A 57,215-nucleotide genomic window follows, 5' to 3' on the forward strand; every position below is an offset into this window, starting at 1 on the left:
GCCGGAACCTTCGCATATCGATGGCCGAATCAAGGCGCGTGTTCAGCTCTTCAAGGGACGCAAGGTTGGTGATCAGGAATGGAAAACCATCGGCAAAGCTGACCCGACGATACTCGGTAACCCGGCTCGCCTCAACGCGGCGGAAGGTTTCCTCGGGCATATACACAAAGCGAAATGTCTGGCCACAGTAGCGGGACAGCGCAGCAGATGCCTTGTCCTCTCCGTACACCGCTTTCGCCCAGTCCCGCCAGACCCTGACACGACACTCCTCAGTGTCCGGCAACAATGGAAACTCGCCCTCCCCCGGTATATCGACAAAGACCTGACCTGAGTCCAACCGGGTTTTGATCATGGCGAGTTCCGGATTGCTTCGCTGGGTAACGAACTCGCGCTCGGAATCAACGATCATCCAGCGACGGTCATCGGCCGGACCGAACTCGTCCAGAAGGAATGAAGAAACCTGGATTCCGGCCAGGGATTTGACCGGATAGACATACAACGAATGTACCTGCATGGGCGCTCCCGAAACACTGACGACAAGGCATCCAATATGACCTGGCAGTATAACCGAGAACAGGGTGTGAAGACTGTGGCTTGCAGGCTAAAAATGAAAAACCCGGCCTTTCCTTTCGAAAAGACCGGGTTTTTGGAATCTGGAGCGGGAAACGAGATTCGAACTCGCGACCCCAACCTTGGCAAGGTTGTGCTCTACCAACTGAGCTATTCCCGCTTGATCAACGGACGCGTATTCTACGGATTCATCCTGGTTCGTCAACTCTTTTTTCAGGACCTTTTTCATCCCCATATTCAGACCGGTACGATCTTCTGTTCGCCTAACGCCAACCCGATCACGCGCGCAACGGTCTCAGACAGTGCGGCGTAATCCACACGCTGATCGTTGAGTAAAGAATCGTATCCCATACCCAGAGTGACATTCACCAGCAGCGTTGCGTCTCTCTCCGGTGATGGCGAATCCAGCCGCTTCAGTATCTGCCGCAGGCCTGCGGTCCAGGCTTCACGATAGCTTCTTGCCAGGCCCGCAAGACGGTCATCCCTTAACGCTTCCATAAGGAACACCTGCTCCGCCAGCATCTGCTGCCTTCGCTTTGTAAACTGCTCATGGAGATAGGCCGTCGATATTACCGACAAACGCGCAGCCAATTCCTTGCGTTGGGGACCATTGCGCCGAAGGGTTTCTGCAGGGGTGGTATCCAGCACCAGATTGATGGTGTCATAAAAGCCATCAAGATTGTCCCGGGCTTTTTCAGCGAAAAGCATGAATGAGTCACTGATCAATTCATGAATATCGCGAAAGTAATAGGTGGTGGCGGCCAGAGGCACTTTCGCTTCCCTCGCAACAGCTCGATGCTTGATGCCTCGCAAACCGTCACGAGCTGCAATTCGAAGGGTCGCCTCCAGGATTTTAAGACGCCGTAGCTCGCTTTTTACACGTAAGGTCTTGCGCCCCCTGTAGCGAATCGACTGCCGAAGTAATCGGTTCTCCGGCAGTTCACTGTTCGCCTGGAGTGCGGGGTTCTGTAACTGCCCCATGGCTGGTTTTCCTTGTTTCGATCGCCGGCCGCCTGCAATGGCCCTGAGACCTGTGCAGCGAAGCCTGATTCTTGTTAGTTTTTGTAAATTCTGCCGCATAAGGCGCCATGAAACCTTGATGGGCTTGGCAGTTCCGGCCTGTTGAACGGATTTGAAGGCATTTATTGGCCGAAGCGCTTACCGTTGGTCAGGTAGGCTTGCTCCTCCGGGCTTGAGGAGCGTTTCAGTGCCTGGTTGCGGTGTGGAAAACGGCCAAATTGGTGGATGATATCCCGATGGTCACGGGCGGATTGTAGAAAACTCTCCATAAAATCTCCGACAATGCCATCGGTGGCGGCGGCCAATTGCGAGTAACACTCCACAGACAGATCCTGATCCTCACGTTTTTCCGAGTGCTGCAGCGGCATATAGAGGAAGCCCCGCTTTACCGGGGGCAATTCCATGTCCTGTCCATCACGCATCGCTGCCTTACAGAGCTTTACAGACAACCGGTCATTGGAAAACGCCAGCGCTCCGCCCCGATGTATATTCCGTGTGAACTGATCCAGCAGGATGATCTCTGCAAGAGCCCCACCGGCCGTCTTGCGCCAGTGCCGCAGACCGTCCTCTGACGCAAAAAGGACCATCGACAGGAAGCGTCGCCGGATTTCCTGGTCGAAGGCACGCGTGGAACGGAACCAGCGATTCCTGTGAAAGCTGTCCGGCAGGCCGTGCTCATCAAGTTCACCAAACCAGAAATCCAGAATCTCTTTCCAATCGAACATATACCCATCCTATCGTCATCGAGCAGCACAGTGGCAGGCCTGCGGCTGCTACACTTTAGATTACTATCCCAGCTTTTATTCATACCAGGAGATACTATGAACGGAGAAGCTCCCCGAATAATCCTACTTGCCCATGGAAGCAGCGATGAGCGCTGGTGCCGGACGTTCGAAGCATTGGCAACCCCGACACTTGAATCTGTACCCGGGTCCCGCATTGCCTATATGGAACTGGCAGAGCCCTCCCTGGATACGGTTATCAGCGAGGGAGCAAGTGAAGGCGTCCGACAGTATACCGTCGTGCCGCTATTCCTGGCGGCGGGCCGTCATCTCAGAAAAGACGTTCCCGCGATGATCGAGGGGCTACAAAGCCAACACGAGGTCAGCATTACGCTTGCACCACCCATCGGTGAGAATCCCGAACTGGGGAAAGCCATTCGTGACGTTGTGATCCACGAACTCGACAGCCACAAACAGCCGGCATAACCCATCACCGACAACTATCAATAGCCGACCATTAACCGACCCAGGAGCGAGCAGCAATGGATAATCGGATTCTGATCACCGGAGGCACCGGATTCATCGGCCAATCATTGTGCCAACAACTGATCAGCAAAGGCTACGCCCCAACCGTCTTCAGCAGACAGTCCACGGCAAACGTTCAGGCTCTTTGTGGACGTGTAGAGGCGTTGGGAGATCTCGAGCTGCTACGAGGCCACCCGGGGTTCGGTGCGGTTATCAACCTGGCTGGCGAAGGCATCGCCGATAAACGATGGTCCGATCGCCGCAAACAGGAACTGCGGGACAGCCGTATCGGCCTTACTAGCCTCCTGGCGAACGTGATAAGGAGCTGGGAATCACTCCCGCGCGTGCTGGTGTCCGGTTCTGCTGTGGGTTTCTACGGCGACCAGGGCCGTGAACGCGTGACTGAGCAAACGTTGCCCCATGACGAATTCACTCATCGCATGTGCCGTGACTGGGAACAGGAAGCTCTGAGCCTGGAGGCTGACGGCGTTCGCGTATGCCTGTCGCGGACGGGGATTGTTGCCGGCCCCGGTGGCGGTTTCCTGCAGCGCATGCTTCTACCCTTCCGCCTGGGTCTTGGGGGGCGACTTGGCGACGGCGAACAGTTCATGCCATGGGTTCACCGGGACGACGTGGTCGCAGCGCTTGTCTGGATGCTCGAATCCGACAAGGCCAACGGCCCCTACAACGTCGTGAGCCCCAACCCGGTCACCAACCGGCAGTTTACAAAGTGTCTTGCCGGCGTTTTGGGCCGGCCGGCCATTTTCCCGGCACCAAGTCCGGTCCTTAAGTTGGCGCTGGGCGAAATGTCCCGGTTGTTACTGACCGGCCAAATGGCCATACCCGAAAGACTCGAAGCCGAAGGGTTCCATTTCCAGTATCCTGAATTGGGTCCAGCCCTGGCGGATTCGGTAAGGTACTGAGGCGGTCCTCGGAAAGGCTCAGGGCAGCTTCCTCGACCAACCTGCTGTGCTCGCGAAAGCTATTATTTTTTTAAAAACCGTTTGACAGCTCGTATCGCCTTACTTAATATACGCGCCACCTCGACGAGGCAAGCTTTTGAAGCGATGCGTCCCCTTCGTCTAGTGGCCTAGGACTCCGCCCTTTCACGGCGGCAACAGGGGTTCGAACCCCCTAGGGGACGCCATTTTTTCAGCTTCTTTTTCGTTGCAGGTCCACTCTGCACTCCCAATCGATCAGCCCTGCATGCGCAGGCGTTCAACACCCCCGATCATCGCCCGCTCCCAAGACATTAACAAATCCTGAACAGTGACACATTTCTCCCGATTTTTCCTGTATTTGCGAGGCATTTGCAAGAAACTGCTGCTATAGTCCTGAGAACACCGTCTGACCATGCTCATTGAAACCTGCCAGGGTGGCCGAAGTATAGGACATGCAAAAACTGTTGACTCGCCTGCAACGATTTCGAACCGGGTCTCCCCTGTCCTTCAGGCTGCTCGCATACATCCTGTTGTTCAGCTCGTTGTTCACGCTCATCTCTTCAGCTATCCAGATATACTCGGATTACCGGAAGGACCTGTCGCAGATCGACAGGCGCATGATGGTTGTCGAAACCGGCTATACCTCCAGTCTGGCCCGCAGCCTATGGGCGCTGGATCAGAAACTCCTACAGACCCAGCTCGAAGGCATACTCAGCCTGCCAGACATCGTTCACCTACGCCTCAAAATTGAACCGGATTCCGAACTGGTCATGGGCGAAATCCCTCGCAACGCCCAGACAATCAGCCATACGTTCAAGCTCACCCACCAGGGTGATGAAATGTTCAGTTTGGGTCAGTTGACCATCACCGCCGATCTGAAGCGGGTGTTCTCGGACATGCGCCAAAAAGTCGTAGTGGTGCTGACCACCCAGTTCCTGAAGACCTTTTTCGTTTCGATCCTGATCATCTGGATTTTCCAGCACTTCATTGCGCGGCACCTGACCACCATGGCCAACTACGCCCGCAATTTCTCACTCAACAACCTGTCAGACCCGCTTGAACTGGACCGACCGGACACCCAACTGAATCGAAATGACGAACTGGCCCAGGTCACCGTTGCCATCAACCAGATGCGGGAACGTCTCAACGATGACCTCGAGCGACAGGAGCGCGATGCCCAGGAAATCCGAAAATTCTCCAAGGCGATTGAGCAAAGCCCGTCATCGGTGCTGATTTGTGATCGCCAGTGGCGTATCGAATACGCCAACCAGAAATTCAGCCAGCTCACCGGCTACGACGCTGCCACCATCGCCGGAAAACACCCGGGCGTGCTATCCGAGGATGCACAGGCCCATCGAGAAAACCGCCAACTGTGGCAATCCATCCGACTTCAGGTCCAACGCGTGGGGGTCTGGCAGGGGGAAATCAACAGCGTTCGCAAGAACGGTGAGCGCTTCTGGGAACAACTGATCGTAACCCCCATCAAGAATTCCAAGGGCGAAGCCACCGGCTACCTGATTCTTGGCGAAGATATCAGCATTCGCAAGCGCTACGAGCAACAACTGCTCAGACAGGCTAACTACGACATCCTGACCGGGCTTCCCAACCGGATGCTCGCCCTGGATCGCCTGAAACTGGCCCTGGCCCAGGCAAGACGCGAAAGCTCCCTGGTTGGCGTGATGTTTCTCGACCTGGACAACTTCAAGCACATTAACGATACCCTTGGGCACGACGCCGGTGACAACCTCCTGATAGAGGCCGCACGACGGATTTCCAGCTGCCTTCGGGGTACCAGCACCGTCGCCAGGCTTGGTGGTGATGAGTTTCTGGTGATATTGCCCGGCCTGACGGGCCCCGAGGCGACGTCACAGGTGGCAGAGCGTATCCTCAAGACCTTTGCCCCTCCTTATTTGCTGAATGGCCAGGAAGTGTTCGTAACCACCAGTATCGGTATCTCCGTTTTCCCGAACGACTCCGATAACAGCGGCACCCTGCTTCAACACGCCGATGCCGCCATGTACCAGGCCAAACACAAGGGTAAAAGTGCCTATGCTCTCTTTGCTCCGGAAATGACGGAAGTCTCCCATGAACGGCTGCAGATGGAATCGCTGATGCGCCGGGCCCTGGAGCAAAAAGAGTTTGAGCTCTACTACCAGCCCATTGTTCGCACTGAGTCCGGACAACTGTGCTCTGCCGAAGCCCTGCTGCGCTGGAATAACCCCGGTATGGGTATGGTCATGCCCGACCGGTTTATACCCCTGGCGGAAGAAACCGGCCTGATAACGCCGATTGGTGAATGGGTGTTACGGGAAGCCTGCCTGGCGGCCATACGCTGGAAAGAGTCCACTGGTACGGACATCGGCATTTCAGTCAACGTATCTCCCAGGCAATTCAGGGATCCGGGCTTTGTCGACACGGTCATGAATGCTCTCAAAGCCAGCGGCTTGCCCCCCCAGCAACTGGAACTGGAAATCACTGAGCGACTGATCCTTGATAACACCATAGAAACCGCCGATATCCTGCGGCAACTCGATCAATCCGGCATTCGCCTGTCAGTTGATGACTTCGGTACCGGCTATTCGGCGCTCAGCTACCTCAAGAGCTACCCTTTCGATACCCTGAAAATCGACAAATCCTTTGTCCAGGACGTGATGAAGGAGCGGGAGGACGCCTCGCTGGTGAAGGCCATTATCAACATGGCCCACAGTCTTGGCTTGAGTGTAATTGCAGAAGGCGTGGAAGAAGAAGCCCAGACACACTTCCTGCAACAGGAAGGCTGTGACTATTCACAAGGCTATTTCTACAGCAGGCCGATGCCCGAAAACGAGTTTCAGGAGTGGCTAAAGACCAACCATCGCGCCCTTTGATGCAGCACCGACTGCCTGGCGCTGCCCCGACGGTCGGATCGTTTCAGCGTTTCTTGCTCTTCATTCGCGCTTTCTTCCGCACCGGCCGCCCTTTCTTCAGGTCATTGTCCTGTTTGACCTTCTGACGCGGCGTCAGCCGGCTAACCTTATTAGCGAACGGGTTTTCACTGGAACGGAACTCGAAGCGAATGGGAGAACCATTGACCTTCAGCACTTTACGGAAGGTATTCTCCAGATAGCGTTTGTAAGCCCCTGGCAACGCGTCAGTCTGATTGCCATGCACCACAATCACTGGAGGGTTGGACCCACCCTGGTGGGCGTACCGCAGCTTTATTCGACGCCCCTGCACAAGCGGCGGCTGGTGTTGGGCGGTAGCATCCTGGAGGATGGCCGTCAGGCGATTGGTCGGCCACTTGGCCATCGCTGACTCATAGCAGGCGTGAACCGAATCGTACATGACGCCCACACCGGAGCCGTGAAGGGCAGATATGTAGTGCTTGTCAGCATAATCAAGAAAGTCCAGGCGGCGCTGAACCTGCTCTTTTACCTTGGCCCGGTCGTCCGGGTCCATGCCGTCCCATTTGTTGACCGCAATCACCAGGGAACGGCCGGCATCCAGAACAAAGCCAATCAGATGAAGATCCTGGTCCACCAGACCTTCCCGGGCGTCGATAACCAGGATGACCACATGGGCGTCATCGATAGCCTGGAGGGTCTTGATGATGGAAAACTTCTCCACCACCTCACTGACATTCTTGCGCCGGCGAACACCGGCCGTATCGATTAGTGTGTACTGGTTATCCATGCGTTCAAACGGGATGTAAACGCTATCCCGGGTGGTGCCGGGCATGTCATAGACGATCACCCGGTCCTCTCCGAGCATGCGGTTGACCAATGTTGACTTGCCCACGTTCGGTCGCCCGACAATACCAATGCGTATGCCCGGATAACGATCGGCACGGTCCTGCCCTTCGCGCTCTTCCTCGGACGGCAGCAACTCTTCCAGCATGGAGCGAATGCCCCGGTTGTGAGAGGCAGCAATCAGATAGGTAGATTCAAAGCCCAGGCCGTAGAAATCGGACGCGGCGATGTCGGGGTCCTGGCCATCCGTCTTGTTGACCACCAGATGCGCCCGCTTGCCGGTTTTCCGAAGATGGGCAGCAATCAGTTCGTCGCCGCCATTGAGGCCGGCCTTGCCATCTACCAGAAACAGGACAATGTCAGCTTCCTCGACAGCCTGCATGGACTGGCGGGCCATTTCAGCGTCCAGGCCTTCCTCACCCCCGGTCAGGCCACCGGTATCAATCACGATAAAGCGCTGCCCTTCGTAATTGCCCTCACCGTATTTACGATCACGGGTTAAGCCGGGGAAATCCGCTACAAGCGCATCCCGGGACCGCGTCATTTGATTAAACAGTGTCGATTTGCCCACGTTGGGGCGCCCGACAAGAGCAATTACAGGGGTCATAGTCTTTCGCTACACATTAAACAGGGCCCGCGCTTCACAGCGATAGGGCCGGAAAGGAGCACTCAGTCGAGCGTCCGGAGTTTCAATACCGACAGTTTACCGCTATTGCCATACACAAGAAGGTTACCGTTCTGCAGGCGCTGGAAAGGCACCCGCAGGCCCTCGTCGTCAAATTCAAGCTGACCCACCAAGCTGCCGTCTTCCAACGACAACATATGAATATACCCCTCGAAATCACCTATCAACAGGTAATCCTCATAGACAACCGGCTGCGTTGGCTGCCGCCAGGATAACCGGTCCTGAACCCACAGCTCGCGACGGTCGGAACCGCGGTAGGCCGTGATATCGCCGTTGGCACCCGCGACAAAAATATTACCGTTGCCGATCATTGGTGACTGCAGGCTGGAGGCGGGACGACTCCAGATTTCCTGTCCGGTTTGCAGGTCAACCAGCGCAAGCTTGCCCTGATAGCCCACAATCATCGCCGCGCTCTCTAGAATCAGCGGCTCACCGGCCACATCAACAAGCCGTTCAAGCTCGGTACGGCCCTGCGGCTGGCCCACTTCATACTGCCAAACGGGCTGGCCGGTCTCAGTGGAGATCGCCATGAGCTTGCCGTTGGCCAGTGAAGCCAGCACAAGGTCTGCCCCGACAAGCGGCGACGCCGCTGCACGTATTGACAGGACCGGGACATCACTGTCGTATTGCCATGCCTGCTCCCCGGAGGCGGTATCAAACGCCAGCACCTTGCCATCAATGGTCTGTGTCACCACCAGGCGCCCATTGGACTGGGGGGATGCCAACACTTCGTTGGGCAAAGGCTGCCGCCAAAGCGCAGAACCATCTTCGCGCGACAGGGCCATCAGCTCAGCATCACGGGTGACCAGGTACAGGTTTCCCTGATCGCCACCAACGCCGGCACTGATTTCCTCGTCAAGATCCCGGAACCAGAATACCTCGCCGTTTTCGGAGCCGACGGCATAAACCTCGCCATCGGCTGATGCCGCATACAAACGGTCTCCGGTGTTCAGAGGGGCGAGGTACAGGAAGTTGTCATCATGCCCGTCCCCAACACCCATACTCCAGACAGGCTCAAGCCCGACACTGGATGAAATCTCCGGAACCGGTGCAGGTTGCTCAAAGGTGTCGCTGGTACTACATCCTGCAAGGACAGCCAGTGTCAGCATACCCGCAAGCGAAAGGAGTCTGGTATGCCCGTTAACCAACCAGGGCATCAGGCTCCCTCCTCAACACCAAGGTCGGATAGCTTGAGCTCAAGAATGCCGCTACGACCCTGCTGGTTCATTTCACGGGCCGCCAGATACGCTTCTCGAGCCCCCTCACGATTACCCTGGGCTAGCAGGATATCGCCTTTAAGCTCGGTAAAAATAGCGCCGAAACTGCCGGTATTGTCCGTACCCTCAATGGTTGCCAAAGCATCTTCGTACTGTTTCGCCGAGAACTGGGCGCGGGCCAGGCGGTTGCGAATAACCAGCGCCAACGCTCCGCTTTCGCCGGCTTTTTCCTGTGCCCAGGTCAGGGACTCGATCGCCCCTTCCGGATCGCCCTGGTCCATAACCTGCTGGCGAGCAAGCATCAACATGCCATAGATAGCGAAAGCGCTGTCGCTGTATTCTTCTCGCAGGTTCTCGGCCACGTAAGCAACGGTATCTGCGCGATTTTCATCGCTCTCATCGCTGTAGGCATTGATCAGCTCGGCAAACTGGGAAGCCGCTTCCGTACGCTGCTGCATTTGATGGTTCTGCCAGGCCTGCCACCCGAAAACAATAGCCAGCGCCGCACCGACACCGATCAGAAGCGAGCTGCCATTCTTTTTCCACCAGTCCTTGATTGCCTGGACCGTTTCTTCCTCAGTACGCATTTCAGCCATGATGACTCCTGCAATAGATGTTTATTATGCTGTAGCTCGTCGGCGCGCCATCAGCGGCCAAGCAATTCTTTCAGTGCCACTGCCAGGTCGCCCTGGGCAACGTCTTGCTGCGCCTCATCCGAACGTAACGGCTTAAGGCCGGCGGTCCCGCTGGCAACCTCATTCTCACCCAGAATGACTGCGTAACGGGCGCCACTGCGATCAGCCTTCTTCATCTGACTCTTAAAACTACCGCCACCGCAGTGCCCCATCACCGTCACACCCGGCAAGGCATCGCGAAGGGATTCACACAACGCCAATGCTGGGGCCACGGTGGATTCACCCATAGCCGCAACATACACGTCTGCATTGCCATTGGCACTGTCTGGCACAAGATTGAGCGTTTCCAGCAGCAAAATCAGTCGTTCGAGCCCCATGGCGAAACCGACCGCCACCGTTGGCTTGCCTCCCAACTGCTCCACCAGCCCATCGTAGCGACCACCGGCGCAGATCGTCCCCTGGGAGCCCAGGCTGTCGGTAATCCACTCGAATACGGTTTTGCCATAATAATCGAGCCCGCGAACCAGCTTTGGATTCACCGTATACTCAATGCCAGCCGCGTCCAGCAACGAACGCAATTGGCGGAAATGATCCCGTGATTCATCATCGAGGTAGTCATCCAGGCGAGGCGCGTCCACCAGAAGCTTCTGTGTGACCGGGTTCTTGCTGTCCAGAATGCGTAGCGGGTTCGAGCCAAGACGCCTTTGGCTGTCTTCGTCCAATTGATCCCGGTAGTCCGAGAGGTACGCGACCAGCGCCTCGCGGTATTCCCGACGGGCAGCAGACGTACCTATGGAATTGATTTCCAGGCGGGTGTGTTCACTCAGTCCTAGCGCGCGCCAGAGCCTGGCCGTCAACACGAGGAGCTCAGCATCAATATCCGGGCCGGTCATGCCAAAACATTCCACGCCGATCTGGTGGAACTGACGGTAACGGCCTTTTTGGGGGCGCTCATGACGAAACATGGGGCCGGTGTACCAAAGCCGGCGGGTCTGATTAAAAAGCAGACCGTGTTCTTCGGCGGCGCGCACGCAGCCGGCCGTACCTTCGGGGCGCAGGGTCAGGCTGTCACCGTTGCGATCCTCAAAGGTGTACATCTCTTTCTCAACGATATCCGTCACTTCGCCAATAGAGCGCTTGAACAGGTCCGTCTGCTCAACCACCGGCATGCGAATTTCCTGATAACCGTACTGGGAAAGCACTTTCCTGACCGTGTCTTCCACAAACTGCCACACCGGCGTCTGCTCTGGCAGGATATCGTTCATCCCGCGGATTGCCTGGATCTTAGCCAAGTTACTACCTTATCTGTGTCGGTGATTTGACGATCTGCTCTCAGTCGGCCGAGCGGGTAATGATCGCTTCTTCCTTTTCCTTGCGACGCGCCACTTCCTCACGGATCAGCCGTTCCAGGTCGTCGGTCAGGTTGGCATTGTCGAGCTTCTGATTAGGCTTGCCCGACGCGTAGAACAGGTTCTTGGGGCTGCCGCCGGTCAAGCCCAGGTCAGCAACCTTTGCCTCGCCCGGCCCGTTTACAATACAGCCAATGATGGCAACATCCAGGGACTCGTTGACATCTTCCAGACGAGCCTCAAGGTCATTCATGGTCTGGATGACATCGAAATTCTGGCGTGAGCAGCTTGGGCACGCGACGAAGTTGATACCCCGGCTGCGCAGGCGCAAGCTTTTGAGAATATCGTAGCCGACCTTGATTTCCTGCACCGGGTCTGCCGCGAGCGATACTCTGATGGTATCCCCAATGCCGTCCATCAGCAGCATGCCCAGGCCAACAGAGGACTTCACTGTCCCGGAGCGAAAGCCACCAGCCTCGGTAATACCCAGATGCAGGGGTTGTTCTATCTGTGCAGCAATCTGACGATATGCCGCCACCGTCATGAAGACCTCTGAGGCCTTCAGGCTCACCTTGAAGTCCTGAAAATCATGACGGTCGAGAATGTCGATATGGCGCATGGCCGACTCAACCAGAGCCTCGGGTGTCGGTTCCCCGTACTTACGTTGCAGTGCCTTTTCCAGCGAGCCCGCGTTGACGCCAATACGAATCGGGATATTGCCATCCCGCGCGGCGCTGATCACGGCGCTGACACGGTCATCCCGACCGATATTACCCGGGTTGATACGAAGACAATCAACACCCAGTTCCGCCACCCGCAGAGCAATTCGGTGATCGAAATGGATGTCAGCCACCAATGGTACCGACACCATTGAGCGAATCTTGCCGAACGCTTCCGCAGCATCCATTGTAGGCACGGATACCCGCACAATGTCCGCTCCAGCTTCCTGCAGGGCGCGGATCTGGCCAACGGTTGCATCCACGTCACAGGTGTTGGTGTTGGTCATGCTCTGGACAGCAATAGGCGCATCGCCACCCACGGGAACATCGCCTACCATTATCTGGCGTGATTTGCGTCTTTTGATCGGAGATTCGTGATTCATATAGCCTGCTAACCGCAAAAGAGGGTTCGAAACGTTCAGATATCCAGCGAGAATTCTGCTCGGTTGTTGACGACCCGATAACCGGAAAGGTCAATCGGTTGGCCATCAAATCTTATAGATTCGATGGCATCGACTGCGCCGACAACAACGTCGATGGGCAGCCTGCCTGATACATTAATCCTGTCACCATCCCGTTGCAGGGATCCCACCAGGCGATTGCCCGCCGAATCGGTTACCTGAACCCAGCACTCATCGCTGAATGTCATTTCCAGGCGAGCGCTGCCGACGGCAGCCGTTGGCTGGGCGCTCTCCTGAAACGCTGGCTCCGGCTCACTGGTCACCACCGGAACCTGGCTCTCATCAATCTCATCGACAGCAGGTTGCGCAGCGGGAGCGGAATCGTCTTCAACCGTCGGGGCCGGAGAGCCAGAGACCTGCTCATTCACCTGAGGGTCCTCAGGCAGCTCTGCCAACTCGCTATTGTCCTCAACGATCGACGCTTCATCAACCGGCGCGGATAGCCTATCGGCCTCTTCCTCGGTTTCAGGCTCGGCTAACTCGGTATCGACAGTGTCGTCCACCGACACCGTCTCTTCGGACGGTTCAGGCTGCGCGGGAGCAGCCGTTTCCGAGGACACAGCCGGTTCCGTCGTGTCGCCTGTTATACCGTCCAATTCGCCCATAAAGCGCAATGCGAGAAAGGCAATTACTGCTATGGCCAGCAGGAGAAGCAGAAACTTTGCAACGCGTCGCTTGCGACGCCTGCGACGCTCGATATCAATCAGCGGATTCGCTTCTTCTGCCTGCACTTTTTGCTGTCGTAGCGGTTCGAGCTCCTCATCCAGCGTCGCGATCACCGCATCCGGATCAAGGTCAACCTGTCGTGCGTAGGTTCTGACATAGCCTTTAAGGAACAGTTCACTGTCGATCTGTTCATAATGCCCGTCCTCTATCGCCTGTATTATCGCCGGGCGAAGGTGCTGGGCATCGGCCACGGCGGAAACACTGAGCCCCTTCTGCTCACGCGCACGTTTGAGCAACTGGCCCGTAGGCTCACTCAGGCCCGACGGTTGTTGTGCGTCATCACTGTCCATTGGATGTCATCACCCTGTATTGTTGGTATTCGACAGAGTTTGGAAAATTGTTCTTCAGTTGGAGCGCAAGACTCGATTCCCGGTTCCTGTCGCCCTGATGCCGGGCAATGCGGATGCCGGTAAAAAGACTTTCAGGAGAATGGCGGAGATTCTGGTTCCGTTGCATCAACGTCATCAGGCGGCTGTAGTGACGAGAGGCGGCCTGGAGCTCTCCGGATTCGACCAACGTCCGTGACAGCGCAAGCAGTGACTTTGCATCACCACGGGATAATTCAACGGCGCGCCGGTACGCCGTCGTGGCGCCCTCAAGGTTGCCAATTCTCTCTTCCGTCAATCCTAGGTTAAAAAACACGGATGCCCTGTCGTTGTAGGACGTATCCCTCGACGCGGCCAGAAACTGTTCACGGGAGTCCTCGAATCGGCCCGCACCGTACAGGAAGGCACCGTAATAAACCCGCCCGCGGGTATAGCCCTGATCACTATCGAGTGACTCCCGGAACGACCGCTCAGCCAGTTCCGGTTCGCCCTCGGCGTTATAGATCAGCCCCATGGCTGCCAGCGCCCCGGGGTCATCGGGAGACAATTCTAGTGCTCGTTCAAGGTGATGCCGGGCCCTTTCGAGATTATCCTGGCCGATGTAGGCGGTACCCAACTGGACATAATTCCTGACGGCCTTGTCGCGATCTGCCTCGCGGGCAAACCGGCTATCGGTATTGGTCACACACCCTGCGACAAACATCGCCAGCAATACCACGACAAGCGCGGCTCGCATCCTTTTCACTGGAATAAATGTCACAGTCGGCAATTCCTCTTGAATTGGAAGGTGCATATCGGCACCGGGTTTACGGACTGACCTGCTGCACCTGGATATAACGCTGACTACGCTTGGTGCGGTCTTCCACCATCCCTACCAGCTGACCACAGGCTGCATCGATATCATCACCGCGAGTGGTTCTCACCGTGGCGATAAAGCCGGCCTCGTTCAGGACTGCCTGGAAACGGCGGGTCGCGTTGTTACTGGGACGGCGAAAATCGCTCTCGGGAAACGGATTGAACGGGATCAGGTTAATCTTGCACGGCAGGCCGCGAAGAACAACAGCGAGTTCCCTGGCGTGCTCAGGCTGATCATTAACGCCTTCGATGACCGTGTACTCAATGGTTGCCTTCCGCTTGTCAGGCAGACGTGCAAGATAACGACGCGTCGCTGCCAGCAACTCCGCAATAGGGTACTTTTTATTCAACGGCACCAACTGGTTACGCAACTCATCATTGGGCGCATGGAGCGAAATGGCCAGTGAAACATCGGTAACTTCACCCAATTTGTCCAGTGCCGGAACCACCCCAGAGGTGCTGACGGTGACACGTCGCTTGGAAATGCCGTACGCCAGGTCCTCCATCATCAGGTTCATGGCATCGACAACGTTGTCGAAGTTCAGCAACGGTTCACCCATCCCCATCATTACCACATTGGTAATCGGGCGGTCCGGGCCGGGTTCAAATGGCATGAACGCCTTACGCGCAACCCAGACCTGCCCGATGATTTCGGCAGCGGTAAGATTGCGGTTAAATCCACGCTTGCCCGTTGAACAAAACGTGCAATCGAGGCTGCAGCCAATCTGCGACGATACGCACAGCGTGCCGCGCTCGCCGTCAGGTATGAGCACGGTTTCAACACTGTTGCCGTTGTCCATGCGCATGACCCATTTGCGGGTACCGTCTTTGGAGGACTCGTCGTACACCACCTCCGGCCCACGAATTTCCGCAACGGCCTTCAGCTTTTCCCGCAGCACCCGACTCATATTGGTCATTTGATCGAAGTCATCGGCCCCGCGCTGGTGAATCCATTGCAGCACCTGTGTTGCGCGGAAACGTTTCTCCCCCAGGGATTCAAAAAAGGCCTCCATTTTGGCCTTGGGCATTCCCAGAAGGTTGGTTTTCTCAGCAACAGCTGTCATTTCATAACCTCAATCAAATAACCAATACGGGCCGGACGTATGTCCGGCCCGATACAGCCTGATCAGCCGCGCGGGCAGATCTCACTGTCATTAAAGAAATACGCAATTTCGCGCTCAGCTGACGCGGCGGAATCTGAACCATGAACAGCGTTTGCGTCAATTGAAGATGCAAAGTCGGCACGAATGGTGCCTGCTTCCGCTTCCTTGGGGTTGGTTGCTCCCATCAGGTCACGATTCTTCAGGATAGCACCATTGCCTTCCAGAACCTGAACAACCACAGGGCCGGAGGTCATGAACGCAACCAGATCATTGAAAAACGGGCGCTCCTTGTGCTCGGCGTAGAACCCTTCTGCCTGCTCCTGGGTCAGGTGCATCATTTTCGCAGCGACGATGGTCAGGTCCGCTTTTTCGAAGCGTGTGTAGATTTCGCCGATCACATTTTTTGCGACTGCATCGGGCTTGATAATCGAGAGCGTGCGCTCATTTGACATGATCTATCTCCATTCAGGTTCAGAAAAATTTCAGGGTTGGGATTATACGCAGTCCGGAGGCAACTGCCTACCGCACTGAACGGAGACGGGTTACAACGTCAACGATTTGCGCCGCTGCGAAGTCTGCCTCCTCTTCCGTCGAAAAGCGTCCAAAGGAAAACCGGAGAGCTCGATGCGCCTGCTCATCATCCAGCCCAATGCCCTTGAGTACAAACGAAGGCTCAATAGTGGCCGAAGAACAGGCCGAACCAGACGAAACCGCCAATTCACGCAATCCCAGCATCAGGGATTCCGCATCGACACCGGCAAACGAGAGGTTGATGATACCCGGCACCCGATGTTCGGCACTGCCGTTAAGCGTCACGCCCTCAAGACCTTCAAGGCCCGACATGAAACGCTTCCGCAGGGATTCCAGCCGCGCCTTCTCCTGCTCGAGTTTTTCGCCGGCCAGATCAAAGGCTTTGCCCATGCCGACGATTTGGTGCGTAGGTAGTGTGCCGGAACGCATGCCCCGCTCATGACCACCGCCATGAATCTGCGATTCAATTCGCACGTCCGGAGAACGCCGCACATAGAGGGCGCCAATACCCTTGGGCCCGTATACCTTGTGCCCCGACAAGGACAACAGATCCACTGGCATGGCTCCCACATCCACCTCGGTCTTGCCAGCCGCCTGCGCCGCGTCCACATGAAACAGCACACCGCGTTCGCGAAGCATGGTACCGATGGCGGCGATATCCGTTTGGCTACCCAGTTCATTGTTGACCATCATCAGGCTGACCAAAGCGGTATTGTCCCGGAGCGCATCTTCAACCTGTTGACAGGACACCCGCCCGTCCGCGCCCGGTTTCAGCCAGGTCACCTCAACACCCTGCCCTTCAAGCCACTTGCAGGTATCAAGCACCGCCTTGTGTTCAATCATCGATGTCACAATGTGCGGATTGTTCTTGCCTGTAACAGCACCCTTGATGGCGAGGTTGTCGGACTCGGTAGCGCCGGACGTCCACACAATCTCACGTGGGTCTGCATGGATCAGACTGGCCACCTGACGGCGAGCACCTTCAACGGCGGCTTCGGCCTGCCAGCCAAAGCCATGGGAGCGTGAGGCAGGGTTGCCAAACACACCATCAGGCGTCAGGTATTTGACCATTTCTTCGGCAACGGCAGGGTCTACGGGCGTGGTGGCCGCATAATCCAGATAGACGGGCTTTTTCATAGAAGTTTCAGGATAGTCGTTCAGGCCGGCGCCTGATCCGTAAGGCGCTCGGTGTTAATCGTCTGTGAGTCGCCGTCTGAATGGCGCCTGTTCTGCCGATCGGCAACCACCTGAATCTCCCGTTTGCGCATCAGGTCCCCAAGACTGATATCACTGAGGAACTGATGAATCTGATCACTGAGATCAGACCACAGGTGGTGGGTCAGGCATTTCTCGCCATTCTGGCAATCACCCTTGTTGCCGCAACGGGTGGTATCCAGGGATTCGCTGACCGCGTCGACAACTTCCGCAATAAAGACGGAGTCTGCCTCACGGCTCAGGCGATAACCACCGCCAGGGCCCCGGATACTCGTCACCAGTTTGTGACGGCGAAGGCGGGAAAACAACTGCTCGAGATACGAGAGGGAAATCTCCTGCCGGGCAGATATGTCAGCCAGACTCACCGGCCCCTGATCCCCATGAAGGGCGAGATCCAGCATTGCCGTCACCGCATAGCGGCCTTTGGTGGTCAGTCTCATAACGTCAGCCCCGGTCAGGGATTGATTCGGCTTTAACAACGCCGAGTATGAATTGACCAACCAAAACAGTCAAGTATTCACCGTTGCGACGGCTCGTCGTCCCGCACACAGTCGAAATCCTCTTCCTGCAGCGGCGGCAACTCGCCATTCTGGTACTCACTGTTCACTTTGCGAAGCGCTTTGCACATGTTCTCAATGCGATCATCCACAACGTGCATATGATCCAGCAGGCTGCGCATCGCCCGGGCTACCGGGTCCGGCATCTCCTCGGTCACGCCATAGGCATCAAAGCCCATGCGCTCTTCCATTTCCTTACGCCGGGCGTCATCTTCCCCTTTGCGCTTCACCACCACCCGGCCAGGAATACCGACAACCGTCGCACCCGGCGGAACCTCTTTGGTCACCACGGAGTTGGAGCCAATCTTGGCGCCTTCGCCTACCGTAAACGGCCCGAGGATCTTGGCACCGGCACCCACCACAACACCGTCACCCAGCGTCGGATGGCGCTTACCCTTGTTCCAACTGGTACCACCCAGGGTAACGCCCTGATATAAAGTGACATCGTCACCGATCACCGTGGTCTCACCAATCACGACACCCATGCCGTGATCGATAAAGAAACGCCGCCCGATCGTGGCGCCGGGATGAATTTCAATGCCGGTCAGCCAGCGGGCAATCGAGGAAAACGTTCGTGCTACCCACATCAGACCGAGGCCCCAAAGCCAATGCGAGAACCGGTGGCACATCAGTGCGTGCAAACCCGGGTAATTGGTCAGCACTTCGAAAGTATTGCGAGCGGCGGGATCACGATGAAACACACTGTTCACATCTTCCCTAAGACGTTCAAACATAACCCTATTCCTGTTCACCGGCCGTTGAACCAGCCTTTGACGTATTTTTTGCGGTATCCGCAGTACCTGCCGACTTCTGCACGGCGGTCAGTATCCCCCGCAGGATGTTGATTTCCATCTGATCCAGTCCAGCACGCTGGAACAGCCGCCGCAACCGCGTCATCAACTGGCGGGGGTTGTCCCGGCGGTGAAAGTCCACATCCACAAGCACCTGCTCCAGATGACTGAAAAAACCCTCTACATCGCGGACGGGCGCGGGCGGCACATCCCAGCCTTCATCCCCAGGCGCCATCATAGGCCTGAGATATGGGCTGCTGCCTCCACCTTCAAGGCCTCTTAGATAATGCATGCGCAATTCATAGCACATTACCTGAACCGCCATGGCCAGATTCAAGGAGCTGTAATCCGGATTTGAGGGAATATGAATGTGGAAATGACAGCGCTGCAACTCGTCATTGCTCAGCCCATGGTTCTCACGCCCGAAGACCAATGCCACCTGCCCCGCTTCCGACTGTTGGGAGGCCTTGGCCGCCGCGTCTGGTGGAGCGATAACCGGCCACGGGACCTTTCGCCCCCTGGCGCTGGTACCCATGACGCACACACAATCGGCAATGGCGTCATCCAGAGTAGAGACAACCGTGGCTTTGTCGAGTATATCGGAGGCGCCCGCCGCACGGGCGTAGGAGGCCTCATCGGGAAAGGACACAGGGTTCACCAGCCACAAATTTCCCATACCCATGTTTTTCATGGCCCTGGCGACCGCACCGATGTTGCCGGAATGGGAGGTCTCAACCAGGACAATCCTGATCTGGTCGTTGTAGGTGTCAGGACCCTCCAGGGGCTTAGCTGGCTTGTGCATGGCGGTAGAATCTCTGTAAAAACTGGAAAGGTACGCATGATAACAGATCCACCCCCTTCCCCGCCTCTCCGGATATGCTCTGATACAGCGCCATCCGTGACATTGCGGATTGGAAAAACATACAAGGCGGGTCAGTTTTTGATATGCTATGCGGCCTTCACACACCCGGATAATGAACACTCAGATGCAACCAGCAATCAAAATGGCCCTGCGCGTCGCGCGTCAGGGGTCCGACTATCTGAAAGCACACTTCGAACGCCAGGAACCCAACGGCGACAGCGAAGACCGCCGCAAGCAACTGGAGCGGGTCGAACAGTCCATTTACGACAATTTTTCCGAACAGCTCGATAAAGCATACAAGGACCACGCCATCGCTCCTTTGAACGAGGCGGACGCCGACGGCAATGACAAGAGCTGGCATATTTTCCCGGTACTCGGGCGTGAGAATTTTTTGCGCGGCATTCCTGACTTCGCCGTTGCGTTGCTGCAAAAGAAGAACAACCGCACCGAGAACCTGCTGCTGATCAACCCGGTTACCGGTGAAGAATACTCCGCCAGCCGTGGCCATGGGGCCGCGCTCAACAGCCGGCGAGTGCGTACCAGCGACGTCAAGCATGCCGACCGAGCAGCCGTGGTCAGCAACCTTCTCGACCAGACCCGCTCTTCTGACGACCCACTGATGTGGGGCGAGATGGCATCCTTGCTTGCACGTGACAGCAGCCTGTTTCGAACCGCTGGTTGTGTAGCCCTTGATATCGCCCGGGTGGCATCCGGCCATCTGGACGCCGCAGTCATTTTCCGCCCTGAGCCGGCTGACCTGGCCATCGGCGTCACGTTGGCACTGGAGTCCGGCGCCCTGACCGGCGACTTCTCCGGAAATCCTTCGACGGAAAAAGCAAAGCAGTTGATCGTCGCAAACCCCAAGCTGTTCCGGGAAGTGCTCAAAACACTTCACCCGTTCCGGGGCCGACTGCCTCGCTAGGCATAAAGGCCAAAAGCCGGGCACAAAAAAGCCGCAACACCCAATGGGGGTTGCGGCTTTTTTATGGCTGACCGACGGCTTACATCCGATTCAGCCACTCGGGCGGCTGCTCTTCTTCCTCTTCCTGCCCCGCAAGACCTTCCTTCGGCGGAACGATCAGGTCTTCCCGTGCAACACCCAGGGCAACCAGCAGGTTTGCTGACACATAGATGGATGAGTAGGTACCCACCACCACACCGATGATCAGAGCAAGCGCAAAGTTGTTGATCGCTTCACCACCCAGGAAATACAAGGCGAACAGAACCACCAATGTCGTACCTGAAGTGTTGATGGTCCGGCTGATGGTTTGATGAATGGACTCGTTGATGATGTGCTCGGAGCCCCCTTCACGCATCTTGCGAAAGTTCTCGCGAATCCGGTCTGCCACCACGATGGTGTCGTTGAGGGAATAACCGATAACCGCCAGCAACGCCGCCAGGACACTGAGATCAAACGTCCACTGGAACAGCGCAAACACACCCAACACGATGATGACGTCGTGGGCCAGGGGCACAACAGAGGCAATGCCAAATTTGAACTGGAACCGCATGCCAACGTAAATCAGCACAACTGCCAGCGCGATGAGCATACCCAGGCCACTGTCTTCCTTCAGCTCGTCGCCAACCTGGGAGCCGACAAATTCGGAGCTCACCAGCTCAAGCTCGTTACCACCGGCCGACAGCGCGGCCGTGACTTCAGCGGCCAACTGGTCGTTCTCGGACTCTGCCATTCGCACCAGCACCGTGGTATCCGAACCAAAGTTCTGGACCACGAACTGCTCGTATCCCGCGCTCTCCAGGGTTTGGCGAACATTGTCCAAGGCGGGTGCCTGCTGGTATTCCAGCTCAACGGAGGTACCACCGGTAAAATCCAGCCCGAGGTTCAGGCCGCGCACTGCCAGCAACGCAATGGCCGCAACAACCAGCGCAATGGACACAACGGAAGCTATCTTCCGAAAGCCCATAAAATCGATAGGTTTCTTCTCTACTTCAGACATTGGCCAGCTTCCCCCCAATCGACAGCTTTTCAACCTGTCGACCGCCGTATACAAGATTTACGATGCTGCGACTGACCATCAGCCCGGAGAACATCGACGTAAGAATACCGATCGACAGTGTCACCGCGAACCCTTTCACGGGGCCGGACCCCATGGCGAACAGGATCACCGCCACCAACAGGGTGGTGATGTTGGCATCGAAAATCGAAACGAAGGCCCGGGAGTAACCGGAGTTTATCGCCGACTGCGGCGGTATGCCCGATTTCAACTCTTCCTTTATGCGCTCGAAAATAAGCACATTGGCGTCAACCGCCATACCCACTGTCAGCACGATACCGGCAATACCCGGCAACGTCAGGGTTGCGGAGAGAATCGACATACATGCGATCAGCAGCATCAGGTTAAGCGTCAGCGCAATGTTGGCGATAACGCCAAAGCCACGGTAGTACACCACCATGTAGCAGAGGACCAACACAAAGCCGAGCAGGACCGACATCATGCCGGCATCAATGTTCTTCTGCCCAAGGCTGGGACCAATCGTCCGCTCCTGGACAAAGTACATTGGCGCGGCCAACGAACCGGCCCGCAGCAGCAAGGCCAACTCCGCTGCTTCAGGGATGGAATCCAGTCCGGTAATCCGGAAACTGCTTCCCAGCGCAGACTGGATCGTCGCCAGGCTGATGATACCCTTCTCGACAACGCGGTTGTCGACCGTGCGGGTTTCACCATCCACAACCACTTCTTCCGTTTCTGTCCGGTATTCGATAAAGAGGACCGCCATGCGACGCCCAATGGCGTTGCGGGTTGAGCGGTTCATCAAGTCGCCGCCCACCGAGTCCATGGTGATGTTGACCTGTGGCTGGCCGTTCTCGTCGAACGCCTGTTGTGCGTTAGAGACATTGTCACCGGTGACGATCACCTCCCGCTCGAGACGGGCTTCACGGTTGGGGTTGTCACGGAACGGGAACGTCTCGATATCAGCGGATGAGGCATCCTGACGGGCCTCAAGACGGAATTCCAGGTTGGCCGTAGCACCCAGTACACGCTTGGCCGCAGCGGTATCCTGCACACCGGGCAATTCCACAATAATGCGGTCCGCTCCCTGGCGCTGCACCAAAGGCTCCGCCACACCAAGCTCGTTCACCCGGTTGCGGATGGTGGTCAGGTTTTGCTCCAGCGCGTAGTCCTGTATGGACTTCACCTCGGCTTCCGACATCGACAGAACCAGAAGATACTCACCTTCCTCAGTCCGCTCGTCTAACAGGAACTGGTTGTACTGGTCGCGGATCAGGTCAAACGCTTCGCTGCGGGAACTTTCGTCGCGGAAACTCAGAACAATGGAACGGTTGCCTTCCACATCGCCACCACGGTAGCGAACACGCTCTTCACGTAACTCACGCTTGATCTGACCAGACATGGCCTCAAGGCGCTGGTCGACGGCTGTTTCCATATCCACTTCCAGCAGGAAATGAACACCACCCCGAAGGTCAAGGCCAAGCTTCATCGGGCCGGCACCAACGCTTTCCAGCCATTCCGGCGTGGAAGGGGCCATATTCAGCGCCACCAGATAGTCCCTGCCAAGCGCCTCTTGCACAATCGGCCGGGCTCTCAGTTGGGATTCGGCATCGTTCAGGCGGATCAGTGCGTCGCGCTCCTGCAACTCGGATTCCTTAACCTGGATTCCGTCGGCTTCGAGCGCATCAACAGCCCTGTCGAGAATCCGCTGATCGACTTCGGTACTGCTCCGGGCACCAGTGATCTGTACGGCGAAATCGTCGGGAAAGACGTTAGGCAAGGCATAGACGAACCCGATCACCAGCGCGATCACGATAACCAGGTTTTTCCAGAGCGGATACTTGTTCAGCATGAGGTCCCTTTAAGCCGGCCAATGGACCGGCGGTGATGTTTCAGCGTGGCAAATTCAGACCTGAGTCGAAAACCGGTCGATCAGATGTCCTTCAGAGTTCCTTTCGGAAGTGCCGCTGCAACAGCAACTTTCTGAACCTTGACTTCAACGTTGTCGGCGATTTCAACCACGATAAAATCATCGGCAACCTTGGTGATCTTGCCAGCTACGCCGCCAGAGGTAACCACTTCATCGCCTTTGTCCAGGCCGGCCATCAGCGCCTTGTGCTCCTTTGCTCGCTTGGACTGAGGGCGCCAGATCAGGAAATAGAAAATCAGGATAAAGCCGGCAAAGAAGATCACCTGCCCCATCACTCCCATGCCCTGGGCACCCGCGTCCTGTGCCATGGCCAGTGCCGGCATCGCAGCAAAGAGTGCAGCAACAAGTAACTTGATCGATTTCATTGATTATCTCCGTTTTTAAGAAAAGTTCAGGTAGCGGTTCAGAATCGGCTTATCCCGCAGTCACTGCGCCATTGGCGGCACGGTTTCACCCCGGCGGGCATAGAAGTCGCTAATAAAGTCCGACAATGTACCTGCTTCAATTGCGCCACGCAATCCAGCCATCACGTTCTGGTAGTAACGCAGATTGTGGATCGTATTGAGTTGCGAGCCGAGCATTTCTCCACATTTATCGAGATGATGCAGGTAACTTCTCGAAAAATTCTCACAGGTGTAGCAGTCACACTGGTCGTCCAGCGGCGCGGTATCGTGCCGATGCCTGGCATTGCGGATCTTGATGATGCCGGTGGAGGTAAACAGGTAACCGTTGCGGGCGTTTCTCGTGGGCATTACGCAGTCAAACATGTCTACGCCACGGCGCACAGCTTCCACAAGATCCTCGGGCCGGCCTACGCCCATCAGGTAGCGCGGGCGGTCTTCCGGCATTCTTGGTGGCAGGTAGTCGAGGATACGGATCATATCCTCTTTGGGTTCGCCCACCGACAATCCGCCAATGGCGTAGCCGTCAAATCCAATCTCCGTTAACCCTTCCAGTGATCGGTCCCGCAGCGATTCGTACATCCCACCCTGAACGATGCCGAACAGCGCGGCCGGGTTATCAGCATGTGCCTGCTTGCTCCGCGCCGCCCAACGCAGCGACAGCTCCATGGACTCACTCGCCTGCTTCTCGGTGGCCGGGTACGGCGTACACTCATCAAAAATCATCACGATGTCCGACCCGAGATCCCGCTGCACCTGCATGGCAATCTCCGGTGACAGCTCTACCGGAGAGCCGTCTATTGGCGACCGGAACGTCACGCCCGCTTCGGTGATCTTTCGCATCTCACCAAGGCTGAAGACCTGAAAGCCACCGGAGTCGGTGAGGATCGGGCCTTGCCACTGGGTAAAGTCATGCAAATCGCCATGGGCCTTCACTACTTCCGTACCCGGCCGCAGCATCAGGTGGAAGGTGTTGCCAAGAATGATCTCGGCCCCGATATCCTTGATGTCCCTCGGCAGCATACCCTTGACGGTGCCGTAGGTGCCCACCGGCATGAAAGCCGGGGTTTCCACCGTGCCCCGGGGAAACGTCAGGCGTCCGCGTCGCGCACGGCCATCGTCCCCGAGTTTTTCAAAGGACATATAACACTGGTCACTCATCATTGTTCTCCGGATTCCGGCTGCCCTTGCCTGAACAGGATGAAAGGGCGCCCAGGCTTGGCTCCTGCGCGGTGATAAACATCGCATCACCGTAACTGAAAAAGCGATAACGCTCGGCGACAGCCGCTTGATAGGCCGACATCACGTTCTGATAGCCGGCAAAGGCGCTGACCAGCATGATCAACGTCGACTCCGGCAGGTGAAAGTTCGTCACCATGACGTCCACGGCCTGGAAACGGTAGCCGGGGTAAATAAAAATGTCGGTTTCGCCCTGAAAAGGTCGAACCATCCCGCCACGACTGGCCGATTCCAGGGATCGCACCGAGGTGGTACCAACGGCAATGACACGACCGCCCCGGGCACGAGCCGCATTCACCGCATCAACCGTGGCTTGCGGTACATGGGCCACCTCGCTGTGCATGACATGGTCTTCAATACCTTCCACCCGCACCGGCTGAAATGTACCAGCGCCTACGTGCAAGGTCACAAACGCGGTTTCAACGCCCATGGATTCAAGCTCAGTCAGAATCCGGTCATCAAAATGCAGACCTGCGGTCGGAGCCGCCACAGCACCCGCTTCCCGGGCGTACACCGTCTGGTAGCGTTCGCGGTCCGAGGATTCATCCGGGCGGTCAACATAAGGAGGCAGCGGCATGTGGCCAATGCGCTCAAGAACATCAAGGACCGGCTCGTCGCTGTCACAGTGCAGATGAAACAACGCATCATCCCGACCGTTCATGCGTAACGACGTGCCATCTTCAAGCAGCACTTTCTGGCCTTCTTTTAGAGCTTTGGAGGCCCGTACGTGAGCGAGAATATCCTGCTCTCCAAGGACACGCTCAACCAGAACTTCCACCTGGCCACCGGTTTCCTTGCGGCCAAAAAGGCGAGCGGGAATCACCCGTGTGTCGTTGAAGACCAGTAGGTCGCCCGGCTGAAGCAGGCCTGGAAGATCGGTAAACCGTAAGTGCCTGATGTCACCGGACAGCCCATCGAGACTGAGCAAACGGGACGCACTGCGCTCTTTGAGGGGATACCGGGCAATAAGTTCATCCGGTAGATCAAAGTGAAAATCAGAGACGTTCATTGGATGGACTGTTTACACCGCGTTGAGCGGATCTTAAATGGTAGCGGCGGGCGGACTCGAACCGCCACGGGTTTTACCCCAACGGATTTTGAATCCGTCGTGTCTACCAATTTCACCACGCCGCCATCGGAGAGTGCTGGGGATTATACTGAGGTTGAATCTGAAAGCAATAACAAGTGCCGGACTTCCTTGTTCCGGCAGGCTTTTTACAGGCGATCGAACAACGACAACTGGGAAACCTGGGCAAACGACTGCTGCGCAGCCTGCAGCACAAAGCTCTGGAAGCTCAGATTGCTGATAGCCTCGGCGTAGTCCACGTCACGCAGTTGCGAACGGATGTCCTCACTGTACACAGACGAGTCTTCCAGGAACGATTTAGTGGAGTCCACCGCGTTCAGACGTCCGCCAAGCTCGGTTTGCTTCTGGACAATGCTTTCCTGCGCACTGTCCAGGTTCTGCAGAGAGGCCGCGATCAGGTCGTCATAGGCGGCCTGCCCTGCCGGTGAACTCTTGTCGATGTTGTCGAGGCCGTCAATCAGGTTCTCGATGGTAGCGAATACCGACTGTTTTTCACCAGCGCGAAGAGTGAATTCATCACCATTGCCCGCGTCAGTGATTGTCGCCTGTACCCCGGCAACTTCAAATGGCTCACCACTGGTGTACGCTGCTGGTGTAACCGTCAGCGACGCCCCCGTGCGGCTATTTACCGCGCTGACCGTTCCGGTCCCGGTGTCTACGGTAATGGTAATATCATCAGGCGAGACAGTGGAAAGCCCCCCTTCGTCAACCACCTCGATGCCGTCTATTCGCGCCGCTGCCGCGTTACCGGGGTCACTCTCTGCAAACACCGCCGCGGGAATGGATGAATAGATGCCTTTACCATGGTCGCTGATAGGCACCGTGACGCCGTCATCAATCTCCAGCACGCGCTGGCCCTCATCACCCTGATACACCCAACTACCGGACGCATCTTTCCCAAAGGCGGCCGTGGAACCCTGGAAGCCACTGAAAATGTATTCGCCGGACGCATCACGGGTATTGGCGATGTTGGCCAACTGCCCGATGCGCTCTTTCATTTCCGAGGAGATGGATTTGCGATCATTCGGTGACAGCGAGCCGTTACCAGCCTGGACGGTCAGCTCCCGGATCCGCTGGATAACATCCACCGAACTGGCCAGAGCGCTCTCCTCCTGCTGCAACCGGTTTTCTGCGAGCCCTGCGTTGCGCTGGTAGGTCTCGATCCGGGACAGCTCCTGATCAAGCTTCAGGATACGCGCCGCCGCAACCGGGTCGTCCGACGGCTTATTGACCCGCTTGCCGGTCGAAATCTGCTCCTGGGTCTGGTTCAGGCTGCTATTCAGCTCCTGCAGCCGGTTTATACCGCCGGAGAATATCTGTTGTGATGAAATTCTGATCATGTCACATCACCTCGCACTGCTACCGGAAACTCTGTAACAGGGTATTGAACAAATCCTGGGCCACGCTCACCACCTGGGCGGACGCGTTGTAGGCCGCCTGATACTGGATCAGTTTGCCGGCCTCTTCGTCCAGGTTGACGCCTGAGACGGATTCCCGCTGATTGGTCGACTGCTCCAGCAGCGTGCTGCCAGCGTCTTTATCCAGCTGGCTCTGCCGGGTTTTCACACCAATATCTTCCACCAACCCTGCGTAGCCCTCGGCGAAACTCTGGCTGCCGTTGTTAAGGGTATTCTCGGTTCCCAACGCCGCCAGGAACTCAGCATTGCGGTTGTCCGACACACCGTTGGTGTTGTAATCGATGCTGAACGAATCCCCGGGCCTTGGGTTGCCGGAGATCTCGAACTGAAAGCCCAGATAATCCGGCGAGCGCGGATCCTCAGTGAACAGCTTATTGGACTGGCCGGCCTGGAACACATTGACCGGAGGCACTGCCGCGGCATCACCGGCCTGCAGCACTGTGTTCGTGTTGGCATCGACAATGTCATAGACCAGCTGGCCGCCATCGTCACGGAACTGGATGTCCAGCGGCGGGTCCAGTTGCCCGTCCTGCCGGAAATTGCTCAGCAACGAATTGGTAAACGGGTCTCTGACATCCAGCATCTTGCCCTGGTTGATAGTGGCATCACCGGTATTATTGGCGGAACCTTCCGCCCTTACCGGGCTCGCAAAGGCCAGATCCTCTTCACGATTGACTTCCAGTCCGATACTGGCGGCCGCGTTTCGGGTCGGCTCGATCAGGAAACTGTCACCGGCATTGAAGGTGCCCCCTTCAATACGAATATTGAACCCCGGCATGGATATTTCGGACTGAACCGGGTCCGGCAGGCGACCTTGGTTAACCACCTCACCCGTGGCACGATCCACCAACTCGAAATTCCGACCGTCGCCGCCAAACCGCAACGACCAACTGCCCGCAGGCAACTGGGAGCTGTCGATAATCTCGACCGCAAGTTGCGCGTCCCGCGGCGCTCCGTTATTGGTATTGGCGATTACCCGGCCACGCTGGGCTGCCTGGGAATTGATGTCGCTGAAAAACAGACCACCCAGGTCGCCCTCAAGGTCCATGCCAATTTCATGCTGCTGGTTGAGGGTTTCGGACAAGGCAATTGCAACCCTGCCAAGTTCGGCGAAGGCCGGCTGCAGAGCCTCTGACTCAAAGCGTTGCAAGCCGCCGAGTTTGCCGCCGTTGACCTGGCTGTCCACATTCAGGGTCCGGCCACCGGTCGTCAGGGTGAATTCCAATCTGGTCGGGTCTTCCGCGTTATCGCGGGTTCCCAGTTGTGCCGCCCTGTCACCAACCACCAACGCCTGCCCATTGCGCAGCGACACATTGACCTGGCTGCCTTCCGCCTGCACCACACTGATGTTGACCAGTTCAGACAACTCACGCAGCTTTTCGTCGCGCTTGTCCAGCAGCTCATTGGGTTCACGGCCCTGGGCCAAACCGGGCGATTCGGAGATCGCCAGATTCAGTTCAGCAATGCTTTTCAAAAGCGTATTGGCATCCTTGACGCCCTGCTCCATTTGCGTCTTCACGGATTCCCGCTGTTGAATGAATTCCTGATTCAGGGCTTCAAACCGGTTCACCACCTGCTGCGCTTCGCTCAACACCAATTGCCGCTGGGGCAACGATGCCGGATCTTCAGCAGCATTCTGCAGGCTGGCAAAGAAATTGTTCAGCGCATTGCTCAGGCCGGTGGATTCGCCACCAAGCAGGTTGTCCAGGCGCGACAATTCCGAGTTCAGTGCTTCCTGCTCACCAAACAGCGAGCTGTCTTCACGCACCTGTTGCGTCAGGTATTCGTTCGCCAGGCGACGGATGTCGGTGATGCTGACACCGGTACCGATAGAGCCCGCGCCGGTGCGTTGCGCCGACTGGGTTTCAAACTGCACTTCCTGCCGGCTGTAGCCAGGCGTGTTGGCATTGGTGATGTTGTTACCGGTGGTGTTCAAAGCCGCCTGGTTTCCGAGGATGCCGGTCAGACCAATATTGATAAGCCCTGCCATAATGCTTACTCCTCAGCCCCACGCGTACCCATGGACAAGGTTGTCATGGAGTCATTGTTCATAATACGGCGAATCTTCGCACCGTAGTTCGGATCGGTGGCGTACCCCGCTTCCTGAAGCCGGTTTGCAAACAACTCTGGATCATCCGCCGCCGCCAGTACATCCCGATAGCGAGGATTGGATTCGAGGAATGAAACATAATCCCGGAAGCTGGATTCATAGTCCGGGTAGGCCCGGAATGCGGCCCGTTCGTTCATCGGCACACCTTCGCGGAATTCTGTGGTGGCAATGTTCACCGACTCACCCTGCCAGCGGGTGTCTGCCTTGATGCCGAACAGGTTAAAGCTGGGCGAGCCACCATCACCTTCAATCATGTGCCTGCCCCAACCGGTTTCCAGTGCCGCCTGTGCAATCATTACTCGTGGGTTGATACCGCTTTGCGCCGCTACCTTTTCCGCGACGGGCAAGAGTTCACGGACAAACTGTTCCGGCGAGTCGAACCGGCTTGGCATGACGGTATTGGCTTCCGGCGCCGGCTCTCGGCTGGCGGTGACATCAGCCACCTGATTTACCTTGTCCATCTGCTCAGGCAGGCGCGGCGACAGTACCGGCACACTACGGTCATAATCCGCCAGCGCGGTCTTATGGGCCGCCATCGGTTCACCCTTCTCATCCATGCCAGGAATCTGCCGGCTTAGCTGGCGCACCAGGGCATCGGAAATCCCCGTACCCTGCTTTTGCGACAGCGTCAGGCTCAACTGGCTATCGAACATTTCGCGATAGAACTCCGACTGCTGGCTGTTGAGATAGTTACCCTCCGCAAATACATCACCGGCCTTACGCATAGCCTTGACCATTTCCGACAGGAACAGGCCCTCAAACTGCTTGGCCACTTCCTCAAGCGCCGCTTCTTTGTCGGTCCTGGCCTGGGCCTTCAACGCGTTCAGACCGCCAAAATCGGTATAAACCTGAGCTTTCTGGAGACTGGAATCCTGCATCACGCCCCCCCCTAAATCACAATCAGCTCGGCGCGCAAGGCGCCAGCCTGTTTGAGGGCTTCCAGCACCGCCATCACGTCACCGGGCGCGGCACCTACCTGGTTCACAGCCTGGACAATTTCGTTCAGGGTGACCGCCGGGCCAAACTGGAACATCCGGGCCGGGTCTTCGGTGATGGCTATCTGGGAATTGGGTTCTATAACCGTTTCACCATCGGTGAACGGGTTTGGCTGATTGGCTTCGGGGTTCTCTTCGATGGTGACGGTCAGGTTGCCGTGGGTCACCGCCGCCGGGCTGACCTTGACGTTCTGCCCGACCACAATGGTGCCGGTGCGGCTGTTAATCACCACCTTGGCGGCATCTTCAGCCGGGTTAACCTCAATGTTTTCCAGAATCGACAGGAAGCTCACCCGCTGGGATGGATCCCGTGGCGCCTTGACGGAGACCGAGGTGGCATCGTGGGCGTACGCCATGTCCGGGCCCAATTGACCATTAATCGCCTCCACAACCCGGCGAGCCGTTGTGAAATCAGCCCGCAACAGGTTGAACGTAATGGTATCGCCACGGGTAAAGGGCGACATCACTTCCCGCTCAATGGTGGCACCATTGGGAATCCGGCCAACACTGGGAACGTTTACGGTAATCCGCGAACCGTCGGCGCCCTGGGCACCGAAGCCACCCACCACCAGGCTACCCTGGGCCATGGCATAAACCTGGTCGTCGGCCCCCTTTAACGGCGACATCAACAGGGTACCGCCACGCAGGCTGTCGGCGTTGCCGATGGACGATACCGTAATGTCCAGCTCCTGACCCGGCTTGGCGAAGGGCGGCAGAGTCGCAGTAATGGTCACCGCAGCTACGTTGGCAAGCTTGGGATTTACGCCCGGCGGCAGGGTAATGCCGAACTGGGTCATCATGTTACGAAAGGTCTGGTTGGTAAACGGCGCTTTATCACCAGTACCATCCAGGCCAACCACCAGTCCGTAACCGACCAGCTGGTTGTTACGCACGCCCTTGATGCGCGCCAGGTCCTTCAGGCGGTCCGCCAGCACAGGCGCTGCGATCACGGAGAGCGCAATCATCAGTATCCCAAACCTCAGCATTTTCATAGCGGGAACCACTCACTGTTGAAGAACCTCGCCAGCCAGCCCATCTGGTTGGCCTGGTCGAAATCACCGGTACCGCCGTAGGCGATACGGGCATCAGCAATACGATTGGACGCCACGGTGTTGTCCGGCGAGATGTCCTCTGGACGAACAAGACCGGTCAGGCGTATATACTCGTCACCATTGGTCAGCGACAGCCACTTCTCGCCTCTTACTCTCAGCACGCCGTTAGGCAGCACCTCAGTCACCGAGACTGTAATGCTGCCAGCAAGACTGTTGCTCTGATCAGCATCGGCTCTGGTTTTAAAATCACGCTCTTTGTTAAGTGAAGTACCGATCCCGAAGTTATTCTTGCCCAGAATGTTTGGCTCGGGCAATGTGATTTCATTGTCTTTGATAATACGGGTGTCGGCATTCTTGCTAGCGCGGGTAGACTCCTCCAGATTAACTGTGAGCACATCACCAATGTTCAGAGCCACAGTATCTCCGTAAAGACTGTAGTTGCGGGCCGACTGATAGATGGCGCCAGAGTTGGGGTCACGCTGCATCATTTTATCCGCTCGAACCGGTGTATAGGCGGGGTCGTCCGGCACAGGACGTTCTCGGCTCAGCGCCGTACATCCCTGAAGTATCACCAGTCCAGCGACCATCAATACCGAGCTGATCTGGCTCAATCTGCTGTTTTCATGACGTGCACGCATCATAACTCTTCTCCCAGCGCCCTCTCATGGTTAGCCTATATTATTCGTAATAAACTGGAGCATCTGGTCAGTCGCGGAGACCACTTTTGAGTTCATCTCATAAGCTCTTTGGGTGGTAATCATGTTAACCAATTCTTCCACAACTTCCACATTGGAGGACTCCACCATGCCCTGCTCCAGAGACCCTAGGCCTAAGAGACCTGGCACACCTTCCGCCGGATCACCACTGGCGTTGGTCGCTTTGAAAAGGTTATGACCAATTGCCTGCAAGCCCTGGGGGTTAATGAAATCCACCAGGGTAATTTCGCCCAGGTTCACCGGAGCCGCCTGGTCATCGGTAACAGCCGTTACTGTGCCGTCCTTGCCAATGGTGATGTTAGTGGCGTTTTCAGGAACGTTGATGTTCGGCTCCAGGGTGTAGCCATCGGGGTTGACGATGTCGCCGTTGGAGTTCAACTGGAACTGGCCATCGCGGGTATAGGCAATCTGCCCGTCCGGGAGCAGGATCTGCATGAATCCGCGGCCGTTCACTGCCATGTCCAGGGGCTGCTCGGTGACTTCCAGGTTGCCCTGGGAAAACTGCTTGGCCGTGCCGACGATGCGAACACCGGTACCCAGTTGGAGACCGGACGGCAGCTCCGAGTTCTGGGTATTCAGACCACCGGGTTGCCGGTCAATCTGGTACAGCAGATCCTGGAACACTGCGCGGTCGCGTTTGAAACCGGTGGTGTTCACGTTAGCCAGGTTGTTGGAGATCGTGGACATATTGGTGTCCTGCGCGCTCAACCCGGTTTTGCTGACCCAAAGTGCTGGATGCATGTCGTCTACTCCTTGCCGGGGGCGTTTTCAATGCGGTCGATTTTTGCCGCTTCTGCGCTCACCCGGTCGATGTTCATAGGGTTTATCAGAGGTTCTGCAACAGTCGTGCCGACGCTTCGGCATTCTCGTTGGCGGTGGTCATTATCTTCACCTGCATTTCGTACTGACGGGACAATTGCAGATTGGAGATCATCTCTTCCACCGCGTTCACGTTGGAGCTTTCCAGAAACCCCGACGCAACGCGCATAGTGGCATCGGGCGGCTCAGGGCCATTCAGCGCCTGATCTGCCTTGCGACGAATAAAGCCATCTACGCCTTTTTCCAGCGCGTCCCGTGGTGGGTTCACCAGCTTCAGTCGATCCACCTCAACCAGCTGATCCGGCGGGCCGCCGACGGGTACCACGGAAATGGTTCCGTCCGCGCCAATCTGCACGTTATCGAATGGCGGCAGCGCTACCGGCCCGCCATTGCCCATCACCATCTCTCCGCTGGAGAGACGCATCAGGCCGTTGACGTCGATCTGCATGCCGCCGGACCGGGTGAACACTTCCTCGCCCTGCTGATTCTGCACGGCCAGCCAACCATCGCCCTCAACGGCGACGTCCAGTTTGCGGCCAGTGTCCATCAACGCACCGGCGGAAAGGTCTGTTCCAGGCCTCTCGGCCATGGCATAGGCACGTGTGGGATGGTGCTCACCAAACACCGGCATGCTGCGGGCCTGGGCGAAATCCGCCTTGAAACCGGTGGTACTGACGTTTGCCAGGTTATTGGCGTGGGCGCGCTGGGAAAGCATGTTCTGCTTGGCGCCGGACATTCCTAGATAGAGGGCTTTGTCCATGGGAAAACTCCTGCCGGAATATTGACTGTTTCCAGTCTTTCCTATGTTCAAGCAGGAGTTGTGCCATGTTCACATTTTAGAACTAGCGGAGGTTGATGATGGTCTGGGTAACCGCATCGGAAGTCTCAATCGTCTTGGCGTTGGCCTGGTAGTTCCGCTGGGCAATGATCAGGTTTACCAGTTCCGCCGACAGGTCCACGTTGGACTCCTCAATGGAGCTGGCCTTGATCGCCCCCAGGGTTCCGGTATCAGGCGCACCAATAATCGGCTGGCCGGACTCGAAGGTTTCAACCCAAGAGGTTTCGCCCACCGGCGACAGACCGTTGGTATTGTTGAACGAAGCCAACGCGACCTGGCCCAGGGACTGGGATTGACCATTGGTGTACCGGGCAAACAGAACACCCTGGTCCGACACATCCAGACCCGACAGCCTACCGGTGGCATAGCCGTTCTGACGCTGGTCGTTTACCCCAAAGTTGCTGCCGTACTGGGTGGTATTGCCAAGGTCCAGCACAAAGGCCGAGGTGGTCGGAGGCTCTGGAATGGGCGTGGTGATATTTTCACCCGGCCCCGGAGGGCCATCTGCGCCGTTCGGAGTGCCGTCGGCATCCTTCGGCGTCCAGTCGCTGATCAGAATCTCGCCATTGGGGTCACCGTTCACCGATTGCAACTCCCCGTCCTGGTCAAAACGAGCCTGGTAGGGGTTCTGATCGGTTCCGGCCACGAATTCACCGTCGATCTGCAGGTATACGGACCATTCACTCACACCCACACCATTACCTGGGGCCGGTTGCTTCACGTAGAACTGGGTCATCTCGTGAGAGTTACCCAGGCTGTCGTAAACGGTGGTCGATGTTGCGTGGTTGTAAGTACGCTGATCCAGTGGATTGAACTGGTTGGTAATCTCAATGTTGCGTGCGTTCCATGAATCCGTGAGGTTCGTGGCGCCGCTGGTTGACGCAATATCGGTAATCTCCCGATCGGCCTGCGGCCTCACCGTGCCAACGGTTGTCTCCGGTGCCGGGTTCGGGCCGTCGCTGGTAAAACCGGCGGTGACGTTGTTGCCACGGTTGTCGATCAGCCTCAGGTTACCGCCTGTGAGCGACGCCGAGATCGTCGGCGCCTGGGCGTTGTTAATTGCAGTGACCAGCGAAGCCGCATCGGTCACACCTGTCGTATCAACGGGCACAGTGACCCCGCCTACCGCAAGGTCAAAGCTGAAGTTGCCAGCCGCAATGGCGGCGTTCAAGTCCGCCTCGGACATCCCCTCATAGGTGGTGGTCGCGGAGGCAGAGAGACCGTCCTGCCCATTGAGCACATCCACAACGTCAGCCGCTGAGAAATCAGTCGATCCCGCCGCGTTGATGGGCACGCTAACCACGCTGCCATCTGCGTAGGTGATTTCGAAGGTTTCAGACGGAAAACCGGTGGAGCCGGCGGGCGCCGTGTAATCACCCATATCGGCAACTCGGCGTTCCAACACGGTTTCCCGGGAATCCAGGTTCAGGTCCGAGCGTAGATTCGTGGTCCGACGAGGCGCCAGATTATCGGTTTCAACCTGCAGGTCACCACGAATACCGGAAAGGTTACCGTCTTCATCGGCAACGAAGCCCTGAACCCGCATGTTCTGGTTATTGGTGACAAACCCGTCTTTGTCGACACCGAACTGGCCGGCACGGGAATACCGCACCTCACCGCCATTATTCAGCACAAAGAAACCGTCACCGTTGATGGCAAGGTCCAGGCCGTTGTCGGTGAAACTGATATTGCCCTGCCCAAAATTCTGCTTCACGTCCTGCACCCGCACACCGTCCCCAATCGGATTGGTGCCGGCACTCAGGAAACCACTAGCGTACAGGTCGCCAAACTGCGCCTGACTGCTCTTGAAACCTACTGTGCTCGCATTGGCAATGTTGTTACCGGTGACATCCAGATCAACCGATGACGCCCTTAAACCGCTAAGACCTGTGTTAAAACCCATACTCCACCTCTTACTGTTTCACCGGTATCAATTAATCTGCTGAACATCTTGCAGCGCGATGGAGCCCATGCCGGCCAGGTTCAGAGTAATGCTGCCACCCTGCCCCAGCGACACACTGTCGACATTGGCGCTGACCATGGTGCCGAGTTGCTCAAGCCCGCCGGGGTACGAGGCTTCTGCGACCACCTTGTAGCGTCCGGGTGGCAAACTGTTGCCGTTGCCATCCTTGCCGTCCCAGCTGAACGCTGTCTGGCCAGGCTGCTGCTCACCCATATCAATCTGCCGGACCTGCTCACCGGACTCATTCTCAATGGTGATTCTCAGCCCGGATGTGGTTGCCGGAACGGAAACGTTGCCGGATATTTCACCGTCCGCGCCAAGCACGCCAATGGATGAAGGTGCCAAGACCGTACGCCCGACCATTGCAGAGGCCTGCAGTGCCTGGGTGGAGCGGAACTGGCTGGCCATATCGTCGACACTGCCGGACAGGCTCTGCATTTCCTCCAGGGAGCTGAACTGCGCCAGCTGAGAGATGAATTCGCCGTTGTCCTGAGGTTCGAGAGGGTTCTGGTTTTTGAGCTGAGCGATCATCAATTCCATGAACTCGTTCTTGCCCAGCTCACTTCCGCTCTTGGCCTGATCCTGCTGCACTCGATACTGGCTCAGCACATCCGAAGCGTCTGTCGTGTTATTCACTACGCTCATGATTCAATCCTCGCTCGGTTACTGCTGACCCAGGGTCAGGATACGCTGCATCATGGATTTGGCGCTGTTCATAATGTCCACATTCATCTGGAAGCTGCGCGACGACGACATCATGTCCGCCATTTCTTCAACCACGTTGACGTTGGGGTAGAACACGTACCCATCCTCGTTCGCGGCGGGATGATCAGGCTCGTAGCGCATCTGCAACTCGGCGTCACTCTCGACGATGCCTTCAACCCGAACGCCTGCCCCCGGGCCGTTGTCGCTGCCAAACGCCATGCTCTGCTGAGACGGATTCAGCATGGACTGCTGTATCGCCGCGAAAACAGGCTTGCGGGCGCGATAGGTCTGATCCGTACTGGAACTGGCCGTCTCGGCATTGGCGATGTTGGACGCAGTGGTGTTCAGCCGCAGCGACTGGGCTGTCATACCGGAACCGGCGATGTCGAAAATGTTACCCAGAGACATGATGGTGCTCCTCAATTAATGGCTGCGCCCAGTTTTACTGGCCAGAGAGTGCCTTTTTGATGCCTGAAACCTTTCCGTCCAGGAACTGGAAACTGGCCTGGTAATCCATGGCATTACGCATGAAACGGGTTTGCTCCTGCTGGGCATCCACCGTGTTGCCGTCCACGGACGGCTGGTGCGGTACCCGATAGAGCAATTCGCTGTCCGCGCCCATGGGCGAGGTGTCCATATGGGACTCGTGGGTACGGGTCATGCCGAAACCACTCATGCTGTCCTGGGCCTTCTGCATCATCGCCTGAAAGTCCACATCCCGCGCCTTGTAGCCCGGGGTATCTGCGTTGGCGAGGTTGTTGGCCAACACCTCCGCACGCTTTACCCTGCCTTCCAGGGCGTGCTGATGAATGCCTAATGCTTTGTCCAGGGAAATTGCCATAGTGCCTCCGATTCCTGCACACGGCGTTGGTCGTTTTGCCGTTTGTGCGTTCTTGCAGAGGTAAAAGCAATCGCGATGCCAGTTTTCAGGAGGTGTTGCGGTGTGCGGGCTGAGGCAGGTATCGGCTTATCCGAATCGTAAATTGAGGGCGGAAAGCGGCAAGGGATTTCCCCCGCGCCGGGGGCGGGGGCAACGGGGCGGCAACTAGTGGGGCCAGCGCCTGACAAACTCTTTGGGTTCAGGCCTGGGTATGCTGGGCTTGTGCGCACTGACACTGCCGGTATACAGGAACCCGGTTATGATCTCATTGTCCTGCAGCCCCAAGCCTCGCTTGATAGCTGGATCGTGCGCCATGGCACCGGTACGCCACATGCCTCCAAACCCGGCGGACTCCAGAGCCAACAACAAATACCCCATCCCCACCGCGGCCGACATGGACTGCTCGATCTCCGGCACTTTGGGATGGGACTGGTAAGACGCAACGCCAACGATCACCATAGGCGCCCGCAGTGCCTTCTTGCAGCGTTTTTCCCGCTCCTTTTCCGAGGCGCCGTCGCCACAGGTGGCGGCAAACAATTCACCCAGGGCGTTCAATGCCTCGTCTCCCTCAATAATCAGGTACCGCCAGGGCCTCAGCAACGCATGGTCCGGCGCCCTCGCGGCGCAGGCAAAGGCATTTTCAAGCGTTGCCGGGTCCGGTGCTGGCGCCTCCAGGCGTGGCTCTGAAGATCGTTTTAACAGGGCTTCCATTACTGCTGTCATATCGCCTCGCTGTGGTTGATTTCAATACGTCAGTTCGGGCCAAACGACCGTATGAATTGTGGGACAGATGGTTTACTGTTAGTCTTTAGTCTAAGTACTTTCCACTATCAGACAGTACTATCTACCTTAAAAACGATAAGCGAGCCGGTAGACGCCCTATGAGCCAACAGCAAACATTCCGCAATTTCGCGGACTTCTATCCGTACTACCTTGAAGAACATAGCGATGTAAACTGCCGCAGGCTTCACTTCGTCGGCAGCCTACTGGTTATCCTCGTTACACTCTACGCCATTGTAACGGCCAAGTTCCTCTATCTGTTGCTCCTGCCCGTCATCGGCTACGGGTTTGCCTGGGTTGGCCACTATGGCTTCGAGAAAAACCGACCTGCCACCTTCAAACACCCACTGTACAGCCTGATGGGCGATTGGGTGATGTTCAGAGATATGCTCGTCGGGCGGATCCGTTTCTGAATGATGAGCGCACCGATTGACCTGCGTAACGCCAGTACCAGTGCCAGCAAGGCCGCCGTGCTTGACGCGCAGAACCATCCGATTGCCATCCCGCCCATGCCGGATTACAACGGCAGGATACTGGCGTATACGGCGACTGCCGGCATTATTGTGTCAGGCGTACTGCAAGACGTCTTCGGCCTGTGGATGCTGTGGCTGCTTTCAGGCGCCCTGACCTGGCCACACATTGCCCATCAACTTACCCGGCGAACGTTTCTCCGTAACTCATCCCGTATTCGCCAGAAAATGCTGTTAACGGATTGCGCCATCGGGGGTGGATTCGTCGGCTGCATTGGATTGATTGCGATACCCTCGGTCGCCGTGGCACTGATGCTGATGTTTAGTTGCCTGATTGTGGGCGGCATCCGCCAGTGGCTGCTAGGCACCATGATCATGGCCGCCTGCGGCGCCATCGGCGTTGCCATCGTGGGCCCCGCCGAGTCACTGCAGTCGCCGATGATCACCAGCATTATCGCGATCAGTGCCACCGGCCTTTATATCTGTGTGACTGCGTTCTATTCCCACCAGCAGGCCCGCGCGCTGATGATGGCAAAAACCCAGATCCAGAATCAGCGGGAACAATCCATTGCCCTGTCCCACAAACTCTCCAAGTATCTGTCACCGCAGGTGTGGCAGTCCATCTTTACCGGTGAAAGAGACGTGCGGCTGGAAACACAACGCAAGAAATTGGCCGTCTTCTTCTCCGACATCAAGGGTTTTACAGAACTGTCCGAAGAGATGGAGCCGGAAGCACTGACGGAACTGCTGAACCACTACTTCAACGAAATGTCGGAAGTGGCCCTCAAATACGGCGGCACCATCGATAAGTTCGTTGGCGATTCCATCATGATTTTCTTCGGTGACCCCACCAGCCGGGGCCAGAAAGAAGACGCCTTCGCCTGCGTGTCCATGGCGGTGGAAATGCGTAAACACATGAAAATCATGCGGCAGAAATGGCGCAGCCAGGGTATCAAGACACCGCTGGAAATCCGCATGGGCATCAGCACAGGCTACACCACCGTTGGCAACTTCGGCGCCGAGAACCGCATGGACTACACCATCATCGGCAAGGAAGTGAACCTGGCCAGCCGCCTGGAATCCCTGGCTGAACCCGGTGAAATCCTGATCTCCTACGAAACCTTCTCGCTGATCAAGGACCGCATCATGTGCCGCGACAAGGGCGAGATCACGGTTAAAGGCTTCGGCCGCCCGGTCTCCATCTACGAAGTGGTGGATTTCCGCCGCGACATGGGCCCCAACCGCAGTTTCCTTGAGCACGAACGCAGCGGCTTTGCCATGTACCTGGATTCGGAAAAAATCACCGAACGGGAACGGGAGTCCATCCTGTCTGCGCTCGAGGATGCCGCTGAGCGACTGCGCCAGGAAGAGGATTCCTGACCGTTCCCGCCTTTACACCTACTGCCTGATCAACCGTGGCCCTACCGCCTCTTCCGGGTCGGTACTGCGCCAGGGGTTGATATCCAGACCACCCCTTCGCGTATAACGGGCGCACACCGACAGCTTCTGCGGCTGACAACGGGCCATCAGGTCGGTAAACATCGTTTCCACACAATGCTCATGAAAGTCCTGCTTCTGGCGAAAACTCACGATGTATTGCAGCAGCCCTGCCCGGTCCATCGCCGGGCCGGTGTAATCGATCAGCACCGTTGCCCAGTCCGGTTGGCCGGTGACGGGGCAATTGCTTTTCAGCAGGTGCGAACACAGTTTCTCCGACACCACATCACCCGTCGCCTGTAGGCTGTCCGGGTTGTAGTCGTAGCCCACGGATTCCACATCCTCGTCGTCGATCAGCACGAAGCCTTCCGGCCGACCGACCGCTCTCGCTCCCTGATCAACACTGTGCAGGTCTACATTGACCGCCGCACCGCTTGCGCTCGACAGGTCACGAGCAATCACATCCCGAACCTGATCGGCGGAGGAAAACACCGTCTGGTTCAGGGAATTCAGGTACAGCTTGAGAGACTTGGACTCAATAATCGACGGCGACGCCGAAGGCACCCGAATTTCCGCCCAGGCGACTGCGGGCACGCCCCCGGTGCGCAACCAGGAAATTTCCCAGGCCTGCCACAAGTCTTCCCCGAACCAGGGCCAGCGGCCATCCTCCAGGCCGATGCGGCGACGGTTTTCCTCCCGTGCCACGGGAAACAACAATTGCGGATCGTAGGCATCCGGGTAGTCGCTGGATTTGCCCAGCGGGGCATCATTAAGGGCCATGATCAATCCTGGGAAACGTTCATCAGTGACGTATGCCCTTACCGCGCGCCAACATGCGCAGGGAAATGGCAGACAGAATGGCAATAAACAGCAGAATCATACCAAGGGCGACGTAGGGATTAACATCCGACACGCCCAGAATACCGTAGCGGAAGGCATTCACCATGTAGAGTATCGGGTTGATCATCGACACCCCTTGCCAGAACCCCGGCAGCATGTCGATCGAGTAGAACACCCCGCCCAGGTAAGTCAGCGGTGTCAGAACAAAGGTCGGCACAATGGAAATATCATCAAACTTGGTCGCCAGCATGGCATTGATGAAACCACCTAACGAAAACAGCGCCGATGTCAGGAACACCGTCAGGATCACCATCGGCAGATGATGGATCGACAACTGCGTAAAGCCCAGTGACAGCAGCGTTACGATCAACCCAATGCCCAATCCCCGGGACATACCACCTGTTACATAGCCGGCGAGGATCACCCAGTTGGGCACAGGTGACACCAGCAACTCCTCAATGCTGCGCTGGAACTTCATGGAGAAAAACGACGACACCACGTTGGCGTAGGAACTGGTGATCACCGACATCATGATCAGCCCTGGAACAATGAACGCCATATAATCGAAGCCGCCCATCACCCCGATGCGCGAGCCAATGAGGTTGCCGAAAATAATAAAGTACAGCGTCATGGTGACCGCCGGTGGCAACAGGGTTTGTGGCCATATCCGCATGAAGCGACGGATTTCACGGGTGACGATGGTTTTATACGCGGTCAGCATCGCATCCGTTCTCATGCGGTTTCTCCCTGGGTGGCGTTACGGGGGTTGTTGTCCTCAACCATGCGGATAAACAGCTCTTCGAGTCGGTTGGCTTTGGTGCGCATGCTGACCACGCGAACGCCCTGCTCTTCCAGCTGGATGAACATGCCGTTCAGACTCTGGCCCTTTTCCACATCCACCACCAGGGCACCCTCGTCATCCATGTGACTGAAGAAACCGTCGAGCACCGGTGCTTCCGTCAACGGCTCGGCGGTGTCCAGCACAAAGGTTTCAGAGCTCAACTGCTGCAACAACGCTCGCTTGCTGGTGTGACGCAGGATCTTGCCGTGGTCGATGATGGCAATATTGCGGCACAGGGCTTCCGCTTCCTCCAGGTAGTGGGTGGTCAGGATGATGGTGGTGCCCTGTCGGTTCATCTCTTCCAGGAACGTCCACATGGAGCGGCGCAACTCGATATCCACCCCGGCCGTGGGCTCATCCAGAATTAGCAGCTTGGGTTCATGCACCAGCGCCCGGGCAATCATCAGCCGCCGCTTCATGCCCCCCGACAGCATCATGGCCGGCGTATTGCGCTTATCCCAGAGCCCAAGCTGGCGCAGGTACTTTTCTGCGGACTCCGATGCCTTCTTCAGAGGAATACCGTAATAGCCCGCCTGGGTGGTCACAATGTCGAACACCTTCTCAAACTGGTTAAAGTTGAACTCCTGGGGCACAACACCCAGGTTCAGTTTGGCGTCCGATAGATGGGTGTCGATGTCAGATCCGAATACGCGAACCTTGCCCGCGCTTTTATTCACCAGTGAGCAAACAATGCCAAGGGTGGTGGACTTCCCCGCCCCGTTGGGTCCTAGCAAGGCAAAAAAGTCACCTTCGGCGACATGCAGGTCAATCCCTTTCAGGGCCTGGAAGCCGTCGCCATAGGTCTTGACCAGACCTTCGATTTCAAGTGCGTTGGTCATAGTGAATCCAGAGCTGCAGGGGCCACCGACAATGCTGCTGCCGCGCCCAATAGTGGAATAGAAAAAACAAAAGCTATAACTGGAGGCCCGGAAAGTGAAATTCAAGTAGTTCGGCGCAATCCCGCTACACCGACTAAAACCCCAAACTGCGACAGGTTTCCCGATATGGCACCAGTGCCGTCCTTATAATGCCGGTTACAACAACTTACAAAAGGTCTTGCACCACCGACCGAACGCCAGGGAATGTACGCGCCACCATGAGATCCGTTCACTTCACATCTGCATTACCGTCTCTGATTTGCCCGCTCGCATTAACGGTCCTACTGGCCGGGTGCTTCGGTGGCGACGGCAGCGGCGGAGATGACGGTTCACGCACGGGGCAGCTCATGCCGGCGGGTATCACCGGGCTTACCTATTCCACAGCCAGCCGCAACGGCACCACTGACGCCAACGGACGCTTCAACTACTACCCCGGCGAACGGATCAGCCTTCGCGTCGGCAACCTGCAACTGGCGGATGGGATTCCCGCGCGGTCCATTGTCACCCCTCTGGAATTCTTCCCGGACCTGCGAACTGCGCTGGAGATACCAGGCACCACCGACGAAGGACTGCAGAACCACCGACTGACAGAACAGCAACTGATCCAGGATGAAGTTACCCTGATCAACATGACGCGGTTTCTACTGGCGCTCAACTGGAGCCTGAACCTCTCCAATGGCCAGGGCATCGACATACGGGAGCGGGTTATTACGCAACTGAATGCCGCGCTACCCGACCTGGACGCGCCGATCGACTTCAATGTTCCTGAAAGCGACTTCGCCGAAGGCGGCAACTCGCCGTCTCCCGCCAACCAGTTGCTGCAAAGCATCTGCTTCTACCCAGCCGACGATGAGCTTTGTGAAGACCCACCCACCGAAGAGGAAATCGCCAACGCGGACCCTCGCCCGGACGAAGAAGAGGACCGTGACGAAGACGTCGAGTATCGGGAGGACCTGCAAAGCAAGCGCGATCGCATCCTCAACGCCGTTCGCAGCCTGGAGGATGTGGATGTCGAGGACGCCGAGGGTTATCTCACGCGGGAACTGGACACCATCAGCACCCAACTGTCCAACCGTTATTACCTGGACGATTATGTGGCGGAATTCCCCGCTTCGGACACCGCCATCAAAACCGTGCGGGTACGCAAGATAGCCGATCAGCCGCAACTGGATACCATCGAAGCCATCAGCACCCGCGATCAGGATGTGGTGGTGCACTCTTTCGATTGGCAGTCAGCGTCTGTGGAGTATTTTGTTGCGGGTGAATCCGGAGGAGAATCCGAGCTGTTGGTGAACTTCCGCCCCGAAGGTACCTACCGATGGGTGAAGAAACAGCTCAGGGTACTTATTCAATAATTGCTCGATAACCCGAGCCGTATCAGGCGCCGACAATGCGTGACAGGTTCCAGCGGGACTCCGCACCAGTCACGTCGTAGTGCTCCGGGTTCAACCCTTCCGTGCCATGGGGCAGGCACTCGGCCACTGTCAGAGTGTCATGCGCGCCACGCCCTTCATTGTATTTTGCAAGGTCCACGATCCGGGCGGACTTCAACGGCCGGTGATAGCAGTCCGTCATCACCATAACCTTCGGCCACAACCGACGCTCCGGCGCATGGGAAACCACAATACCGCGCTGGCCATCGTTAAGCTCAACCAGGCTGCCGGTGGGGTAAATGCCAATGGCCTGGATAAACTGCTCTACCAGGTCCTCCTGGAATTCAATGTTGCGCATTTCATACAACAGCGTCACCGCGCGGGCCGGCGTCATGGGCTCCGCCGAAGTCCGCGGGCCAATCAGTGTCTCGAAATATTCCGACAGCCCCGCCACCTTGGCCAGCAGTGGAATCCGGTCGCCTCGGACACCTTCCGGGAAACCGGATCCGTTATGCCGTTCGCGGTGGCCCTGCACAACACTGAGAACCGCACGAGATAAACCGCTGTCCGCAAGCTTCGCAACACCGCGCTCTACGTAAGTGCGGTACACGGAGAAGTCCTCGGAATCCAGCTTGCCCTCATTGGCAAGAATGCGGGCTGGAAGGTCCAGCTTGCCAACCTGAGACAGCAGGCAGCCCAGCCCAAGGTGATTGAGAAGGCCTTCATTCAGGCCCAACTGACGGCCACAGACCAGTGCCCATACTGCCGTATTCAGGGAGTGCCGATACGTATAGTTGTCATGGTGACGGGTGCGGCTGAGCCACAGCATGGCATCGGGATTGCGAACAACGCTGGAAACCATTTTCTGGGTGACGACAGCCACCCCCCTAAGGTCCGGCGTTTCATGCTGACGAATGGCCTCGAAAACCTGATTCAGCGACGCTTCCGCATCGATCATCAGCTTCTTGGACACCTTCAGTTCTCTGCGCATGGTCGTTACGGAGTCGTACTTGACCGGCTCCTTGATATTGAGAGGCGGCAACTGTACCGAATCTCGCTCATGCCCTGAGCGTTTGCTCGGGCGCCTGAAGATGCGTTTTCCGGGTTTGCTCTGATCGATGGCCTCGCGAACCTCGGCCTCATCGATAATCACCCACTTGCAGTGAGTAACCAGCGAACGCACATCGTTCTGGGAGCGGATGTGAAAGCCCTGGATGGGGAAAGGCGTCTGATGCCACGGGCGATCGAGATCGGACACAAACATGCCAATCTCCAGATCGTGTACAGCAATTTTCTTTTGACGGACTCCCACGGGACACCTCTAACACGTGCACGAATCGATAATCACTATTGTGACGCCCGCTCAGAAAGAGTCCATTACATTTATGTAGTGTGAAGTAACCGGAACGCGACAGGGAGTAACCGAAACTATCATCAGGAAACAAAATGTAGCAACGTGACACCATTCACATTACTGACAGGTCGCTGCCCTTCTATTCGTCGTCACAAACCGAATCATCCAGTTCCGGCGGCCGGGCGTGAAGTGATCCACGGGGGGATTTGCGGCTATAGATAGTGTAAGGCACCGTTGAAGCCCGGATATAGTCGATGTTGTCGGCATCATCGCCACTACCCCGAACGGTCTTGACCGGCTCACAGGACACCAGCAGATCCAGTGACGAACCAATATCGGTGACGCGTGCCGCCGGATCGTCCGCATTTATCGTCATGCAGCGCTTGCCAGCTGCCGACGCGCCCGTGCGGGCAACACGGTCCAGCCCTTCGTTACCGCAGGCCCGGATACCCTCCCCGCAGGATTGGTTGGCGGAGTCTTCATGGCTGTCATCCACCAGACGCCATTCACGGGCGCTGCATTGGGTTTCGACGGTAATGGGTGTGGACCGGTTATCCGCCACCCACCAGCCGGGGTATTCGGCAGTCTGCCACGTCAATTTTACCTGGCGATCTTCGCCAGCCGAATTCTCAGCGGGAAACACCGCGTAGTGGGTGTAATAGGATGCGCACCCACTCAGGACAAATGGCAGAACGGCGACGATAAGCCGCATAGGGAAGAAAGATCTGTTGAATATCATTCAGGTGAGCACCGTCTATTGATCCGCAAACTGTAGACCAAAACCGTCGTTGGTCTTACGTACCACCACCATATCCAGCACGGGAGCAGGCACCGGAAGGCCCTGCACCTGAACCTGAACACTGTCACCGATCGACGGTGCGAAGGGTTCGGTGTCGACAACAATAAAAACGCCGCCATCGGAAATGTCCCTGGTTGAGAACACGAATTCACCAAGTTCTTCATGGGTAACCCGAACCTTCGCACTCATTGCTGTGCGACCGTGCACTCTTCGATCATTCCCAACCATAGTCTGTATGCCCACCACTTTTTACATAGTTTTTATAGTCTTCCGAAGCATAACACCATTTCCGAGATAAGTTGGCAACGGTGTATTGACACTCAGCGCAACACAAATAAGAATAGTTGGCATTGTTAACTACCATTACGTCTCACTACACGTATAAAGATCACCCCTTACCCAAAACCATAAAGGAATACCTACCATGAAAATGAAACTTGCGGCGACTGCCATCGCAGCAGCCTGCGCGCTGCCCCTGCAGGCCAGCGCTGACGGCGAGGTCAACATCTACTCCTACCGCCAGGCTTACCTGCTGGAACCGCTGCTGAATGCATTCCAGGAAGAAACCGGGATCGAAACCAACGTCGTCTTCGCCAAGAAAGGCCTGGCAGAGCGACTGGAGCGTGAAGGACGCAACAGCCCCGCGGACCTGGTGATGACGGTGGATATCTCCCGCATCAACGAGCTGGTTGAGCGCGACCTCGTTGAAGGCATTGAAAACGAAACTCTGCAGAGCAACATCCCGCAGAACCTTCGTCATCCTGACGGCAAGTGGTTCGCCCTCACCACCCGCGGCCGGCTGATCTATGCCTCAAAGGAACGTGTTGAAGAAGGCGAGATCACGACCTACGAGCAACTGGCGGATGAAAAGTGGGATGACCGCATCTGTACCCGCAGCGGCAAGCACCCTTACAACATTGCCCTGTTCTCCTCCATGATCGCCCACCATGGCGAAGAAGCCACTGAAGAGTGGCTGGAAGGCCTGAAAGACAACCTGGCACGCAAGCCCCAGGGCGGTGACCGTGACCAGATCAAGGCCATCCATGCCGGCGAGTGCGACATTGCCATCGGTAACAGTTATTACTACGGCAACATGCTGAACGACGAGAACCAGCGCGAGGCCGCCGAGTCCGTACGTCTGGTATTCCCCAACGCGGCTGGCCGTGGCACTCACATCAACATCAGCGGTATCGCCCTGACCAAAAGTGCGCCCAACCGTGACAACGCCATCCGCCTGATGGAGTTCCTGTCAGAGCCCAAGGCACAGCAGATTTACGCCGAGGCCAACACCGAATACCCGGCCAACCCCGACGTAAAGCCCTCCGGCATGGTGGCCGAATGGGGTGAGATTAACCCGGACGACCTGTCTCTCCAGGAAATCGCGGAAAACCGCAGCGCAGCGGTGAAGATGGTTGATCGCGTCGATTACGACAACTAAACCAGCCATGTATTGAAAAAGCCGGGACTCAGGTCCCGGCTTTTTTGTACAATCCGCACCCTATTCCCAATTCACCCAAAGGAAACCTATGTCCGAGGCCATTGAACAGACCGGGGCGAGATACCCCCTGCTGGCAAAACGGACCTCGAAACGCTGGCTGATCACCGCCGCAGTGACCACCGCCATCGTGGCGCTTCCGGTACTGTCGGTGCTTATCCTGGCGCTGTTTCCGGAAGAGAATATCTGGCCTCACCTGCTGGACACCACGCTTCCCCGCTATCTGGTTACCACACTCCAACTCATGGCCGGCGTGGCTTTCATCACGCTGGTTATCGGCCTCGCCAGCGCCTGGGCGGTCACTATGTGCGACTTTCCCGGTCGCAAGTTTTTTGAATGGGCCATGCTGCTACCCTTTGCGGTGCCTGCCTATGTCATTGCTTATGTCTATACCAGCCTTCTGGATTACGCCGGGCCGGTTCAGACCGCCATGCGGGACTGGTTTGGCTGGCACAACGCCGCCGACTACTGGTTCCCCGAAATCCGCAGCCTGGAAGGCGCCACCCTGATGATCGGCCTGGTGCTCTATCCCTATGTATACCTGCTGGCACGGGCCGCGTTCCTGGAGCAATCCCCTTCCCTGTTTGCGGTCAGCCGTAGCCTGGGGCATTCCGCCATCAGCACCTTCTTCCGGGTGGTGCTGCCGATTGCCCGGCCTGCCGTAGCGGTTGGCCTGTCGCTGGTATTGATGGAAACCCTGAACGACTTCGGTACGGTGGATTTCTTTGCGGTACAAACCCTGACCGCCGGCCTGTTCGACACCTGGATGAACCTGGGGAATCTGGGAGGCGCCGCGCAGATTGCCACCACCATGCTGGCCTTCGTCGTTATCCTGGTGACCCTGGAGCGCTATTCCCGGCGCAAACAGCAACAATTCGCAGCGCGGGACAACCGCGAGCCAATCCGCCGCTTTACCCTGTCACGCCCGCGCCAGTGGGTGTGCGTGGCCGTGTGCGCCGTACCAGTGATCTTCGGTTTCCTGCTGCCAGCCGCCACCCTTGGTCACTATGCCTGGGAGTACTTCGACGAAAGCTGGAACCCGGACTTCGTTCGCAACACGCTCAACAGCCTGTTTCTCTCGGGAACCGCCGCGCTGACCACGCTGATCATTGGCGTCACCCTCGCCTACAGCCGCCGCCTGCACGATACCCGGGGCATGCGCGTGATGATGCGGCTTTCCAGCCTGGGCTACGCCATGCCCGGGGCCGTGCTCGCAGTGGGCGTGATTGTGCCGCTAGCCGGTTTTGACAACTGGGTGGATGGCATCCTGAGGGACAACTTCGGGGTCAGCAGTGGGCTGCTGCTTAGTGGTACCGCCTTTGCGTTGGTGTTCGCCTATACCGTTCGCTTCCTGGCGGTCTCCGCTGGCAGTGTGGAAAGTGCCCTGCAGAAAATTACACCCAGTATGGACATGGCCTCCCGGTCCCTGGGCCATACACCGGGCAATACACTGCTGAAGGTTCACCTGCCGATGTTGCGGGGCACCCTGATTACAGCGGCGTTGGTGGTGTTCGTGGACTGTATGAAGGAGCTGCCGGCGACGTTAATCCTGCGGCCCTTTAATTTTGAAACCCTGGCCACCTACGTGTACCAGTTTGCCTCGGACGAGAAGCTCGCCCACAGCGCCCTGCCGGCATTGATTATCGTGCTGGCCGGCATCATTCCGATCATCCTCATGAGCAAGTCCATTTCCGACACCCGGGCCATTAGCTGACGTTCGCAGCCTTCAAGCGGCAGCCGGGAAGTCCGCTTAGATCACCGAACGGGAATGCGCGCCCTGAACCACAAAACGGCCCTGGAAAACCGCAACGGGTTCTCTGACGGGTTCCGTGGTGGGTTCGCCGCAGTACACTTCAGCAATCAGGGAAAGCCGGCCCTTGCCATGGCGGGCCAGGCTTTTTCGGAATCGGTCAGGGACTTCACCGCCGGGGAGGCGGCACAGGGCGAAGAAGTTCGTGTCTACCGGTTCAATGTGCTCAATTTCACCTACCTGGATCACCACCTTTCCGGCCAATCCCAAGTCGGTCAATACCAGCTCAACCAACCCCCAGGCGGAAATCACTGCAACCGAGTAGACACTCCCCCCGAAGCCGGTCCCCTGGTGGTTGTGGTTGGAGGCCAGCGGAGCACTGACCAACAACGCATGGCCGTCATAGGAAACCAGCTCCACACCCAATGCTTCCGAGAGCGGAATCATGTCATAAATGCGTTTCTGAAACCGGGCTAACTGAGTCATATTCCCTCCTGAATATGTCTTCAGTTTATGCCCGTTTCAGTGCTTTCCCTATGCGACTTACGTCGGTTTTCTCTACTGCCAGATGACCGGCTCACGTTTTGCGTACCAGGAGTCCACATTTTCCTGATACGCATCCTCCACCACATTACGCTTCAGCTTCAGTGTCGGGGTCAGGAAGCTGTTCTCGATGGACCATTCATCGCTGACCACGGTAATGAACGCCAGTTGCTCGTGAGGGTCCACGGTCTTGTTGACGTCCGTAATCAACTGCTTGAAGCTGGCCTCGATGTCCTTGCGGAATGCTTCATCAGCCATCTTCGGACGAATCTCCTCGCCCAGCATCACCAGCGCGTGGGGTTGCGTCTGGTTGGCCCCGGAGACACACACCATTTCGATGGCCTCGTGAGACATCAGGCGGTTCTCGATCGGTGCTGGGGCGATGTACTTACCCTTGCTGGTCTTGAAGATTTCCTTGATGCGGCCGGTCAACTTCAGGCGTCCCATCTCGTCGATTTCGCCTTTGTCGCCGGTTTTCAGGAAACCGTCCTCTGAGAACGTTTCGCGGGTTTTCTCTTCGTCCTTGTAGTACCCCATCATGGTGGCCGGGCTTTTCACCAGCACTTCGCCCTCGTCGCTGATCTTCATTTCCACGCCGGGCAGTGCTTCACCCACGTAGCCGGTGCGGGAACGGCCAGGCTTGTTCATGTGGGAATAGGCAAAGTTCTCGGACATGCCGTAGCCTTCCAGCAGTTCCAGCCCCAGGTTGCGGTACCAGTCCAGCACATCGTTGGAAAGAGGTGCGGAGCCACTGCCAGCCAGTTTGACCTTGTTCAGGCCCAGCCCTTTGAGCACCTTCTTCTTGATCACCTTGTTCAGCAGCGGAACCTTCAGCAACTTTTCCAGCTTCTCCTTGGGCAACTTCTGAAGAACGCCGTGCTGGAACTTCACCCACAGGCGGGGGACTGACAGGAACAGCGTCGGCTGTGCCCGCTGCAGATCCTGGACAAAGGTATCCAGCGACTCGGCAAAGAACAGCTGGAAACCGGAGTACAGCGAGCCCAGCTCCACAAACGTGCGCTCGAAAACGTGCGCCAGCGGCAGGTAGGACAGCATGCGCTCTTCCGCGCCAACGCCCAGCACCTGGGTGCCACCGGCGGCCGCAAATGCCATATTACGGAAGCTCAGCATAACGCCCTTCGGCCGACCGGTGCTGCCAGAGGTGTACACAATGGTGGCCAGTTCATCCGCATCCCGCTGGGTGTTCTCTTCCAGTGGCGGGTACTTGCCCACAAGGTCGTCCCAGGTTTCAAAATCGTTGGGCGGGCTCAGTGGGTAGGAAATACAACGCACGGACTCCGGCACGCCGGACTTCATCTGATCCCAGTCGTCCAGCTTACCGACAAACAGAACGTCGCATTCGCTGTGGTTAAGGATGTAGTTCACCGTATCCGCGTTCAAGGTCGGGTACAGCGGCACGGAGATGTGGCCCGCCATCCAGATGGCCCAGTCCGACATGATCCACTGCGCGCAGTTCTTGGATATGATCCCGACCCGGCTCTTCTCCGGCAGGTTCAGGGATTTCAGGTACGAGGCCATCCGGCGGGCTTCATCCACCGCACGCTTCCAGGTGTATTCGACAACCTTGCCGTCGCCAATGGGCTGAGTCATGTACAGGGAATCCGCCTTGGCGTGTTCCCAGTGATAAACCATATCCAGGGGGAGTTTGTCAGTAGTGTCCATGGACCTTCCTTGCGTTGTGTTATTTTTGAGTTATCGGTGTTTTTATTATGTAAGGGCTGCACTGCATTAGACTTTAGTAGCCTATTTCACCACAGCCGTCACCGTCAAAACGTGACGGAACTAAAACTATTCCACTTCACATGTACTTTTGGCCGGCATACTGCCGCGCAAATCCCTGTAAAAGGTACCTTCCCTTACCCATCAATCCAATAGCCTGTGATAAACTCCCGCCCCATTATAAAACGCGCGTTCGATCTCCCGGCGCGCCCAAACAGTCTGAACAGACCCGGAGACCGGTTTATGGCCAACAAGATTCTGCGTACGCTGATCGGCACCGCCCTACTGGCAATGGCGGCCATTGCACCCGCCATGGCACAGAGCGACGAACAGCGAGTAGTCGCCATCACCCAGATTGTGGAGCATCCGGCACTGGATGCTGTCTACCAGGGCATCAGGGACGAACTGGAAGCACAGGGATATAACGACGGCGAACAGGTTCGTATCATGCACGAAAGCGCCCAGGGCAACGCCGCCATCGCGTCACAGATTGCCCGCAAATTCGTGGGTGAAGGCCCGGATGTGATCGTCGCCATCGCCACGCCGTCGGCCCAGACCATGGCCGCCGCCGCTCGCCAGACCCCAGTCGTCTTCTCAGCGGTAACCGACCCAGTCGGCGCCAAGCTGGTGAAAAGCCTGAAGGCTCCGGGTGCCAACATCACCGGCGTGACCGACATGCTGCCCATCGAACGCCATCTTGATCTGCTCGAGCGGGTGGTGCCAGACGCCAAACGCATCGGCACCGTCTACAACCCCGGCGAAGCCAACGCCGTGGCTCTGGTGGAGCTGCTTGAAGAGCGACTGCAGGCCCGTGACATGGAACTGGTTAAAGCCGCCGCCACCAAGACCTCGGAAGTGCTCGGTGCTGCCCGCTCCCTGGTGGGCAAAGCAGACGCCATCTACCTGACCACCGATAACACCGTGATCAGCGCCGTGGAAGCCGTCATCTCCGTGGGCGAGCGTGCCAGCATTCCGGTCTTCGCCGCTGACACCGCCACCGTCGGCCGTGGCGCCGTTGCTGCCCTTGGCTTCGACTACTACGACCACGGCCGCCAGACCGGCGCCATGGTGGCCCGCATCCTGGAAGGTGCCAACCCCGGTGACATGGATGTGGAATCCGTGGACACCCTGGAACTGTTCGTGAACCCCGCTGCCGCAGAGCGCATGGGCATTACCCTGTCCGACGACCTGATCAGCGACGCGAAAAAAGTCGTAAACAGCGACAAGTAACCCACTGTTAGCGGGCGGCCTCACAAGGGCTGCCCGTTTTCATTTACGGTGACCCTATCCCATGCTTAGTAACATTGCCTTTTATGGCGCCATCGAAACCGGCCTGATCTACGGGCTGGTCGCCTTCGGTATCTACCTTTCGTTTCGCGTACTGGACTTCCCGGACCTGACCGTGGACGGCAGTTTTCCCCTGGGCGCCGCCGTGGCAGCCGTCCTTATCATTGAAGGCGTTAACCCCTGGCTGGCCACCGGCGCCGCCGTTATCGCCGGCATGGGTGCCGGTGCGGTAACCGCCCTGCTGAACGTCAAACTCAACATTCTCAACCTGCTGGCGTCCATCCTCACGATGATCGCGCTGTATTCCGTGAACCTGCGCATCATGGGCCGGCCCAACATTGCCCTGCTCACCGAGGAAACCGTGCTCACACCCTGGTACGACCTTGGCCTGGCCTACCATCAGGTGCCGGTACTGTTGTTTATCATCGTGGTGATGGTAAGCCTGTTGCTGCTGTGGCGTTTCATGAAATCCGAAACCGGGCTGGCCATGCGCGCCACCGGCGCCAACCCGCGAATGGCCCGTGCACAAGGTATCGCCACCGGTGCCATGATTGTGCTGGGGGTTGCCGTCTCTAACGGCTTGGTAGGCCTCGCCGGTGCCCTGTTCGCCCAGAGCCAGGGCGCTGCAGACGTGACCATGGGTGTGGGCGTGATCGTGATCGGCCTGGCCTCACTGATCGGTGGTGAAGCCGTGCTTACGCCGTCTACGGTTCTCCGAGCCCTGATTGCCTGTGTGATCGGCGCCATCGTCTACCGCCTGGCCATTGCCCTGGCACTGAACGCTGACTTCCTGGGGCTACAGGCCCAGGACCTGAACCTGATCACCGCCGTGCTGGTCACCCTGGCCATTGTGCTGCCCGGTGTTCGCACGTCCGTTGCCGCGCGGCTTACCCGCAAAAAGGCCTGAGGAGGAAGCATGATTACAGCAACCGACCTGACCCTCACCTTCGGCAAGGGCACGCCGCTGGAAAACCCGGCCCTTCGAGGCATGAGCCTGACCGTCAACCAGGGCGAATTCGTCACCGTGATTGGCAGCAACGGCGCCGGCAAATCCACCTTCCTCAACGCCCTCGCCGGTGAGGTGATGGTGGACAGCGGCAACATCATCGTCGACAACCAGGACGTAACAAAGCTGCCCACCCACAAACGCGCCGGCCGGGTAGCCCGCGTATTCCAGGACCCGCTGGCGGGCACCTGTGAAGGCCTGACCATCGAGGAAAACCTGGCCCTGGCCATCAAACGTGGCCAGCGCCGTGGGCTGAGCGCAGCCGTAAAAGCCCGCTACATGGACCAGTTCAAATCCAGCCTGGCCTCCCTCAACCTGGGCCTGGAAAATCGTCTGGGCGACAAGATGGGCCTGCTTTCCGGCGGCCAACGCCAGGCCGTCAGCCTGTTGATGGCCAGCCTGACACCCTCCGCCATCCTGTTGCTGGACGAACACACCGCCGCGCTGGACCCGAAAACCGCCTCCTTCGTGCTGGACCTGACCACACAGATCATTGAAGAACAGAAGCTCACCGCGCTGATGGTCACCCACAGCATGAAACAGGCGCTGGAAGTGGGCGACCGCACAGTGATGCTGCATCAGGGCCAGGTGGTGTTCGACATCGCCGGCCAGGACCGGGAAGGACTGGAAGTGAAAGACCTGCTGGAACTGTTCGAGAAGCAGCGCGGGCTGGAAGTGGACGACGACAGTTTGTTGTTGGGCTGATCACGCTTGCCGGCAAACTCGTCTACGGGGCACCTTGCATGCCCCGTAGACAGTTTGGTCACTAGTGACCGCACACCCGCATCTGGGTATTGGTGATCGCCAGATCATCAATGAAGATCTGGCCGATCGAGGCCTGCCCCACAATCACCTCCTGCATACCGATGTCCGCCGCAAAGCTGGGCATATCGATCGCCAGGGAGGAACCACCGTCTGCACGCTGGCCGTTGTAGATATACAGGTCCACTTCCGCGAACAGGTCCAACACGCTCGGGAAGGTCTGATCGTAGTCCGCACCGGTCAGTGAAAGGCCACGAATGCCCACGGCCGCAAACGGCACATCGAAATCCATCACTTCAATAGCGAACGCCGAACGTAGCCGCATGATGTCGGTGTCTGTATCAATGTGGATAGAACCACGCCCCAGCACACCCTCGATGAACAGGTTGTCCATCAGTGCCGTGTTCTGGGCGCCCTGCCCCCACAATTCCCACGCACCGGAGGTCACACGGAAATCTATGGCATTGAAGAATTGCGGGCGGATATTGATGGCCGCATCGCCGTCGGCGAGCACATCAATATCGATACGGATGTTGTCCAGAAGATCATTGGAATCCGGCCCACCCAGGCCATTGAAACCAAAGAAGTCTGTCCGTTCCGCACCGCCAATACTGATATCACTGACCGTTAGCGACCCTTCATCGGTATAGATAAAGCGGTCCATATTGATCTTGGTTTCCAGCTCAATGGACACACCGGCCTGGCCGGTAATGTTTCCCATTGCGCTGTCTTCCAGCATCACAATGTCTGCCATTGCGGCAGCAGGCAACCCTGCGACGCCCAGCGCAAGCAGTGTTCGTTTCAGGCCTTTCATTATTATGTTCCTTTTATAGTAGTTTTCACTTCCTGTGGGCCACTACCTCTTACGACTCCACATCACTACTTTAGCGACAGGTACAAAACGGGTACGTGCATCGGTCACATTTAACTGACTTTATGAACCTTTTTTCAGATTTTTCGCTGCGCAGTTTTTGACCACAACATCTAGTGGTTTCAAGTAAAATGCCTCAACGCGGCGTTTCTGCGGGCATTTCAGGATATTCAAGCATTCATCCATTGATTTTCTTTCGCTATGAGCCGCAATCTATAGTTGTCTTCTTATTCACAGACCACTATATCCTGTTATACTCATCTCATATTCACCCATATATAGGGTTTGCTCGGCCCGACCACCACAAACGGCGCTCCAGTAAGCCACGCGGGTGACCATCTTTCCTGAAAACCCGCTGTTACGCCCTTTCCAGAGCGGACAGCAGGTTAGAAAAACACCAGATCTAGTGTTTCACCGGATCTGAAGCATAACGGCCTTCCAGGCTGAGACATCTTAACGACACATGGGGTATGGCCGGCTGCGGTTTGCAACGGCCATCAAAAGACATACCGGACATCCGAGGGTGGCAATGAACGCTAAAGCACAGGCAGTGATAACAACAATTCCAATGCAGGAAGCTTCGCTGGACATCTGGAACAGCAAGTACCAACTCAAAACCAAGACCGGCGAACCCGTCGATAAGGACATCGAAGCAACCTACGAGCGTGTTGCCACTGCCCTTGCCGAAGTGGAAAACAAAGCCAACCGCGCCAAGCACAAGAAAGAATTCGTCTGGGCCCTGCGCCACGGTGCCATCCCCGCTGGCCGCATTACCTCCAACGCCGGTGCGGAAGCCCACAAACCAGCCACATCCACCATCAACTGCACCGTGTCTGGCTCCGTTCAGGACTCCATGAACGACATCCTGGAGAAAAACCACGAAGCCGGCCTCACCCTCAAAGCCGGTTGTGGTATTGGTTATGAATTCTCCACCCTGCGCCCCCGTGGTGCCTACGTTGCCGGTGCGGGTGCCACCACCTCCGGCCCGCTGTCGTTCATGGATATCTTCGACCGCATGTGCTTCACCGTGTCCTCCGCCGGTGGCCGCCGTGGCGCGCAGATGGCCACCTTCGACGTACACCACCCGGACGTGATCGACTTCATCCAGGCCAAGCGTGAAGACGGCCGCCTGCGCCAGTTCAACCTGTCGCTGCTGATCACCGAAGACTTCATTGAAGCCGTGCGCAATGGCGACGACTGGCACCTGTCGTTCCCCGTCACTGAAAAAGAAGTGGAAGACGAAGGCCTGGACCTGTCCGACACCACCCAGTTCGTGTACCGCGACTTCCCGATCCTGAAAGGTTACGTGGTCAATGGCGAAGGCA

General features: G+C 57.1%; 55 protein-coding genes and 3 tRNA genes (2 of these 58 running past the window's edge). 14 read left to right on the forward strand and 44 right to left on the reverse strand.

The features are described from left to right. The 4 genes from SIC19_RS00510 to SIC19_RS00525 all read right to left on the reverse strand — a co-directional run. Nucleotides 1–514, reverse strand: the 5' portion of a protein-coding gene (locus SIC19_RS00510; protein WP_127401134.1) for an MOSC domain-containing protein. The gene continues 296 nt to the left of window position 1, outside the view; only the first 514 of its 810 coding nucleotides appear in the window; it begins with the start codon at nt 512–514; its stop codon lies beyond the left edge, outside the window. A gap of 140 nt (nt 515–654) precedes the next feature. Next, nucleotides 655–730: transfer RNA gene (locus SIC19_RS00515), tRNA-Gly, on the reverse strand. Nucleotides 731–807: 77 nt separating this feature from the next. Then, nucleotides 808–1,551 carry a TetR/AcrR family transcriptional regulator gene (locus tag SIC19_RS00520; protein ID WP_127401132.1) on the reverse strand — a complete coding sequence of 248 codons (744 nt, stop codon included), beginning with the start codon at nt 1,549–1,551 and terminating at the stop codon, nt 808–810. A 161-nt stretch (nt 1,552–1,712) separates the two neighbouring features. After that, nucleotides 1,713–2,315: a DUF924 family protein gene (locus SIC19_RS00525; RefSeq protein WP_036208113.1), complete on the reverse strand. Its 603-nt coding sequence runs from the start codon at nt 2,313–2,315 to the stop codon at nt 1,713–1,715. A 96-nt stretch (nt 2,316–2,411) separates the two neighbouring features. Between SIC19_RS00525 and SIC19_RS00530 the strand changes: the two genes are divergently transcribed. The 4 genes from SIC19_RS00530 to SIC19_RS00545 all read left to right on the forward strand — a co-directional run bounded on the left by SIC19_RS00530 (nt 2,412) and on the right by SIC19_RS00545 (nt 6,645). After that, nucleotides 2,412–2,798, forward strand: coding sequence for a sirohydrochlorin chelatase (locus SIC19_RS00530; protein ID WP_036208116.1), 387 nt, complete (start codon nt 2,412–2,414; stop codon nt 2,796–2,798). A 56-nt stretch (nt 2,799–2,854) separates the two neighbouring features. Beyond that, on the forward strand, nt 2,855–3,760 hold the full coding sequence (locus SIC19_RS00535) for a TIGR01777 family oxidoreductase (RefSeq protein WP_041333204.1): 906 nt from the start codon (nt 2,855–2,857) through the stop codon (nt 3,758–3,760). A gap of 148 nt (nt 3,761–3,908) precedes the next feature. After that, nucleotides 3,909–3,984, forward strand: a tRNA-Glu gene (locus SIC19_RS00540). A gap of 246 nt (nt 3,985–4,230) precedes the next feature. Further along, the gene (locus SIC19_RS00545) at nt 4,231–6,645 is read left to right on the forward strand and encodes an EAL domain-containing protein (RefSeq protein ID WP_036208121.1); all 2,415 of its coding nucleotides are present in this window, start codon (nt 4,231–4,233) and stop codon (nt 6,643–6,645) included. A 43-nt stretch (nt 6,646–6,688) separates the two neighbouring features. Here the strand turns inward: SIC19_RS00545 and der are convergent, their stop codons facing one another. From der to trmJ, 13 genes are all read right to left on the reverse strand, one after another. Then, complete coding sequence (der, locus tag SIC19_RS00550) at nt 6,689–8,113, reverse strand: ribosome biogenesis GTPase Der (protein ID WP_036208124.1); 1,425 nt, start codon at nt 8,111–8,113, stop codon at nt 6,689–6,691. Nucleotides 8,114–8,175: 62 nt separating this feature from the next. Next, nucleotides 8,176–9,348: an outer membrane protein assembly factor BamB gene (bamB, locus tag SIC19_RS00555; protein WP_127401130.1), complete on the reverse strand. Its 1,173-nt coding sequence runs from the start codon at nt 9,346–9,348 to the stop codon at nt 8,176–8,178. Then, complete coding sequence (locus SIC19_RS00560; RefSeq protein WP_127401128.1) at nt 9,348–10,004, reverse strand: YfgM family protein; 657 nt, start codon at nt 10,002–10,004, stop codon at nt 9,348–9,350. Before SIC19_RS00560 ends, bamB begins: the two co-directional genes overlap by 1 nt. A gap of 50 nt (nt 10,005–10,054) precedes the next feature. Then, a complete protein-coding gene (gene hisS, locus SIC19_RS00565; RefSeq protein WP_412535615.1) occupies nt 10,055–11,308 on the reverse strand; it encodes a histidine--tRNA ligase in 1,254 nt (417 codons plus the stop codon). Between the two features lie 67 nt (nt 11,309–11,375). Beyond that, nucleotides 11,376–12,494 (reverse strand): flavodoxin-dependent (E)-4-hydroxy-3-methylbut-2-enyl-diphosphate synthase, encoded by a 1,119-nt coding sequence (ispG, locus tag SIC19_RS00570; RefSeq protein ID WP_036208144.1) that lies wholly within the window; start codon nt 12,492–12,494, stop codon nt 11,376–11,378. 35 nt (nt 12,495–12,529) lie between these two features. Beyond that, nucleotides 12,530–13,588: a RodZ domain-containing protein gene (locus SIC19_RS00575; RefSeq protein WP_127401124.1), complete on the reverse strand. Its 1,059-nt coding sequence runs from the start codon at nt 13,586–13,588 to the stop codon at nt 12,530–12,532. Further along, nucleotides 13,578–14,360: a type IV pilus biogenesis/stability protein PilW gene (gene pilW, locus SIC19_RS00580; protein WP_126813246.1), complete on the reverse strand. Its 783-nt coding sequence runs from the start codon at nt 14,358–14,360 to the stop codon at nt 13,578–13,580. Before pilW ends, SIC19_RS00575 begins: the two co-directional genes overlap by 11 nt. Nucleotides 14,361–14,430: 70 nt before the next feature. After that, complete coding sequence (gene rlmN / locus SIC19_RS00585) at nt 14,431–15,543, reverse strand: 23S rRNA (adenine(2503)-C(2))-methyltransferase RlmN (protein WP_036208154.1); 1,113 nt, start codon at nt 15,541–15,543, stop codon at nt 14,431–14,433. Between the two features lie 62 nt (nt 15,544–15,605). Continuing rightward, nucleotides 15,606–16,034: a nucleoside-diphosphate kinase gene (ndk, locus tag SIC19_RS00590; RefSeq protein WP_007152369.1), complete on the reverse strand. Its 429-nt coding sequence runs from the start codon at nt 16,032–16,034 to the stop codon at nt 15,606–15,608. 67 nt (nt 16,035–16,101) lie between these two features. Then, complete coding sequence (locus SIC19_RS00595) at nt 16,102–17,250, reverse strand: IscS subfamily cysteine desulfurase (protein ID WP_127401122.1); 1,149 nt, start codon at nt 17,248–17,250, stop codon at nt 16,102–16,104. A 20-nt stretch (nt 17,251–17,270) separates the two neighbouring features. Then, the gene (gene iscR, locus SIC19_RS00600) at nt 17,271–17,768 is read right to left on the reverse strand and encodes a Fe-S cluster assembly transcriptional regulator IscR (RefSeq protein WP_036208160.1); all 498 of its coding nucleotides are present in this window, start codon (nt 17,766–17,768) and stop codon (nt 17,271–17,273) included. 77 nt (nt 17,769–17,845) lie between these two features. Beyond that, nucleotides 17,846–18,619 (reverse strand): serine O-acetyltransferase, encoded by a 774-nt coding sequence (cysE, locus tag SIC19_RS00605; protein WP_267285172.1) that lies wholly within the window; start codon nt 18,617–18,619, stop codon nt 17,846–17,848. 4 nt (nt 18,620–18,623) lie between these two features. Next, nucleotides 18,624–19,478, reverse strand: a complete 855-nt coding sequence (gene trmJ / locus SIC19_RS00610) for a tRNA (cytosine(32)/uridine(32)-2'-O)-methyltransferase TrmJ (protein WP_127401118.1) — start codon at nt 19,476–19,478, stop codon at nt 18,624–18,626. A gap of 184 nt (nt 19,479–19,662) precedes the next feature. Between trmJ and SIC19_RS00615 the strand changes: the two genes are divergently transcribed. Beyond that, nucleotides 19,663–20,460: an inositol monophosphatase family protein gene (locus SIC19_RS00615; RefSeq protein ID WP_127401116.1), complete on the forward strand. Its 798-nt coding sequence runs from the start codon at nt 19,663–19,665 to the stop codon at nt 20,458–20,460. Between the two features lie 79 nt (nt 20,461–20,539). On the opposite strand, the gene secF is transcribed toward SIC19_RS00615, so the two are convergent. From secF to SIC19_RS00705, 18 genes are all read right to left on the reverse strand, one after another. Then, entirely contained in the window at nt 20,540–21,496 is a 957-nt protein-coding gene (secF, locus tag SIC19_RS00620; protein WP_127401114.1) for a protein translocase subunit SecF, read from the reverse strand. Beyond that, complete coding sequence (gene secD / locus SIC19_RS00625; protein WP_127401112.1) at nt 21,489–23,363, reverse strand: protein translocase subunit SecD; 1,875 nt, start codon at nt 23,361–23,363, stop codon at nt 21,489–21,491. The genes secF and secD overlap by 8 nt, the downstream gene beginning before the upstream one ends. Nucleotides 23,364–23,443: 80 nt before the next feature. Then, complete coding sequence (yajC, locus tag SIC19_RS00630) at nt 23,444–23,806, reverse strand: preprotein translocase subunit YajC (RefSeq protein ID WP_127401110.1); 363 nt, start codon at nt 23,804–23,806, stop codon at nt 23,444–23,446. A gap of 60 nt (nt 23,807–23,866) precedes the next feature. After that, nucleotides 23,867–24,985 carry a tRNA guanosine(34) transglycosylase Tgt gene (gene tgt / locus SIC19_RS00635; protein WP_127402378.1) on the reverse strand — a complete coding sequence of 373 codons (1,119 nt, stop codon included), beginning with the start codon at nt 24,983–24,985 and terminating at the stop codon, nt 23,867–23,869. Between the two features lie 10 nt (nt 24,986–24,995). Next, nucleotides 24,996–26,090 (reverse strand): tRNA preQ1(34) S-adenosylmethionine ribosyltransferase-isomerase QueA, encoded by a 1,095-nt coding sequence (gene queA, locus SIC19_RS00640; RefSeq protein ID WP_127401108.1) that lies wholly within the window; start codon nt 26,088–26,090, stop codon nt 24,996–24,998. Nucleotides 26,091–26,128: 38 nt separating this feature from the next. Then, a tRNA-Leu gene (locus SIC19_RS00645) sits at nt 26,129–26,215 on the reverse strand. Between the two features lie 81 nt (nt 26,216–26,296). Further along, nucleotides 26,297–27,508 carry a flagellar hook-associated protein FlgL gene (gene flgL / locus SIC19_RS00650; protein WP_127401106.1) on the reverse strand — a complete coding sequence of 404 codons (1,212 nt, stop codon included), beginning with the start codon at nt 27,506–27,508 and terminating at the stop codon, nt 26,297–26,299. A 19-nt stretch (nt 27,509–27,527) separates the two neighbouring features. Beyond that, the gene (gene flgK, locus SIC19_RS00655; protein ID WP_127401105.1) at nt 27,528–29,576 is read right to left on the reverse strand and encodes a flagellar hook-associated protein FlgK; all 2,049 of its coding nucleotides are present in this window, start codon (nt 29,574–29,576) and stop codon (nt 27,528–27,530) included. A gap of 5 nt (nt 29,577–29,581) precedes the next feature. Then, nucleotides 29,582–30,574, reverse strand: a complete 993-nt coding sequence (gene flgJ / locus SIC19_RS00660) for a flagellar assembly peptidoglycan hydrolase FlgJ (protein ID WP_127401103.1) — start codon at nt 30,572–30,574, stop codon at nt 29,582–29,584. Nucleotides 30,575–30,585: 11 nt separating this feature from the next. Then, nucleotides 30,586–31,683 (reverse strand): flagellar basal body P-ring protein FlgI, encoded by a 1,098-nt coding sequence (locus tag SIC19_RS00665; protein ID WP_127401101.1) that lies wholly within the window; start codon nt 31,681–31,683, stop codon nt 30,586–30,588. Beyond that, nucleotides 31,680–32,330 (reverse strand): flagellar basal body L-ring protein FlgH, encoded by a 651-nt coding sequence (gene flgH / locus SIC19_RS00670; RefSeq protein ID WP_412535616.1) that lies wholly within the window; start codon nt 32,328–32,330, stop codon nt 31,680–31,682. Before flgH ends, SIC19_RS00665 begins: the two co-directional genes overlap by 4 nt. An 81-nt stretch (nt 32,331–32,411) precedes the next feature. Continuing rightward, nucleotides 32,412–33,200, reverse strand: a complete 789-nt coding sequence (gene flgG, locus SIC19_RS00675) for a flagellar basal-body rod protein FlgG (protein ID WP_127401099.1) — start codon at nt 33,198–33,200, stop codon at nt 32,412–32,414. An 85-nt stretch (nt 33,201–33,285) separates the two neighbouring features. Then, nucleotides 33,286–34,038 carry a flagellar basal body rod protein FlgF gene (locus SIC19_RS00680; protein WP_127401097.1) on the reverse strand — a complete coding sequence of 251 codons (753 nt, stop codon included), beginning with the start codon at nt 34,036–34,038 and terminating at the stop codon, nt 33,286–33,288. An 82-nt stretch (nt 34,039–34,120) separates the two neighbouring features. Next, nucleotides 34,121–36,019 (reverse strand): flagellar hook protein FlgE, encoded by a 1,899-nt coding sequence (locus SIC19_RS00685; RefSeq protein WP_127401095.1) that lies wholly within the window; start codon nt 36,017–36,019, stop codon nt 34,121–34,123. 27 nt (nt 36,020–36,046) lie between these two features. Beyond that, nucleotides 36,047–36,724 carry a flagellar hook assembly protein FlgD gene (locus SIC19_RS00690; protein WP_036208198.1) on the reverse strand — a complete coding sequence of 226 codons (678 nt, stop codon included), beginning with the start codon at nt 36,722–36,724 and terminating at the stop codon, nt 36,047–36,049. Between the two features lie 18 nt (nt 36,725–36,742). Further along, complete coding sequence (gene flgC, locus SIC19_RS00695; RefSeq protein WP_036208201.1) at nt 36,743–37,192, reverse strand: flagellar basal body rod protein FlgC; 450 nt, start codon at nt 37,190–37,192, stop codon at nt 36,743–36,745. A 34-nt stretch (nt 37,193–37,226) separates the two neighbouring features. Next, on the reverse strand, nt 37,227–37,625 hold the full coding sequence (flgB, locus tag SIC19_RS00700) for a flagellar basal body rod protein FlgB (protein ID WP_036208203.1): 399 nt from the start codon (nt 37,623–37,625) through the stop codon (nt 37,227–37,229). Nucleotides 37,626–37,829: 204 nt separating this feature from the next. After that, complete coding sequence (locus SIC19_RS00705) at nt 37,830–38,387, reverse strand: nitroreductase (protein WP_075196861.1); 558 nt, start codon at nt 38,385–38,387, stop codon at nt 37,830–37,832. A gap of 158 nt (nt 38,388–38,545) precedes the next feature. Here SIC19_RS00705 and SIC19_RS00710 point away from each other — a divergent pair, with 158 nt between their 5' ends. Continuing rightward, the gene (locus tag SIC19_RS00710) at nt 38,546–38,857 is read left to right on the forward strand and encodes a DUF962 domain-containing protein (protein WP_036208209.1); all 312 of its coding nucleotides are present in this window, start codon (nt 38,546–38,548) and stop codon (nt 38,855–38,857) included. Then, nucleotides 38,858–40,294: an adenylate/guanylate cyclase domain-containing protein gene (locus tag SIC19_RS00715; protein ID WP_075196862.1), complete on the forward strand. Its 1,437-nt coding sequence runs from the start codon at nt 38,858–38,860 to the stop codon at nt 40,292–40,294. It abuts the gene before it with no gap. An 18-nt stretch (nt 40,295–40,312) separates the two neighbouring features. Here SIC19_RS00715 and queF read toward each other — a convergent pair whose 3' ends face one another. The 3 genes from queF to SIC19_RS00730 are packed head-to-tail and all read right to left on the reverse strand — an operon-like array spanning nt 40,313 to nt 42,871. After that, entirely contained in the window at nt 40,313–41,131 is an 819-nt protein-coding gene (queF, locus tag SIC19_RS00720; RefSeq protein WP_036208215.1) for an NADPH-dependent 7-cyano-7-deazaguanine reductase QueF, read from the reverse strand. 22 nt (nt 41,132–41,153) lie between these two features. Beyond that, nucleotides 41,154–41,927, reverse strand: a complete 774-nt coding sequence (locus tag SIC19_RS00725) for an ABC transporter permease (RefSeq protein WP_036208218.1) — start codon at nt 41,925–41,927, stop codon at nt 41,154–41,156. Next, on the reverse strand, nt 41,924–42,871 hold the full coding sequence (locus SIC19_RS00730) for an ABC transporter ATP-binding protein (RefSeq protein ID WP_036208221.1): 948 nt from the start codon (nt 42,869–42,871) through the stop codon (nt 41,924–41,926). Before SIC19_RS00730 ends, SIC19_RS00725 begins: the two co-directional genes overlap by 4 nt. A 257-nt stretch (nt 42,872–43,128) precedes the next feature. On the opposite strand from SIC19_RS00730, the gene SIC19_RS00735 reads away from it, so the two are divergent. Continuing rightward, nucleotides 43,129–44,265 (forward strand): organic solvent ABC transporter permease, encoded by a 1,137-nt coding sequence (locus SIC19_RS00735; protein WP_228712235.1) that lies wholly within the window; start codon nt 43,129–43,131, stop codon nt 44,263–44,265. Between the two features lie 22 nt (nt 44,266–44,287). Here the strand turns inward: SIC19_RS00735 and SIC19_RS00740 are convergent, their stop codons facing one another. The 3 genes from SIC19_RS00740 to SIC19_RS00750 form a co-directional block, all read right to left on the reverse strand. After that, complete coding sequence (locus SIC19_RS00740; protein WP_041333177.1) at nt 44,288–45,595, reverse strand: HD-GYP domain-containing protein; 1,308 nt, start codon at nt 45,593–45,595, stop codon at nt 44,288–44,290. A gap of 181 nt (nt 45,596–45,776) precedes the next feature. Beyond that, entirely contained in the window at nt 45,777–46,376 is a 600-nt protein-coding gene (locus SIC19_RS00745; RefSeq protein WP_036208231.1) for a hypothetical protein, read from the reverse strand. A gap of 15 nt (nt 46,377–46,391) precedes the next feature. Then, entirely contained in the window at nt 46,392–46,664 is a 273-nt protein-coding gene (locus SIC19_RS00750) for a PilZ domain-containing protein (RefSeq protein ID WP_036208246.1), read from the reverse strand. 196 nt (nt 46,665–46,860) lie between these two features. Here SIC19_RS00750 and SIC19_RS00755 point away from each other — a divergent pair, with 196 nt between their 5' ends. After that, entirely contained in the window at nt 46,861–47,874 is a 1,014-nt protein-coding gene (locus SIC19_RS00755; RefSeq protein WP_036208249.1) for a Fe(3+) ABC transporter substrate-binding protein, read from the forward strand. An 88-nt stretch (nt 47,875–47,962) separates the two neighbouring features. Then, on the forward strand, nt 47,963–49,645 hold the full coding sequence (locus tag SIC19_RS00760; protein WP_091642017.1) for an ABC transporter permease: 1,683 nt from the start codon (nt 47,963–47,965) through the stop codon (nt 49,643–49,645). A gap of 36 nt (nt 49,646–49,681) precedes the next feature. On the opposite strand, the gene SIC19_RS00765 is transcribed toward SIC19_RS00760, so the two are convergent. Beyond that, nucleotides 49,682–50,167: a YiiD C-terminal domain-containing protein gene (locus SIC19_RS00765; protein ID WP_127401093.1), complete on the reverse strand. Its 486-nt coding sequence runs from the start codon at nt 50,165–50,167 to the stop codon at nt 49,682–49,684. Nucleotides 50,168–50,239: 72 nt separating this feature from the next. After that, nucleotides 50,240–51,907, reverse strand: coding sequence for an AMP-binding protein (locus SIC19_RS00770; protein ID WP_085680889.1), 1,668 nt, complete (start codon nt 51,905–51,907; stop codon nt 50,240–50,242). A gap of 300 nt (nt 51,908–52,207) precedes the next feature. Between SIC19_RS00770 and SIC19_RS00775 the strand changes: the two genes are divergently transcribed. The 3 genes from SIC19_RS00775 (at nt 52,208) to SIC19_RS00785 (ending at nt 54,962) form a co-directional block, all read left to right on the forward strand. Then, the gene (locus SIC19_RS00775; RefSeq protein WP_075196869.1) at nt 52,208–53,194 is read left to right on the forward strand and encodes an ABC transporter substrate-binding protein; all 987 of its coding nucleotides are present in this window, start codon (nt 52,208–52,210) and stop codon (nt 53,192–53,194) included. 61 nt (nt 53,195–53,255) lie between these two features. Then, nucleotides 53,256–54,158, forward strand: coding sequence for an ABC transporter permease (locus SIC19_RS00780; RefSeq protein ID WP_127401091.1), 903 nt, complete (start codon nt 53,256–53,258; stop codon nt 54,156–54,158). A 9-nt stretch (nt 54,159–54,167) separates the two neighbouring features. Then, nucleotides 54,168–54,962 (forward strand): ABC transporter ATP-binding protein, encoded by a 795-nt coding sequence (locus tag SIC19_RS00785; RefSeq protein WP_007152408.1) that lies wholly within the window; start codon nt 54,168–54,170, stop codon nt 54,960–54,962. 61 nt (nt 54,963–55,023) lie between these two features. On the opposite strand, the gene SIC19_RS00790 is transcribed toward SIC19_RS00785, so the two are convergent. Then, entirely contained in the window at nt 55,024–55,833 is an 810-nt protein-coding gene (locus tag SIC19_RS00790; RefSeq protein ID WP_127401089.1) for a DUF6160 family protein, read from the reverse strand. Nucleotides 55,834–56,419: 586 nt separating this feature from the next. On the opposite strand from SIC19_RS00790, the gene SIC19_RS00795 reads away from it, so the two are divergent. Further along, nucleotides 56,420–57,215, forward strand: the beginning of a protein-coding gene (locus SIC19_RS00795; protein ID WP_127401087.1) for an adenosylcobalamin-dependent ribonucleoside-diphosphate reductase. It continues 1,343 nt past the right edge of the window; only the first 796 of its 2,139 coding nucleotides appear in the window; the start codon lies at nt 56,420–56,422; the stop codon falls past the right edge of the window.

Origin of the sequence: Marinobacter sp. MIT930201, assembly GCF_047122665.1 — a bacterium.
Taxonomy (GTDB): domain Bacteria; phylum Pseudomonadota; class Gammaproteobacteria; order Pseudomonadales; family Oleiphilaceae; genus Marinobacter; species Marinobacter salarius.

Excerpts from the sequence above, each read along its gene's own strand:
- SIC19_RS00665 (WP_127401101.1), bottom strand. The coding sequence starts at position 31,683 with ATGAAAATGCTGAGGTTTGGGATACTGATGATTGCGCTCTCCGTGATC.
- bamB (WP_127401130.1), bottom strand. The coding sequence starts at position 9,348 with ATGCCCTGGTTGGTTAACGGGCATACCAGACTCCTTTCGCTTGCGGGT.
- pilW (WP_126813246.1), bottom strand. The coding sequence starts at position 14,360 with ATGCGAGCCGCGCTTGTCGTGGTATTGCTGGCGATGTTTGTCGCAGGG.
- SIC19_RS00530 (WP_036208116.1), top strand. The coding sequence starts at position 2,412 with ATGAACGGAGAAGCTCCCCGAATAATCCTACTTGCCCATGGAAGCAGC.
- yajC (WP_127401110.1), bottom strand. The coding sequence starts at position 23,806 with ATGAAATCGATCAAGTTACTTGTTGCTGCACTCTTTGCTGCGATGCCG.
- flgJ (WP_127401103.1), bottom strand. The coding sequence starts at position 30,574 with ATGCAGGATTCCAGTCTCCAGAAAGCTCAGGTTTATACCGATTTTGGC.
- SIC19_RS00780 (WP_127401091.1), top strand. The coding sequence starts at position 53,256 with ATGCTTAGTAACATTGCCTTTTATGGCGCCATCGAAACCGGCCTGATC.
- SIC19_RS00775 (WP_075196869.1), top strand. The coding sequence starts at position 52,208 with ATGGCCAACAAGATTCTGCGTACGCTGATCGGCACCGCCCTACTGGCA.
- SIC19_RS00595 (WP_127401122.1), bottom strand. The coding sequence starts at position 17,250 with ATGAAAAAGCCCGTCTATCTGGATTATGCGGCCACCACGCCCGTAGAC.
- SIC19_RS00680 (WP_127401097.1), bottom strand. The coding sequence starts at position 34,038 with ATGGACAAAGCCCTCTATCTAGGAATGTCCGGCGCCAAGCAGAACATG.
- SIC19_RS00690 (WP_036208198.1), bottom strand. The coding sequence starts at position 36,724 with ATGAGCGTAGTGAATAACACGACAGACGCTTCGGATGTGCTGAGCCAG.
- SIC19_RS00615 (WP_127401116.1), top strand. The coding sequence starts at position 19,663 with ATGCAACCAGCAATCAAAATGGCCCTGCGCGTCGCGCGTCAGGGGTCC.
- SIC19_RS00790 (WP_127401089.1), bottom strand. The coding sequence starts at position 55,833 with ATGAAAGGCCTGAAACGAACACTGCTTGCGCTGGGCGTCGCAGGGTTG.
- SIC19_RS00685 (WP_127401095.1), bottom strand. The coding sequence starts at position 36,019 with ATGGGTTTTAACACAGGTCTTAGCGGTTTAAGGGCGTCATCGGTTGAT.
- hisS (WP_412535615.1), bottom strand. The coding sequence starts at position 11,308 with ATGAACGATATCCTGCCAGAGCAGACGCCGGTGTGGCAGTTTGTGGAA.
- rlmN (WP_036208154.1), bottom strand. The coding sequence starts at position 15,543 with ATGACAGCTGTTGCTGAGAAAACCAACCTTCTGGGAATGCCCAAGGCC.
- der (WP_036208124.1), bottom strand. The coding sequence starts at position 8,113 with ATGACCCCTGTAATTGCTCTTGTCGGGCGCCCCAACGTGGGCAAATCG.
- flgK (WP_127401105.1), bottom strand. The coding sequence starts at position 29,576 with ATGGCAGGGCTTATCAATATTGGTCTGACCGGCATCCTCGGAAACCAG.
- ndk (WP_007152369.1), bottom strand. The coding sequence starts at position 16,034 with ATGTCAAATGAGCGCACGCTCTCGATTATCAAGCCCGATGCAGTCGCA.
- SIC19_RS00735 (WP_228712235.1), top strand. The coding sequence starts at position 43,129 with ATGAGATCCGTTCACTTCACATCTGCATTACCGTCTCTGATTTGCCCG.
- secF (WP_127401114.1), bottom strand. The coding sequence starts at position 21,496 with ATGTCTGAAGTAGAGAAGAAACCTATCGATTTTATGGGCTTTCGGAAG.
- SIC19_RS00730 (WP_036208221.1), bottom strand. The coding sequence starts at position 42,871 with ATGACCAACGCACTTGAAATCGAAGGTCTGGTCAAGACCTATGGCGAC.
- SIC19_RS00765 (WP_127401093.1), bottom strand. The coding sequence starts at position 50,167 with ATGACTCAGTTAGCCCGGTTTCAGAAACGCATTTATGACATGATTCCG.
- SIC19_RS00710 (WP_036208209.1), top strand. The coding sequence starts at position 38,546 with ATGAGCCAACAGCAAACATTCCGCAATTTCGCGGACTTCTATCCGTAC.
- SIC19_RS00575 (WP_127401124.1), bottom strand. The coding sequence starts at position 13,588 with ATGGACAGTGATGACGCACAACAACCGTCGGGCCTGAGTGAGCCTACG.
- ispG (WP_036208144.1), bottom strand. The coding sequence starts at position 12,494 with ATGAATCACGAATCTCCGATCAAAAGACGCAAATCACGCCAGATAATG.
- tgt (WP_127402378.1), bottom strand. The coding sequence starts at position 24,985 with ATGTCCTTTGAAAAACTCGGGGACGATGGCCGTGCGCGACGCGGACGC.
- SIC19_RS00770 (WP_085680889.1), bottom strand. The coding sequence starts at position 51,907 with ATGGACACTACTGACAAACTCCCCCTGGATATGGTTTATCACTGGGAA.
- queF (WP_036208215.1), bottom strand. The coding sequence starts at position 41,131 with ATGGCCCTTAATGATGCCCCGCTGGGCAAATCCAGCGACTACCCGGAT.
- SIC19_RS00520 (WP_127401132.1), bottom strand. The coding sequence starts at position 1,551 with ATGGGGCAGTTACAGAACCCCGCACTCCAGGCGAACAGTGAACTGCCG.
- flgC (WP_036208201.1), bottom strand. The coding sequence starts at position 37,192 with ATGTCTCTGGGTAACATTTTCGACATCGCCGGTTCCGGTATGACAGCC.
- trmJ (WP_127401118.1), bottom strand. The coding sequence starts at position 19,478 with ATGCACAAGCCAGCTAAGCCCCTGGAGGGTCCTGACACCTACAACGAC.
- secD (WP_127401112.1), bottom strand. The coding sequence starts at position 23,363 with ATGCTGAACAAGTATCCGCTCTGGAAAAACCTGGTTATCGTGATCGCG.
- flgL (WP_127401106.1), bottom strand. The coding sequence starts at position 27,508 with ATGATCAGAATTTCATCACAACAGATATTCTCCGGCGGTATAAACCGG.
- SIC19_RS00545 (WP_036208121.1), top strand. The coding sequence starts at position 4,231 with ATGCAAAAACTGTTGACTCGCCTGCAACGATTTCGAACCGGGTCTCCC.
- SIC19_RS00705 (WP_075196861.1), bottom strand. The coding sequence starts at position 38,387 with ATGACAGCAGTAATGGAAGCCCTGTTAAAACGATCTTCAGAGCCACGC.
- queA (WP_127401108.1), bottom strand. The coding sequence starts at position 26,090 with ATGAACGTCTCTGATTTTCACTTTGATCTACCGGATGAACTTATTGCC.
- SIC19_RS00745 (WP_036208231.1), bottom strand. The coding sequence starts at position 46,376 with ATGATATTCAACAGATCTTTCTTCCCTATGCGGCTTATCGTCGCCGTT.
- flgB (WP_036208203.1), bottom strand. The coding sequence starts at position 37,625 with ATGGCAATTTCCCTGGACAAAGCATTAGGCATTCATCAGCACGCCCTG.
- SIC19_RS00750 (WP_036208246.1), bottom strand. The coding sequence starts at position 46,664 with ATGGTTGGGAATGATCGAAGAGTGCACGGTCGCACAGCAATGAGTGCG.
- iscR (WP_036208160.1), bottom strand. The coding sequence starts at position 17,768 with ATGAGACTGACCACCAAAGGCCGCTATGCGGTGACGGCAATGCTGGAT.
- cysE (WP_267285172.1), bottom strand. The coding sequence starts at position 18,619 with ATGTTTGAACGTCTTAGGGAAGATGTGAACAGTGTGTTTCATCGTGAT.
- SIC19_RS00535 (WP_041333204.1), top strand. The coding sequence starts at position 2,855 with ATGGATAATCGGATTCTGATCACCGGAGGCACCGGATTCATCGGCCAA.
- SIC19_RS00760 (WP_091642017.1), top strand. The coding sequence starts at position 47,963 with ATGTCCGAGGCCATTGAACAGACCGGGGCGAGATACCCCCTGCTGGCA.
- SIC19_RS00525 (WP_036208113.1), bottom strand. The coding sequence starts at position 2,315 with ATGTTCGATTGGAAAGAGATTCTGGATTTCTGGTTTGGTGAACTTGAT.
- SIC19_RS00715 (WP_075196862.1), top strand. The coding sequence starts at position 38,858 with ATGATGAGCGCACCGATTGACCTGCGTAACGCCAGTACCAGTGCCAGC.
- SIC19_RS00785 (WP_007152408.1), top strand. The coding sequence starts at position 54,168 with ATGATTACAGCAACCGACCTGACCCTCACCTTCGGCAAGGGCACGCCG.
- flgH (WP_412535616.1), bottom strand. The coding sequence starts at position 32,330 with ATGGTCGCTGGACTGGTGATACTTCAGGGATGTACGGCGCTGAGCCGA.
- flgG (WP_127401099.1), bottom strand. The coding sequence starts at position 33,200 with ATGCATCCAGCACTTTGGGTCAGCAAAACCGGGTTGAGCGCGCAGGAC.
- SIC19_RS00755 (WP_036208249.1), top strand. The coding sequence starts at position 46,861 with ATGAAAATGAAACTTGCGGCGACTGCCATCGCAGCAGCCTGCGCGCTG.
- SIC19_RS00560 (WP_127401128.1), bottom strand. The coding sequence starts at position 10,004 with ATGGCTGAAATGCGTACTGAGGAAGAAACGGTCCAGGCAATCAAGGAC.
- SIC19_RS00725 (WP_036208218.1), bottom strand. The coding sequence starts at position 41,927 with ATGAGAACGGATGCGATGCTGACCGCGTATAAAACCATCGTCACCCGT.